This window comes from Helicobacter pylori SA221C (assembly GCF_000476855.1).
Lineage (GTDB): Bacteria > Campylobacterota > Campylobacteria > Campylobacterales > Helicobacteraceae > Helicobacter > Helicobacter pylori_DK.
Map to the genome: position 1 here is coordinate 1 of NZ_CBPT010000008.1, position 57,671 is coordinate 57,671.

General features: G+C 39.4%; 46 protein-coding genes and 1 pseudogene (1 of these 47 running past the window's edge). 13 read left to right on the forward strand and 34 right to left on the reverse strand.

Going from position 1 to position 57,671, the window contains the following annotated elements:
• Positions 1-10: 10 nt before the first annotated feature.
• The 12 genes from QU01_RS04890 to QU01_RS04945 all read right to left on the reverse strand — a co-directional run bounded on the left by QU01_RS04890 (position 11) and on the right by QU01_RS04945 (position 11,341).
• Entirely contained in the window at positions 11-601 is a 591-nt protein-coding gene (locus QU01_RS04890) for a uracil-DNA glycosylase family protein (RefSeq protein ID WP_033762697.1), read from the reverse strand.
• 44 nt (positions 602-645) lie between these two features.
• The gene (aspA, locus tag QU01_RS04895) at positions 646-2,052 is read right to left on the reverse strand and encodes an aspartate ammonia-lyase (RefSeq protein WP_001217488.1); all 1,407 of its coding nucleotides are present in this window, start codon (positions 2,050-2,052) and stop codon (positions 646-648) included.
• Positions 2,053-2,109: 57 nt separating this feature from the next.
• Complete coding sequence (gene murA / locus QU01_RS04900) at positions 2,110-3,378, reverse strand: UDP-N-acetylglucosamine 1-carboxyvinyltransferase (RefSeq protein WP_033762624.1); 1,269 nt, start codon at positions 3,376-3,378, stop codon at positions 2,110-2,112.
• Positions 3,379-3,380: 2 nt separating this feature from the next.
• Positions 3,381-3,788 (reverse strand): hypothetical protein, encoded by a 408-nt coding sequence (locus QU01_RS04905; RefSeq protein WP_033762626.1) that lies wholly within the window; start codon positions 3,786-3,788, stop codon positions 3,381-3,383.
• Between the two features lie 11 nt (positions 3,789-3,799).
• Positions 3,800-4,621: a UTP--glucose-1-phosphate uridylyltransferase GalU gene (galU, locus tag QU01_RS04910; RefSeq protein WP_033762628.1), complete on the reverse strand. Its 822-nt coding sequence runs from the start codon at positions 4,619-4,621 to the stop codon at positions 3,800-3,802.
• Entirely contained in the window at positions 4,618-6,300 is a 1,683-nt protein-coding gene (locus QU01_RS04915) for a lytic transglycosylase domain-containing protein (RefSeq protein WP_033762699.1), read from the reverse strand. Before QU01_RS04915 ends, galU begins: the two co-directional genes overlap by 4 nt.
• 13 nt (positions 6,301-6,313) lie before the next feature.
• Positions 6,314-6,607: a YggT family protein gene (locus QU01_RS04920; protein WP_033762629.1), complete on the reverse strand. Its 294-nt coding sequence runs from the start codon at positions 6,605-6,607 to the stop codon at positions 6,314-6,316.
• Positions 6,604-7,923, reverse strand: a complete 1,320-nt coding sequence (gene gltX, locus QU01_RS04925) for a glutamate--tRNA ligase (RefSeq protein ID WP_033762631.1) — start codon at positions 7,921-7,923, stop codon at positions 6,604-6,606. Before gltX ends, QU01_RS04920 begins: the two co-directional genes overlap by 4 nt.
• Before the next feature lie 165 nt (positions 7,924-8,088).
• Positions 8,089-8,742 (reverse strand): NAD(P)H-dependent flavin oxidoreductase FrxA, encoded by a 654-nt coding sequence (gene frxA, locus QU01_RS04930; RefSeq protein ID WP_033762633.1) that lies wholly within the window; start codon positions 8,740-8,742, stop codon positions 8,089-8,091.
• 1 nt (position 8,743) lies between these two features.
• The gene (locus tag QU01_RS04935; RefSeq protein ID WP_033762634.1) at positions 8,744-9,601 is read right to left on the reverse strand and encodes an NAD(P)-dependent oxidoreductase; all 858 of its coding nucleotides are present in this window, start codon (positions 9,599-9,601) and stop codon (positions 8,744-8,746) included.
• 11 nt (positions 9,602-9,612) lie between these two features.
• Entirely contained in the window at positions 9,613-10,119 is a 507-nt protein-coding gene (locus tag QU01_RS08380) for an SRPBCC family protein (protein WP_033762635.1), read from the reverse strand.
• Between the two features lie 13 nt (positions 10,120-10,132).
• Positions 10,133-11,341, reverse strand: a complete 1,209-nt coding sequence (locus QU01_RS04945; RefSeq protein ID WP_033762637.1) for a CCA tRNA nucleotidyltransferase — start codon at positions 11,339-11,341, stop codon at positions 10,133-10,135.
• A gap of 62 nt (positions 11,342-11,403) precedes the next feature.
• Here QU01_RS04945 and queC point away from each other — a divergent pair, with 62 nt between their 5' ends.
• The gene (gene queC, locus QU01_RS04950; RefSeq protein ID WP_033762639.1) at positions 11,404-12,084 is read left to right on the forward strand and encodes a 7-cyano-7-deazaguanine synthase QueC; all 681 of its coding nucleotides are present in this window, start codon (positions 11,404-11,406) and stop codon (positions 12,082-12,084) included.
• 42 nt (positions 12,085-12,126) lie between these two features.
• Here queC and oipA read toward each other — a convergent pair whose 3' ends face one another.
• On the reverse strand, positions 12,127-13,074 hold the full coding sequence (gene oipA / locus QU01_RS04955; protein WP_154213344.1) for an outer inflammatory protein OipA: 948 nt from the start codon (positions 13,072-13,074) through the stop codon (positions 12,127-12,129).
• Between the two features lie 174 nt (positions 13,075-13,248).
• On the opposite strand from oipA, the gene QU01_RS04960 reads away from it, so the two are divergent.
• Positions 13,249-13,701, forward strand: a complete 453-nt coding sequence (locus QU01_RS04960; RefSeq protein WP_033762645.1) for a hypothetical protein — start codon at positions 13,249-13,251, stop codon at positions 13,699-13,701.
• A 144-nt stretch (positions 13,702-13,845) separates the two neighbouring features.
• Positions 13,846-14,259 (forward strand): hypothetical protein, encoded by a 414-nt coding sequence (locus QU01_RS04965; RefSeq protein WP_033762647.1) that lies wholly within the window; start codon positions 13,846-13,848, stop codon positions 14,257-14,259.
• A 4-nt stretch (positions 14,260-14,263) separates the two neighbouring features.
• Here QU01_RS04965 and hydE read toward each other — a convergent pair whose 3' ends face one another.
• Genes hydE through QU01_RS04990 form a run of 5 tightly spaced genes read right to left on the reverse strand, consistent with a single transcriptional unit; the run spans position 14,264 to position 19,923 of the window.
• Positions 14,264-15,802: a hydrogenase biosynthesis protein HydE gene (gene hydE, locus QU01_RS04970; RefSeq protein WP_033762649.1), complete on the reverse strand. Its 1,539-nt coding sequence runs from the start codon at positions 15,800-15,802 to the stop codon at positions 14,264-14,266.
• Position 15,803: 1 nt separating this feature from the next.
• Complete coding sequence (hydD, locus tag QU01_RS04975) at positions 15,804-16,340, reverse strand: hydrogenase biosynthesis protein HydD (protein ID WP_033762652.1); 537 nt, start codon at positions 16,338-16,340, stop codon at positions 15,804-15,806.
• Positions 16,337-17,011: a Ni/Fe-hydrogenase, b-type cytochrome subunit gene (gene cybH, locus QU01_RS04980; protein WP_033762654.1), complete on the reverse strand. Its 675-nt coding sequence runs from the start codon at positions 17,009-17,011 to the stop codon at positions 16,337-16,339. Before cybH ends, hydD begins: the two co-directional genes overlap by 4 nt.
• Positions 17,012-17,023: 12 nt before the next feature.
• On the reverse strand, positions 17,024-18,760 hold the full coding sequence (locus QU01_RS04985; protein ID WP_033762656.1) for a nickel-dependent hydrogenase large subunit: 1,737 nt from the start codon (positions 18,758-18,760) through the stop codon (positions 17,024-17,026).
• 8 nt (positions 18,761-18,768) lie between these two features.
• A complete protein-coding gene (locus QU01_RS04990; protein ID WP_033762658.1) occupies positions 18,769-19,923 on the reverse strand; it encodes a hydrogenase 1 small subunit in 1,155 nt (384 codons plus the stop codon).
• 159 nt (positions 19,924-20,082) lie between these two features.
• On the opposite strand from QU01_RS04990, the gene QU01_RS04995 reads away from it, so the two are divergent.
• Positions 20,083-20,667: an NAD(P)H-dependent oxidoreductase gene (locus QU01_RS04995; RefSeq protein ID WP_033762659.1), complete on the forward strand. Its 585-nt coding sequence runs from the start codon at positions 20,083-20,085 to the stop codon at positions 20,665-20,667.
• A 43-nt stretch (positions 20,668-20,710) separates the two neighbouring features.
• On the opposite strand, the gene QU01_RS05000 is transcribed toward QU01_RS04995, so the two are convergent.
• The 4 genes from QU01_RS05000 to ispG all read right to left on the reverse strand — a co-directional run bounded on the left by QU01_RS05000 (position 20,711) and on the right by ispG (position 26,352).
• The gene (locus QU01_RS05000) at positions 20,711-22,759 is read right to left on the reverse strand and encodes a DUF262 domain-containing protein (RefSeq protein ID WP_033762661.1); all 2,049 of its coding nucleotides are present in this window, start codon (positions 22,757-22,759) and stop codon (positions 20,711-20,713) included.
• 235 nt (positions 22,760-22,994) lie between these two features.
• Positions 22,995-24,053 (reverse strand): tetratricopeptide repeat protein, encoded by a 1,059-nt coding sequence (locus tag QU01_RS05005; RefSeq protein ID WP_033762663.1) that lies wholly within the window; start codon positions 24,051-24,053, stop codon positions 22,995-22,997.
• A gap of 11 nt (positions 24,054-24,064) precedes the next feature.
• Complete coding sequence (locus tag QU01_RS05010; RefSeq protein ID WP_033762665.1) at positions 24,065-25,270, reverse strand: 2,3,4,5-tetrahydropyridine-2,6-carboxylate N-succinyltransferase; 1,206 nt, start codon at positions 25,268-25,270, stop codon at positions 24,065-24,067.
• 2 nt (positions 25,271-25,272) lie between these two features.
• A complete protein-coding gene (ispG, locus tag QU01_RS05015) occupies positions 25,273-26,352 on the reverse strand; it encodes a flavodoxin-dependent (E)-4-hydroxy-3-methylbut-2-enyl-diphosphate synthase (protein WP_033762666.1) in 1,080 nt (359 codons plus the stop codon).
• A 152-nt stretch (positions 26,353-26,504) separates the two neighbouring features.
• Here ispG and QU01_RS05020 point away from each other — a divergent pair, with 152 nt between their 5' ends.
• Genes QU01_RS05020 through QU01_RS05035 form a run of 4 tightly spaced genes read left to right on the forward strand, consistent with a single transcriptional unit; the run spans position 26,505 to position 31,589 of the window.
• Entirely contained in the window at positions 26,505-27,632 is a 1,128-nt protein-coding gene (locus tag QU01_RS05020; RefSeq protein WP_033762668.1) for a succinyldiaminopimelate transaminase, read from the forward strand.
• Positions 27,625-28,974 carry a UDP-N-acetylmuramate--L-alanine ligase gene (gene murC, locus QU01_RS05025; RefSeq protein WP_033762670.1) on the forward strand — a complete coding sequence of 450 codons (1,350 nt, stop codon included), beginning with the start codon at positions 27,625-27,627 and terminating at the stop codon, positions 28,972-28,974. The genes QU01_RS05020 and murC overlap by 8 nt, the downstream gene beginning before the upstream one ends.
• Positions 28,974-29,339, forward strand: a complete 366-nt coding sequence (locus tag QU01_RS05030) for a hypothetical protein (protein ID WP_033762671.1) — start codon at positions 28,974-28,976, stop codon at positions 29,337-29,339. The genes murC and QU01_RS05030 overlap by 1 nt, the downstream gene beginning before the upstream one ends.
• Positions 29,340-29,342: 3 nt before the next feature.
• Positions 29,343-31,589, forward strand: coding sequence for an endonuclease MutS2 (locus QU01_RS05035; RefSeq protein WP_033762673.1), 2,247 nt, complete (start codon positions 29,343-29,345; stop codon positions 31,587-31,589).
• A 147-nt stretch (positions 31,590-31,736) separates the two neighbouring features.
• On the opposite strand, the gene ppa is transcribed toward QU01_RS05035, so the two are convergent.
• From ppa to QU01_RS05070, 7 genes are read right to left on the reverse strand one after another with little or no spacing between them, the layout of a single operon-like run.
• A complete protein-coding gene (ppa, locus tag QU01_RS05040) occupies positions 31,737-32,258 on the reverse strand; it encodes an inorganic diphosphatase (protein WP_001047003.1) in 522 nt (173 codons plus the stop codon).
• A gap of 51 nt (positions 32,259-32,309) precedes the next feature.
• On the reverse strand, positions 32,310-33,065 hold the full coding sequence (locus QU01_RS08230; protein ID WP_033763538.1) for a glycosyltransferase family 25 protein: 756 nt from the start codon (positions 33,063-33,065) through the stop codon (positions 32,310-32,312).
• Entirely contained in the window at positions 33,004-33,549 is a 546-nt protein-coding gene (locus tag QU01_RS08235) for a glycosyltransferase family 25 protein (RefSeq protein WP_033763539.1), read from the reverse strand. The genes QU01_RS08230 and QU01_RS08235 overlap by 62 nt, the downstream gene beginning before the upstream one ends.
• Before the next feature lie 59 nt (positions 33,550-33,608).
• On the reverse strand, positions 33,609-34,916 hold the full coding sequence (locus tag QU01_RS05055) for a glycosyltransferase family 25 protein (RefSeq protein WP_033763540.1): 1,308 nt from the start codon (positions 34,914-34,916) through the stop codon (positions 33,609-33,611).
• Positions 34,917-34,941: 25 nt separating this feature from the next.
• On the reverse strand, positions 34,942-35,517 hold the full coding sequence (locus QU01_RS05060; RefSeq protein ID WP_033762680.1) for an adenylate kinase: 576 nt from the start codon (positions 35,515-35,517) through the stop codon (positions 34,942-34,944).
• Positions 35,518-35,533: 16 nt separating this feature from the next.
• Positions 35,534-37,267: an aspartate--tRNA ligase gene (gene aspS, locus QU01_RS05065; RefSeq protein WP_033762681.1), complete on the reverse strand. Its 1,734-nt coding sequence runs from the start codon at positions 37,265-37,267 to the stop codon at positions 35,534-35,536.
• A gap of 34 nt (positions 37,268-37,301) precedes the next feature.
• The gene (locus QU01_RS05070; protein WP_033762683.1) at positions 37,302-38,243 is read right to left on the reverse strand and encodes a chemotaxis protein; all 942 of its coding nucleotides are present in this window, start codon (positions 38,241-38,243) and stop codon (positions 37,302-37,304) included.
• A 78-nt stretch (positions 38,244-38,321) separates the two neighbouring features.
• On the opposite strand from QU01_RS05070, the gene ligA reads away from it, so the two are divergent.
• The 5 genes and pseudogenes from ligA to QU01_RS05090 all read left to right on the forward strand — a co-directional run bounded on the left by ligA (position 38,322) and on the right by QU01_RS05090 (position 42,535).
• Complete coding sequence (gene ligA / locus QU01_RS05075; RefSeq protein WP_033762685.1) at positions 38,322-40,292, forward strand: NAD-dependent DNA ligase LigA; 1,971 nt, start codon at positions 38,322-38,324, stop codon at positions 40,290-40,292.
• Positions 40,293-40,445: 153 nt separating this feature from the next.
• A complete protein-coding gene (locus QU01_RS05080; RefSeq protein WP_033762686.1) occupies positions 40,446-40,778 on the forward strand; it encodes a hypothetical protein in 333 nt (110 codons plus the stop codon).
• Positions 40,779-40,822: 44 nt separating this feature from the next.
• Positions 40,823-41,010: pseudogene (locus QU01_RS08510) on the forward strand (hypothetical protein).
• Positions 41,011-41,078: 68 nt separating this feature from the next.
• A complete protein-coding gene (locus QU01_RS05085; RefSeq protein ID WP_000625011.1) occupies positions 41,079-41,780 on the forward strand; it encodes an ATP-binding cassette domain-containing protein in 702 nt (233 codons plus the stop codon).
• Positions 41,780-42,535, forward strand: a complete 756-nt coding sequence (locus QU01_RS05090; protein WP_033762687.1) for an ABC transporter permease — start codon at positions 41,780-41,782, stop codon at positions 42,533-42,535. The genes QU01_RS05085 and QU01_RS05090 overlap by 1 nt, the downstream gene beginning before the upstream one ends.
• 58 nt (positions 42,536-42,593) lie before the next feature.
• Here the strand turns inward: QU01_RS05090 and QU01_RS05095 are convergent, their stop codons facing one another.
• The 5 genes from QU01_RS05095 to hefA all read right to left on the reverse strand — a co-directional run.
• Entirely contained in the window at positions 42,594-52,160 is a 9,567-nt protein-coding gene (locus tag QU01_RS05095; RefSeq protein ID WP_033762688.1) for a vacuolating cytotoxin domain-containing protein, read from the reverse strand.
• Positions 52,161-52,322: 162 nt separating this feature from the next.
• Positions 52,323-52,892: an outer membrane beta-barrel protein gene (locus tag QU01_RS05100; protein WP_033762689.1), complete on the reverse strand. Its 570-nt coding sequence runs from the start codon at positions 52,890-52,892 to the stop codon at positions 52,323-52,325.
• Positions 52,889-55,975, reverse strand: coding sequence for an efflux RND transporter permease subunit HefC (gene hefC, locus QU01_RS05105; protein ID WP_033763541.1), 3,087 nt, complete (start codon positions 55,973-55,975; stop codon positions 52,889-52,891). The genes QU01_RS05100 and hefC overlap by 4 nt, the downstream gene beginning before the upstream one ends.
• Before the next feature lie 12 nt (positions 55,976-55,987).
• Positions 55,988-56,692 carry an efflux RND transporter periplasmic adaptor subunit HefB gene (gene hefB, locus QU01_RS05110; RefSeq protein WP_033762691.1) on the reverse strand — a complete coding sequence of 235 codons (705 nt, stop codon included), beginning with the start codon at positions 56,690-56,692 and terminating at the stop codon, positions 55,988-55,990.
• 9 nt (positions 56,693-56,701) lie between these two features.
• Positions 56,702-57,671 carry the 3' portion of an efflux RND transporter outer membrane subunit HefA gene (gene hefA, locus QU01_RS05115; protein ID WP_033762692.1) on the reverse strand. Its footprint extends 464 nt past the window's final position, so the window shows 970 of its 1,434 coding nt (coding positions 465-1,434); its start codon lies beyond the right edge, outside the window; it ends in the stop codon at positions 56,702-56,704.

Sequence of the window (57,671 nt, forward strand, 5' to 3'; positions counted from 1 at the left end):
AAGGCGTATTTTAAGACTGATTGAGAAACTGGAGCGCTATTTTAAAATGCGCTAACGCTTCTTTTTTGAGCGTGGGGTTTTTGAGCATGTTCTCTAAAGCATGGGTGCTTAAAAAATGTTTGGTTTTTAAAGACACGACGCGCCCAAAGGATTCTTCTTTAGAAAGGTTTAAAAGGCGTTTGGGCAAAATCTCGCCAAATACCACAATGACTTTTGAAGCGCTATTGTCTAATTGCCAGGTTAAATGAGATAGGCATGCGTTGATTTCTTCTTCTAAATTAAGGCTGTTAGAGTCGCATTTAAGGAGCGATAAAATACTACAATCTTTTAAGGGGTAGTTAAAAACCTTTTGGATAATGCTCTCTAACATGGCTGCTTTTAAATTGTTTAAAAAATTTAATTGGCTATCCAGCATGGGGGTTAGCGTGATAAAAGTGATCTTAGATTGAGCGTTAAAAAGCCCAACCACCGGTTTTGAATGTTGATGGCGTTTGCACAGGTTGCAATTTTCTATGCCCTCATGAACTTGTTTGTTAAGGGGCTTATTTTGGGGCTTGGCAAGGTTGGTATTGGTGTAAGTTTCGCCCAAAAGACGCTCCATATAAAGGGAGCGTAAAGTTTGAAGGCGTGAAAGTTGCAAAGCGTTTAATCTTTATGCTTTTTGAAAGCGTGAGGGCTTAGCATGTTTTCTGGCTTGAAAATATCGTCCAGTTGCTCTTTAGTTAGGATTTTCTTTTCTAAAGCGATGTCATAGATAGAGCGATCGCTTTTTAAGGCTTCTTTAGCGATCATAGCGGATTTTTCATAGCCGATATGAGGGTTTAGCGCGGTAACAATGCCAATGCTGTTAAAGACATAATCGTGGCAAATCTTTTCATTAGCCGTGATGCCTTCCACGCATTTAGTCGTTAAGGTTTCAATCGCGCGCCCTAAAATCACAAAGGAATGGAAAAGCTTGTAAGCGATAACCGGCTCAAACACATTGAGTTGCAATTGCCCTCCTTCTGCGGCTAACGCCACGCTCAAATCATTCCCAATCACCGCAAAGCACACTTGATTGACCACTTCAGGGATCACCGGATTGACTTTACCGGGCATAATAGAGCTGCCCGGCTGCATTTTAGGCAAATTGATTTCATTCAGCCCGGCTCTAGGGCCTGAACTAAGCAACCTGAGATCGTTACAAACTTTAGAAAGTTTGACCGCAATACGCTTTAACACCCCACTCACTTGCACATACGCTCCCGTGCTTTGAGTGGCTTCTATCAAGTTATTAGCCATGACAAAGGGTCGGCCCGTTACTTCTTGGATTTTCTTTTCAATCAAACTGCGATAATCCGGGTGCGAATTGATCCCTGTGCCAATAGCCGTGCCGCCTAAATTAAGCTCTCTTACCCAATTCCTAGCGTCTAAAACCTGCTCAATATCCCTATCAACCATCAAGGCATAAGTTTCAAACTCTTGCCCTAAAGTCATAGGCACAGCGTCTTGAAGCTGGGTGCGCCCCATTTTAATCACATGGGAAAATTCCTTAGCTTTTTGAGCGAAAGCGTCCCTTAAAGCCTTCATGGGAGCGACTAAATTGCTCAAGCGCTCATAAATAGCGATTTTTAAGGCGCTAGGATAGGCGTCATTGGTGGATTGAGAGCGGTTGACATGGTCGTTTGGGTGGCAAAATTGATACTCGCCCTTTTGATGCCCCATGTATTCTAAAGCCAAATTAGCAATCACTTCATTCATGTTCATGTTCGTGCTTGTGCCAGCCCCCCCCTGAATCATATCCACAATGAATTGATCATGGTATTTGCCATCAATGAGCAAATCGCACGCATGGCAAATCGCAATTTTAAGCTTTTCATCAATCAAGCCTAATTGCGCGTTCGCTAAAGCAGCCGCTTTTTTGACTTGAGCGAAAGATTTGATAAAAACAGGATAACTGCAAAGCTTGTCGTTGGTGATGAAAAAATTTTCACTCGCTCTTAAAGTTTGGATCCCGTAATAAACTTCATCGCTAATTTCCATTTGCCCAATGAAATCATGCTCAATACGCATAAAAGCTCCTTATGTAATAATTGAAAAATATTCTAGCTATTGTAACCAAATCTTGGATTATTTTTCTTTTAAGCGCAATACTTTTGCCCCTAAGGCGTTGATTTTATCCTCTAATCTCTCATAACCCCTATCCAAGTGGTAAATCCTATGCACCCTACTCACACCCTTAGCCACTAAAGCGGCTAAAATGAGAGCCGAAGAAGCCCTTAAATCCGTCGCCATCACATCGCTTCCGGTAAGCTCTGTGGATCCGCTAATGGTAGCCACATTCGTTTTTAGGCTAATACTAGCCCCCAAGCGTTGCAATTCGCTTGCATGCATGAAGCGGTTTTCAAAAAGCGTTTCTTCAATCACGCTCGTCCCCAAACACTGCGTGGCTAGTGCCATGAATTGCGCTTGCATGTCTGTGGGAAAGCCTGGGTATTCTTTCGTGGTGATTTCAAAGGCTTGTCGTTTTTTGGCCGGATAAATTTCTATAGAATTTTCTTGAATGTCTAGCGAAAAACCAATTTCTATGAGCTTGTCAGTGATCGCTTGAAGATGGTTAGGGATGATACGATTGATTTTAAGCTGGCTGTTAGTGATAGCCCCCACGCATAAATAAGTGCCTGCTTCAATCCTATCGGGTATGATTTGAATGTCTTTTAAATTTAAAGCGTCATTTTCTACCCCCCTAATCTTTAACTCGCTGCTGCCAACGCCCTCAATTTCTACGCCCCCACTCTGTAAAAACGCGCACAATTGAGCGATTTCTGGCTCTTTAGCAGCGTTAATGATGCGCGTGATCCCTTTGGCAAGACTGGCTGCCATGAGGGCGTTTTCTGTGCCTGTAACGCTGATTTTATCAAATAAAATATCATTCCCTTTCAAGCCTTTAGGGGCTTTTGCGTGGATATAGCCTTGCTCAATTTTGATTTCAGCCCCTAATTGTTGCATCGCTTTTAAGTGCAAATCCACAGGCCTGGCTCCTATAGCGCACCCACCGGGCAAACTCACCAAGCATTCTTTAAAACGCGCCAATAGTGGGCCTAAAACCAAAATGGAAGCGCGCATTTTACGCACTAAATCGTAAGTGGCTTCGGTGTGGTGCAGGGATTTGGCGCTGAGTTGGAGCGTGTGGGGGTTAAGCCATTCTAATTCTGCACCTAAATTTTGCAACAATAACGCCATCGCTTTTATATCCACCACTTGGGGCAAAGATTTGATTTTGATTTCCTGTTGGCTTAAAAGCGTGGCGGCTAAAATGGGGAGCGCGGAGTTTTTCGCCCCTGAAATTTCTACCCCCCCTTTTAAAGGGACTTGTCCTACAATCTCTAAAAAATCCAATTCTATCCTTTTTCTTTTTTATTCTTAAGGGCTAAGCCGGTAGCGTTAGCGATTTTTTGTGCATGACTAGGGTTAGCGTTTTCTAATTCTTGCCCAAAATTAATAGCGTCTTCTAATTCAAAAAATTCTGAAGCGACTAAATTTTGGATCGTTTCTAGCCACAGAGTTTCTTTATCTTTAGGGCAAATTTTAAAACGCTCATTAAAGCTGTTTTTAAGTTTTTCTAAAGCTGGTGCGCTTTTAAGGTTTTTGATTTGTTCGCTCAAATTTTCTAAAGAGAGGCTTTTATTAGGAATATCTTGCTTTAAGGGGGGGCGAGTAAGCCTCCAAGCAAGCCCCACCAATAACACAGGCAGCAAGCATACAAAGAGGATCAAATACATGTAAGCGTAATAAGTCAAATTGCCCATGTTGATAAGATTTATAAGCGTTTTTTATAATAAGCGTTACTCGCTTCAATATAGCCTTCCACGCTCCCGCAATCGTATCGTTTGCCTTTGAATTGGTAAGCGATGATCCGCTTTCTTTTGGCTTGAGTGCGTAAGGCGTCTGTGATTTGGATTTCATTGTTTTTACCCGGTTTAGTCTCACGCAAAATATCAAAAATATCCGGAGTCAAAATGTAGCGCCCTATCACGGCTAGGTTGCTTGGGGCGTCTTCTTGGCTTGGTTTTTCCACCATGTCTTTAATCTCATACACCCCCTCTTCTAACCATTCGCCCTTAATCACGCCGTATTTTGAAACTTCTTCTAACGCCACTTCTTCAATGGCTACAATGGAGCATTGGTATTTTTGATACAATGAAATCATTTGCTTTAACACGCTTGGATGATCATGGCTTATGCATAAATCATCGGCTAAAATCACCGCAAAAGGCTCATTGCCTATGAGAGCCTCTCCGGTTAAAATCGCATGCCCTAAGCCTTTCATTTGCTTTTGGCGCACATAGGAAAAACAGCATTTCTCTATAATGTTACGAATGCTTTTTAGGGCGTTTTCTTTGTTAGTGCCTTGGATTTGATGCTCTATTTCATAGCTCGTGTCAAAATAATCTTCTAAGCTTCTTTTATTTCTTCCTGTAACGATCGCCATCACTTCACAGCCTGCTTCCATCGCTTCTTCCACAGCGTATTGGATTAAAGGCTTATCCACAATGGGCAGCATTTCTTTAGGAATGGTTTTAGTGATCGGCAAAAAGCGCGTGCCATAGCCAGCGGCAGGAAAAAGGCATTTTTTAATCATGGTTTGTCCTTTGAGTTAAGAGTTTGTTCTAAAAATCCATCAATAGGGATGAAATTCCCAAAAATTTCTTGATAAATCAAGTAATTGAGCATGACCCTAAAGCCATACATGCGAGTCTCGCTATAAGGCATAAGCTCCATGCTAAGCCATGGCTCAAAATGATTTTTTTCTTTAAATCGTTTGGAGCTTTCTAGCCATCTCCTTAAAAACCCAGGCCCAGCGTTATAAGCGTAGGCGACAAAAAGGGGGTGGTTGAATTCTTTTTTCAAATGGTTCAAGTAATAATTGCCAAGTTTGAGGGCGATATTGGGGTTAAACATGTCGTTTAGATCAATGTTATCCATGCCAAGGCGTTTAGCGAAAGGCCCTACATTAAAGGGCATGATTTGCATAAGCCCCAAAGCGAACGAGCGCGAAATGACTGCCGGAAGCAAAAAGCTTTCTTGCCTAGCGATCGCATACACCATAGCCTTTTCATCAGTATTTTGCCATTCAATAATGCCTTCATAAGGGGATAAATAATAATAAATCTTGTCTTTATTGCGTTGGCTTAAAAGATAGGTCAATTCAGGGGTGCTTTTTTCATAATACAAGCTTTTTAGCATCGCATTAAACGCGCCCTTATCTTTCAAACTCAAGGTTTTTTCCTTAAAAATTTGCCACGAAAAAGGGTCATAAGTGTTAAAAGGAGGGTCTTCTTGACTTAAATTTTGGATGTGAGAAATGATGCGATAACTGGGCGTGGTTTGGAGCTTGCGGCTCGCATAAAGACTATAGAGATTTAGGGCAGGGCTTTGTGAAAGGCGTTCCAAAGTTTTTTTCTTTTTAGAGACTAAATACTGCCAAAAGATCGCTCTGTCTTTTGAAAAATCATCGTCTTTAACCACCGCTTCAGAGCGTTCAAAATACTTGAGCGCTTTAGAGGGTTTTTTGCGTAAGATTTCGTTAATCCCTAGGATAAAAAAGGTTTGCGCGTTGCTGTGGGTAGCGTTACTTTTAGCCAGAGCGTCTTTAAAATGATCCAATTTGGGATCTAAAATAACCTGATAAATCAAGCGGTTAAACGCCGGGTAATCTTCATCTAAAAGGCGGTTTAACTCTTTAATGGGGATATGCTCTTCAAAAATTTGGAGCTTTTTTTCATAACTCAAATGATTGAAAAGCGCGCTAAACACTTGCGCGTTAGCCTTAAACAAAGAAGCGCTCACATGCTTGCTTTGCAAGATTTCTAATTCTTCATAAAGAACGGGGTAAGCCTCTTTGATTTTTTCTTGTAAGGGCTTGATGGTTTGAAGGGGGATCTTATCAAAATCTCTGATTTTTGATTTTAAAGCGATAGCGATACAGCTATTTTGGAAAGTGTCTGTTGTTTCCAACATGCTTTCTAGAGTAATTTGTTTGCAATAAATATCTTCAGGCAATTTAACATCAGGGTTTTTTTCTGAATTGTCTGAGCCTTTTTCTTGCATGGCCTTTTGTAGGGCGTTGTTTTTATTTTGAGTCAATTCATAGGCTTTTTTAGCGTTTTCTAAACTGGTTTTTTTATCGCTAATATAACGCCACAAATAATAATCCCTAACGATCCCAGCGGGCTTTTTTTCTAAATCTTTTAAATTGAACTCGGTTTGAGAAAAACCAACGCCAAGCATACCGATAAAAAATAAAATAAAAAAACGCATGCGGTTATTTTCTTTAAAGGTTTTTAGCAAGCATGAAAAGCCACTGAATGAGCGTGAGATCCAAGAATTTCAAAACAATGACCACCACTAAAGGAGAGAAATCCAACCCGTTAAACACCAGCTTGAATCTAGAGCGTAAAAAACAAAACACCGGCTCACACAAGCGAGCGAGGATTTGCATGATGGGGTTATTGGGGTTAGGCTGCACGAAGCCTATAAGCGAATAAATGATCACCACCCACATATAAATCGTAATGAGCGAGCTTAAAATCACCGCTATCGCATTGATAAGGGTAGAAAAGATCATGCTTTGAGCCTTAAAACTTCTTGATGATGGCTTTGGATATAGGGGAAAATCAAAGGCAATTCAACGCCATGCGAGTTCCCGGTTAAAAGGATGCGCAAAGGTTTGAAAAAATCCTTACCCTTAAGCTGGCTTAATCGCATGGCTTCCTTTTTAAAACTTTCAAAATCCTTATAGACTTGAAAATCCATGCTTTTTAGGGCGTTAAAAAGCGCTAAACAACGCTCTTTAAAATCTTCATTTTCATAAGTTTTAACAATATCCTTTGGCTCTAAAAACAACGAAATTTTTTCTTTCAATTCTGAAAGCGTGCCGCATTCTTCTATAAACAATCTCAAAAGCCCTAAGAGGTTTTTATCTTTTATTGAAGTGAGTTCTAATAACTTTTCATCGTCTAAAAGCTTTAAATGCTCGTGGTTTAAGTGTTTTAAATATTTTAAATTAAAATGAGCTGGGGAACTGGAAAGATTTTCTAAATCAAACCATTCTATCGCTTCATCAAGGCTAAAAACTTCCTTAGGCACTTTATTACCGATAGTGATGAGGTAATTCACAATCGCAACCGGTAAAAACCCTTGATTCAAAAGCCATTTCACGCTGGACGCTTCATCTCTTTTGCTCATCTTTTTACCGCTTACTTCATCTAAAATAATGGGCAAATGCGCATAAACAATCGGATCGTTTGAGCCTAAAGCTTGCTGGATTAAAATTTGTTTAGGGGTGTTACTCACATGATCTTCGCCTCTAATGATCAGACTGATTTCATAAAGCAAATCATCGCATGCGCAAGCGAAATTATAAGTAGGGCTTTTATCCTGTCTCAAAAGCACAAAAGAATCCAATTCACCAAGTTCAAATTTCACTTCTTTTTTAATCGTATCATTGAAAGACACCGCATGATTTGGGGCTTTTAAACGCACCACAGGGGCATGGTTTTTGTCTTTTTCTAAAGTGGCCCACTCGTCTAAATACCTGAAAGGGCGTTTCTCGTTTTTGGCTTTTTCTTTTTCTCTTTCTAAAAACTCCGCGCTCGCATAACAATAAAACGCTTTATTTTCTTTCAGTAATTTTTCTGCCATTTCTCTGTGGTAATCTATGTTATGGCTTTGATACACGAGCTTGTCCCAGCTTATCCCCATAAGCTTTAAAATCTCTAAAATTTCCTGGTCTTTGCCTTCAATGTTACGCTCTTTGTCCGTGTCTTCAATGCGAATGAGAAAGGGTTTATGTTGCTGTTTGGCCACAATGTAGTTAAAAATGGCTGCCCTTAAATTCCCTATGTGCATATCCCCTGTAGGCGAAGGCGCAAAACGAAGCATAAAAAACCCTTTATTTAAAAATAGTTTTTGATTATACCTAAAGAATACTTAATTGTGTTGTGGTAGTTCTGTTTTATCAAACATGAATAGGCATTATTCAAGAGATTAGCGCTTGGCTAACGCCAAGCTCTTTATGGTTGGTTATCAAAAAGCTAAAAGCGTTTTTTATTCAATCACTTCATAAATAACTTCTGTCTTCCAGCGGATTTTAGGGGTGATTTCTTGGTTGCGATAACCAAAACTAGCCATTACCGACACGCCAAATTCCGCCGTGTTCAGATAGCCTTTTTCCTCTAAATAAGCCTCCACTTTTTCTTGATCATACCCTTCAATCGGGCAAGAATCAATCCCTAACATGGCCGCTGCCATCATCATGTTCGCCATTTGGATATAAGTCTGCTTGCTAGCCCAATCAAACAAAGATCGTTCGCTATTGAGTTTCATATCGTTCTCTTGGAAATTTTTGATGATTTGAGCGAACCTGGAATTAGTGTCATAATCCCTTTTTTTAACCTCATGCATCACTTTTTTAACGTAATCGCTGTCATAAGTAACGCCTTTTCGCGCAAGATAAATGACAAAATGGCTCGCTCCCTCTAAACCAAAAAGCACCCCCCAGGCCATCGGTTTTAAATCTTCTTTCATGCGTTCATTTTTCAATAAAAGCATTTTCCATGGTTCAAGCCCGATTGAAGAAGGGGCTAATCTCCCCACTTCAACCAAAGCTTCCCAATCCTTTTGGGAAATACGACGATTAGGATCGTATTTTTTTGCAGCAAATCGTTGGTGCTGTAAAGCAACCACTTGTTCTCTGTCCATTTTAATGTTCTCCTTTTTCTAAATAATGATAAACGGCTGCCATATCCATTTCGCCTAAACCGGATTTTTCCGCTTGAGAATAAAGCTCTTGCGCTTTAGATAAGAATGGCAATTGAATCGCCTCTCCTGCTTCATTGTTAGCTAAACGAATGTCTTTGAGCATGAGTTTCAAACTGAAAGCGGCCGGATAGCTATCTTGTAGCCACATGCCTTTTTTAGCTTGAAAGAGAGGCGAATTCATGCCAGATTGGCCAATAATTTGTAAAAACAACTCTGCATCAACTCCTAAATGTTTGGCTAACAGCAAAGCTTCTGAATAAGCGACCCCCATTTGAGCCAAAAGGCTATTAATGGATAATTTAGCCCCTGTCCCTTGACCAATCTTACCCAAATAAAAGGTTTGACTCCCCAAATGCACCAAAACAGGTTTGAGTTGAGCAACCACTTCTTTTTCACCTGCCGCTAAAATCAATAAAGCCCCAGCTTTGGCCGCGCCAACCGATCCTGAAACGGGTGCTTCAAGGTAAGTTACTTGATGCTTTTGAGCGGTTTTTTCTAAAGATAAGCTTTCCAAAGGGGCGATAGTGCTCATATTCACCACGATTTTTTTAGACATCTGTTCCCAAAATTCTGGCACTAAAACAGCATCAATCACCGTTTTATCCGAAAGCATAATAAAAACCAGATCAACTTTAGCGGCCAAATCTATAGGGTTAGTATAAACCGCTACGCCTTTTTCTTTTAAAGAGGCTGCTTTGCTCTCTGTTCGGTTATAAACCGACACTTTTAAATTTGCATCGTGCAAGCGAGTCGCCATAGGAGTTCCCATAGCCCCTAGTCCAATCCATCCGATTTTCATTCAATCCTCACTTATTGGCGTGAATACGCCACTAAACCATCTAACCAAGCTTGATGGCCATTTAGCATCGCATTAGGCACAGATTTCGCTAAAGCTTTAGCAGGGGCTCCCGATTGGCTTTCTTGGGTTAGAATACGCACACGATCATGATCCAGTTTTTCAACTAGCCATGCATGATAGACTTCAAGATACTCATCGCCTTTAGCTTCATTCCAACCTCTCCAAGCCAAACGCAGTATGGTGTCTTTCAATTCAAACTCTTCCACCTGTGCCTCCACTAAAAAGCCAAAAGTTTCAAAACGGAAACGAGTCTTGTCTTTAAGAATGGTATTGTCTTGATTATGCATGTGGACATTCCCTGAATTTTTGTAATACTTTTCCCAACAAGACGCGTCTCTTAAATGCTGCACCACTTTATTAAAATCCAAACCTTTGACAATGACTTCATTGGATACGAAATTATCGGTCTCTCCTGGAATCCATTTCTTAGGCCATTGAATCGCATTCATCGTTATCATGTTTTCTCTGTTTTTAATTTTTTCTGCCTATTGGCGAAAGATTTATAGCATCATTAGGTAAATAATGATCTTTAACCCATTTTATCAGCCACTCTAAAGCGTTATTTTTAGGATTTTCAATGACTAAATTTAAGCATGCGTTTAAAATTTCGCCGATTTTTTGGTGTTGGTAGCCCAAGCTTTGGAGCGTGCTGCCCTTAAGGGCTAGGTGTTCTTTTTTAAAAGGCTCGTTAGAATCAAAGATTTCTTTTAACAAGCCTTTAATTTTTAAAGCGTGTTTGGGGTTTTTGAGTGCATAAAAATCTAAAGCCAAATTAAAAGGCTCTAAATCATAGTTTTTCAATAAAAATTTTAATTCTGTTTTGTTATGAATATTTAAAAAAGCTTTATGGCATTCTTTAGCTTTTAAAAATAAAACACAAGTTTTTTTAGGGTATCGTAGATTTTCTAAACTTTTTTGATGTTTAAAAAACCCTAACAATCTTAATTCCAGATTGAAAGGTGCGTTTTTTAAAAACCCTAAATTTTCTATTTTTTCTTGAATAACCAACTCCAAAATTTCTTGATATTCTTTGGCCACTTCATAGGCGTTTTTCCCCATAAGAAGCTTATTCAATTCGCTTTGTAAGCGCTCTTTGGAGAGGTGTTTTAACAAATCCTTACATGCAAAAACCGCTTCTTTAGTGCTTGGCGCTATCTTAAAGCCTAAAGTCGTGCTAAATCGCAGCGCTCTTAAAATCCTTAAAGCGTCTTCAAAAAACCTCAATCGCGCTTCCCCCACGCATTCAATTATTTGATTTTCAATCGCATTCTGCCCTTTAAAAGGATCAATAATCCCTTTTGTAGGGCTATAAGCGATCGCATTCATGCTAAAATCGCGCCGCTTTAAATCGTCTGTCAAATGAGCGCTAAAAACCAATTCTTTAGGCTTTCGGTGTTTGATATGCCCTTTTTCAATTCTAAAAGTTGTGATTTCATAGCTCTGATGGTTTTTAAGAGCCGTGATCGTGCCATGTTTGATACCGGTTTCTAGAACCCTAAAATCGTGCTTTAAAAGAAGCTCTTTGCTTTCATTGACTAAAGCGTTTGAGGTCAAGTCATAATCTTTAGGGGTAATGCCCATCAAACAATCGCGCACGCACCCCCCTACCAAGTAAAGCTCATAAGGGGATTTTTCATAAATGTCAAACAATTCTTTCAATCCTTCTTCTAACTCAAACACGCTTTTTACTCTTAAAATTTCTTTGTGTTATTATATCTTTTTAGAATTTTTAAGGAATTTTGATGGAACAAGAAATTTGCGTGATCGGTTTTAGCGGCGGGCAAGACAGCACCACTTTAGCCGTGTGGGCGAAAAAGCGTTTTAAAAAAATCTGTTTAGTGGGGTTTGATTACGCGCAAAAACACTCTGTGGAATTAGAATGCGCTCAAAAAATCGCTTCTCTTTTACAACTCCCTTATGAAATCATCCCATTAGATTTTTTAGAAAATATCACTCGCTCCGCGCTTTTTAAAAACTCTAACGATTTAATGGGGCATTCACATGCACAAAATAAAGATTTACCCAACTCTTTTGTGCCTAATCGTAACGCTATTTTTATCACCCTTTTGCATTCTTACGCGCAAAAACTAGGGGCTAGTAACATCGCTTTAGGGGTTTCGCAAGCGGATTTTAGCGGCTATCCGGATTGTAAAGAAGATTTTATTAAAAGCATCGAGCATGCCCTAAATTTAGGCTCAAACACGGCAATTAAAATTGTAACGCCTCTAATGTTTTTAAGTAAAGCGCAAGAATTTCAAATGGCTAAAGATTTAGGCGTCTTGGATTTAGTCATCAAAGAAACGCACACTTGCTATCAAGGAGAGCGAAAGATTTTGCACGCTTATGGTTATGGCTGCGATGAATGCCCGGCATGCCAATTGAGAAAAAAAGGCTATGAAGAATTTCAAACTAATAAAAAATAAGGTTTTTTAAAAAACCAACTAAAGAGCGGTAAAAAACATGTTTTAATGTTTGTTTTTAAAGTTATATGTATAGTTAAGATAAACGCTCACCACTCTTTTATAATCCAATTTATCCCCATAATTATCGCTATAGTAATTGACTTTAAAAGCTGGCACTTTAACCCCTAATTCCACACTAGAACCTCCAAGATAGATTTCATCGCCATAGCGATCAATATCGTATTCATCACTACTCCAACGAACGCCAAATTTCCCTTGTAACTGAAAAATCGTGCGGCTCTTGACTTGATTGAAAGGGGTGAGATTGTTACTTGCAAACCAAGTGCTAGCCCCTAGTTCCATGCCAATCACAAGCCCTGAAGATTTTCTGATTATGTGCCTTGACGCTCTTTTTAATGTATCAGCGTCTAGCGTTCTGCCGGTCATATCTTTGTAAAATATAGAGAGCCCTTTTACCCTTCGTTCAACGTATTCTTGGGACGCTCGCTTATCGTTGGTCCAATTAATGAGCAAATCCGTATTGAAACCATAGGGTAAAAAAGCTATTAAACCGCTGCCAGGAACAGAACCAACGCCACCAAGTTGGTAACCGAAAAAAAGAGAGTGCCTAAACCCTATAATCCTTTTTTTGCCCAAAAAATATTTATACCCCAAGCTGAGTTCATTGAAAATACCGCCAGACCCACCATTTCCTGCGAATCGGTTAGCGATTTTGTTTGAATCTTTCACTGCATTTAAGGCGTTTTGCGCATCTCTTATGGCTTTTGTGTTTTGTGTTGTAGGGAATAATGAATTTTTTGCGTTATTGATCGCTTGATTTAAGGCGTTTTCTGCTGAAGCTTTTTCGCCGATGCTACCTTGTCCTTGAATATAGCTTCCTTCTGCAAAATTCAAACCTAAATAAAATCCGTTCCTTTCAGCGTGGAGCCAAAACGAGAGAGAGAGAGAGAGAGAGTTAGTAAGAGGACTTTTTTCATGGTTTTTCTTTATTTTTCTTTGGTTTAAGATTTGATGTTATGACTAGGTATTTTATCATAAAAATAAGATTTTAGTGATTGGGTTTTAATGAAAAACACAATTAAAATGAAATAACCACAAAAGCTTAATGAATATTAAATTAAAAACATGTTAATCTTTAGTTAATTTTAAAATTTAGGAAATCCCATGCATCAAAACAATAAAACTTTTTTACCCCACCAATCCGCTCATCTCTCTAAAATCATTCTTTTTTTAAACGCTGGCTTTTTAGCCTATCTGTTAAGCGCTTGTGGGGCGAATGTGCCTATAGAAGAAGTGCTAGTTAAAGATCCCAAAGAGACTAAAGCCCAAGAAGTCGCCAGAGAAGAAAAGGCGATCCAGCAAGAAAACGCCACTATTGATGCGCGCACCACGCCTTTAATCAATCGTTTCACTAATTATAACGCTTATGGCTCTTTAAACGGCTTTTACAATTCAGTGGATAACCTCAATTCGCCCATGCAAAACGGGATGTATGGAGGCTATTACATGCCTTATTATTACATGCCCTATGGTTTCATGCCTTATGGGTCAGGTCTTATGCCTTATGGGCCTTATGGGTATGGAGCGCCGGGATACTTCCCTTACGCTTTCTATTGATTGGCTCGCTTAAAGCTTTTTAACAGAAAGCAAGCGCGGTTGTGGTGGTGTTTTCACTCAAATGCACTTATGTTTTCTAATGGTTATTTCTAACATGCTATGGTGGTGTGATAGAAAAAGACTATATTAAGAGGAGATATTCTTATGCGTATAGTTAGAAATTTATTTTTTGTATCGCTTATGGCTTATAGTAGCGTATTCGCAGCGGATTTAGAAACTGAGACTAAAAGCGAAAAAAAAAGCAGTAAAAAATTTTACAAACTCCATAAAAACCATGGGTTAGAAACCGAGGCTAAAAACGACAAAAAGCTTTATGATTTCACTAAAAATAGTGCTTTAGAAGGCATAGATTTAGAAAAAAGCCCTAGCCTTAAAAGCCATAAAAAAAGCGATAAAAAACTTTACAAACAACTCCCCAAAAATCGCATTTCAGAAGGCATGAGCATGCCAATCGTTGACTTCAATAAGACCTTGTCTTTTGGGCCTTATTTTGAAAGGACTAAAAGCAAAAAAACCCAATACATGGACGGCGGGTTGATGATGCACATCCGTTTTTAAGCCCTTATTCATAATCCAAAAACTCATGCGTTTTAAGGGCTAGAGTTTTAGGGAAATACCGCACAAACAAATCCAAAAACACTTTTTCGCCAAAGAAATCCCCAACGATCGTTACTTCTTGGACGCTAAAATTCTGCGCGTTATCCCAAATAAAATTCCCTAAAAACTCCGCTAAAGAATCCAAAATCCCCAAACTCAAAATTTCATTTTCCACGCCTGCGAGCCTGAAACTCATCGCGCTGTGCATGATCTTTGAAAAGTTTAAAGCCATTTTGAAAGAATCGTCTTTAAGGATTTTATAATCAATCCTAGGGCCTTTAGGGCGTAAGCATTCTTTAGCCAAAGGAATAACGCTCTGCGCGCAAAAATCCTCGCTATAACCCAAAACAAACCCTAAAATGCAAAAAAAATCCAATAAATTCGCACCCCCTAGCTGGTATTTAGAAAGCTCTACAATGCGCGCGTAAAAATCAGGGAATTTAGTAGCGTAGTTTTGTAGCATTCTGGAGGCTTTTTCATCTTGTTTGAGGAGGTTAAATATTTGATTGAAATCAAAACTAACGCTTAAAAGCGTTTTTAAAGAACCATTAGCATGTAACAATAACCTTGTAGGGCGCTTGAAACTAAAATACAAAACGATAGAATTGGGGGTTGCGCTTAAAAACTCTAATTCATCTTTAAAAGCAATGGCAGAAAGATTGTTTTCTAACACGAATTTTTTGGTGGGTGTGATCAGGCGCTTAGGGGTTTTAAAAAGCGTTTCATAATGCAAAAGCGCTTCTTGTGGGTTATTCGCATGGATAAAAACAAATTCTATACCCTCATCTTGTAAAATACGGCACAATAAATTCAATATGGGGTCAAAGGGTAGTTGGGCTATGATTTCATCGCTTTTAAAAGTGTCCTTAAACACGCTTTTTAAAGAGGCTTTGATGCATGGTTTTTCCAAACTGGCCAAATATTTAGCGTCTTCTAAAGGCAATTTAGTGCAAGTTAAAACGCCAGAAAGATCGCTAAAAATAACGCTTATAGAGGGATTTTTTAAAGAAAGGGATAATGCCCCCCTAGAAGTGTGAATAGGGATAAAATCTTGTGTTTTAAGCGCCTCTTTTAATTGAATTAAGCAATCTATAAGCTCTTTAGGGTTATGGATTATAGCCCCCTTAAAAGCGGTGTTTTTGATAAAACCCAACGCATTGGCATACAAAGATGAATCTTTGTCTAAAAAATCTTGATGCTCTTTAGCGTTCATAAAAAGGGGCTTTGAAAGGCTTGTTGTCTGGAAAAGATTTTCATCTAAAGGCTCTGTGATTTCCTTTAAAGACAAAAAGCTAAAATCTAAAGAAAAGGGCAAGATCTCGCTTAATTTTTGCGCGAACTCTAAAGTAATTTCAGCGCTCGCTTGGAGGTAGAAAGAAGTCGTATTATCCTTATAAACGCTATAAAAACGCGCTTGCAAATTGAACGCCATTCGCTCTAAAAGGGGCGTAAAATTCAGGCTTGTTTCTTCATTAACGCATTTAAAAAGAAAGACAAACGCCAATTCAAAAACCCTTATAAGAAAGTTCAGCGATACAATCTAAAGCGATATGATCGGTGCGTTGCATTTTAACCCCCCATGCGTTGAGTTGGGTTTCTATGGCTTTTAAGGCTGTTTCTAAAGCGTTTAACATTTCGCTTGAAAGCTTGAAAGTGGTCTCATTCCCTATCACAAAAGGCACAAGCCCCACGATAAAAGTTTTAGGCAAATCCCCTAAAAACTCCGTGAGCCTTAAAGTGTGCAGCATTTCCACTTCATGCGCACTCCCAGCCCATGTGATTTCTTTAGGAGCGTCCTTAAAATCAAAAGCATAAACCGATCCAATTTCAACGCCTTTAGCGCTCACGCAATCCAAAATCAAAACCTTTTCATACGAAGTGATCAAAGGAATGAGTTGCTGGGCCATTGTCCCCCCATCTATAATATCCACGCTAGGGAAAAAAGAAAAATTCTTTTTAAGGTAGTGGGCTAGATGCACCCCAATCCCTTCATCGCCAAAAAGGATATTGCCAATGCCTAAAATCAGGATTTTTTGACTCATTCTTTGGTATAACCATAGCCATTAATCATAGAATCCGCCCCCGAACTATCATACCGGATAGAATGGAAAAACACCATATAAACATGCACAGGGACAAACAAAATAAACCCCCAAGTCGCTAAGTGGTGGATAAAACGCACATTCGCTAACCCCCCACAAAGCGCTTCAAACCACTTAAAAGCACTTGCTAAAAACGCCCCAAGCCCCGCATGATAGACATTATAATACAGCACTATCCCGCTCAAACTCATCAATACAATTAAAACAACCAAAGTGAAATAAGCCACGAGTTGGATAGGGTTATACGATCCTTTAGTGTGGGGTTTGCCGCTGATAAGAAAATACGCTTTCATCTGATCGATCCAGGCTTTTGGGCTTAAAAGTTGGCCAAAACTCCTGCGTTCCATCAAGCTTTCTTTAGTGAAAAAAAGATAGGTCCTAAAGATTAATGCGCTAATGAGCAAAAATCCAAACATGACATGAAAAGAGCGCACATAAGCTTGTAAAAGATACACCCCTTTATAAAAGCTGGAATTAGGCTGCAAAAAAGGGTAAGCGATGTAAAACCCTGTAGCGATCAGAATGAAAATACTCAAAGCCCTAACCCAATGGAAAAAGCGCACAAAACCCGAATATTCTTTGTGTAAAACGACCTTATTCATTTTATCCATGCGTAACCCTTTTTAGAATTTAGCGAAATTAGGCTCTACTTTAAACTCGTTTAAAGACTGCCCTTTAAAATCCATCACATGCACTGAGCATGCGATGCATGGGTCAAAAGAATGGATGGTCCTAATAATTTCTAAAGGTTGGGTTAAATCAGCGATTTTAGTGCCAATCAAGCTCATTTCATAAGCCCCCCTTTGATTTTTAGAATCTCTAGGCCCCGCATTCCAAGTAGAAGGCACCACCGCTTGATAATTTTCCACCACGCCGTTTTTAATACGCACCCAATGGCTTAGCATGCCCCTTGGCACTTGACCAATGTAGCGCCCTTTATATTCTTGATTTTTATCAATGTGATAAGGAGCGCAAGTGCTTTGATCGCTCTTTAGATTTTCCACTAACGCATCAAACGCCAAAAGGCCATTATCAGCGATAGTCTTAGCTTCAATACACCTTGCAGCAGTGCGCCCAAGCGTTGAAAACAACGCCTCTAAAGGCAGTTTCGTGTCTTTTAAAAACTTCGTAGCCACTTCAGTAACATAAGGGTTTTTCGCCGCTAAACCTACCACTACGGAACTTAAAGGGCCTACTTCCATGGGCTTACTATCGTATCTGGGCGATTTGATCCAAGAATATTTATTTTTAGTGTCAAGCACTTTAGCAGAGATTATTTTATTTTCAATCCCCACGCTCTCGCCGTCTTTTAAACCGGTATAATGCGGATTAGTTTGCCCGTCATAAGGGTGGAGTTGCACTTCTTTAGTGTCTTCGTATTGATACCAAGAATGCGTAACCTCTTCTTTAATCAAACTCTCATCAATGGGGTGTAATTTAGAAATATCCCCATCAAGCACCACCCCACTACTCAAAAGGTATTTATCCCTCCCAAGCAACACTTCTTCATAAGCGATAAAATTCCTTAAGCCACAGCCTTTAATAACGGATGGTTCGTTAGCGAACATTTCGCCTGCCATCACCAAATCAGGGTAGTAGGCATGGTTGATGAAATTGGCCACCACTTCAAACTTGCTCTTCCATTCAGCCAATCTCGTCGGATCCAATATATCCATAACACTCGTAACACCCCCCACCGTTAGGCTTTGCGGGTGAGGCTGTTTGGCCCCAAAAATAGCGGTCATCTTCGCCGCTTCCCTTTGGATTTCTAAAAGCTTGAGATAGTGGCTTAAGACGATTAAATTTTGCTCCGGGCTTAAACGATAGGTTTTATGCCCGTAATAGCCGTTATTAAAAGGCCCCAAAGATCCACCTTTAGCAAAATCGCTCAAGCGTTTTTGAACCGCTTTTAATTCACCGGCACCGGTATTAATGGGATAAGGGCTGTATTTGAAAGAAAGTTTTGCCGCTTGAATGGGATCGGCTTTTAAAGCGCTCATAATATCGCACCAATCAAGCCCATGTAAAGTATAGAAATGCACCACATGGTCATGAAAAAGCAACGCCATGTTCATCAAAGATCGCACCAATTGTGCATTCAATGGGGGAGTGATGCCTAGAGCGTTTTCTACCGCCGTGATACCGGCCTTATAATGCGAATAAGTGCATACCCCGCAAATCCTTTGAGCGATAAAGCCTGCATCTCGTGGATCTCTGCCTTTAATAATGGTTTCTAGCCCCCTAAAAAGCGTAGAAGAAGAAAACGCATCAGTGATCACATTATCATCATCTACGATCACTTCAATCCTTAAATGCCCCTCAATCCTAGTGATAGGATCGACTACGATTTTTTTTGACATGTTAATCCTTACCCTTTGTTTTTGATCGCTTTAGAAAGGAGCGCATGCGCGACAATGCCAATAGCGGTTGCGCTCAGCAAAGTCGTGCCTACTTTATCCGCTACTTTATCAGCCCCTAATCCGTCAAAGGCGGTTTTAATGGAGCGATTCGCCAAAGGCTCTTCAAAAGGACTCATCGTATCCCAAAAATTAGGTTCAGAACACCCTATGCACCCATGCCCTGCACCTATGGGCCAAGAGGTGTGTGAATTGAAGCGGAGTTTGGAGCAATTGTTGAAAGTGTAAGGCCCTTTACAGCCCATTTTATACAAACAAAAGCCCCTTTTAGCGTTTTCATCGCCAAAATGTTCCACAAATTCGCCTGCATCAAAATGCCCTCTCCTTTCGCACAAATCATGGATCCTGTTCCCATAAGCCCAAGAGGGGCGGTTATACGCATCCAATTTAGGGAGAGCCCCAAACATCAAGTAATAAAGCACATTGCCCACGATATTTTTTTCACTAGGCGGGCAACCGGGAACATTGATCACGGGTTTATCAATGATTTTGTGTAAGGGTTGCGCGTTAGAGGGGTTAGGGTAAGCCGCTTGCACGCCCCCAAAACTTGAGCATGTGCCTATGGCAAAAATAGCCGCTGCGTATTTGGCGGCTTTTCTGCACTCTTCAGCCCCTGTTTCAGCGTTTGGGCCTTGAGTGAGGAAGTATTCTGTGCCTTGGGGGATACCGCCTTCTACCATTAAAATATAATTATTTTTATGCTTTTCTATGGCGTCATGCAAGCTTTTTTCAGCCTGAAAACCGCTCGCTACCATGATGGTCTCATGGTATTCTAGGTTGATGTAATCAAAGATAATGCTATCAATGGTGGGGTCTGCGCTCCTTAACAAACTTTCGCTGCAACCGGTGCATTCTGCCATGTGCAACCAAATCACAGGCAACCTGTTAGCCACTTCCACCGCCTTCAAAGTCAAGGGAGCAAAACTAGCCGGCAAGGCTAACGCTGCGCTCATCATGCCCGCCCACTTCAATAAATCGCGCCTGGAAATGCCCGCCCCATTAAACTCCTCTTGCAAGTTTTTATGCTCGTTGTGAGCGTTAAACGAACTGACTATATCAAGGCGTTCTTCAATCTTTTGATAGGTCTTTTTTTCATCATAGAACATGACCACTCCTTCACTAGAAATTTTCATTATCTTAACATAATAAAAATAATGTAGTGGCAATTGATTGTTTTTTAGTTTTTATTTAGATTGAGGGAATTTCTTTAATATTAAGTTTCATTTGGATAGAATTTCCAACTATTTTATTAAAAAAGGAACAAAATGAAAAAAGTACTCATCATTAATGGGGTCAAAGCGTTCGGAAGCTCTGGGGGGAAACTCAATGAAACCTTGACCGATCATGCAAAAAAGACTCTAGAATCTTTAGGGCTAGAAGTGGATACAACAATCGTGGATAAGGGCTATAATCATAGCCAAGAGGTGGAAAAGATCGTTAGCGCTGATGCGACGATTTGGCAAATGCCTGGCTGGTGGATGGGAGAGCCTTGGATTGTGAAAAAATACATTGATGAAGTCTTTAGTGCAGGGTATGGGAAGCTTTATGCTAGCGATGGCAGGAGTTCGCAAAACCCCACTAAAAACTACGGGAAAGGAGGCTTGATGCAAGGCAAAAAATACATGTTGAGCTTGACTTGGAACGCTCCCATTGAAGCCTTTAATGATCCTAGTGAATTTTTTGAAGGGGTGGGTGTGGATGTGGTGTATTTGCATTTGCATAAAGCGTTCCAATTTTTAGGGCTTTCAGCGTTGCCCACTTTTATTTGCAACGATGTGGTGAAAAACCCCCAAGTAGAGCAGTATCTTAACTCCCTCACCACGCATTTGCACCAGGCTTTTGGCAAGTGATTTTAAAATTTTTTTAACCCCCCCATTTCTTTGGGGGGCTTGTTTATTCCACAATAAAATCTCTAGGATTGAGATCGCAGCCTAAGATAAGATCCATAAGATTACTGCCCACCGTTTGGTAACTCGCATTGCTCACAAAGTAGAATCCGTATTTTTCAAAAGGCACAACCAAAGTGCCATCTCTATCCCTTAATTGCGCTTTTGCTTTATCCCAACAAATGTATCTTGGCTCTTCATCTATGTAGCTTTCAAAGGCTTCTCTGGCGTTTTCTAGCAAGTAGTCTATGACAGCGCTAGCTAATTCCTTAGCGTTTCTTGCCATGCGTCTTTGGCCATTGGGGAGTCTGACGCTTTGAAGCTTATAGCAAGTTAAGTCATCATCAAGGGTTTTACTAATCTCTCTTGCGCGGTATTCTTTAGGCAAATCTTTAAACAACCCCACTTGACAAAATTGATCCGCTAAATATTCGCTCCTAGCCTTCACTTCCTCTATCCCCCAAGAATGGGTGTTGTTGATGAAGTAGTCGTTTAAATGCAAGGAGCTGTATTCTTCCATAAGCACAATTTTTGCCTCGTAAGGTTTGTTGCCAAGCCTTTGATTTTGCCCTGATAAGGTCAGATTCCCAAAATTATTGAGGCAGTCTTGCTCAAAAGTGAAATAGTCCCCTACCATGTCGCGCCATTCTTGGGTGGGGGTTTTGGGGTAGAAATGCTCCACCTCTAAATCCTCTTCTTTGGGCGGTTCGGCGTTGCTTAACTTTTCAATCTCAAGCAGGATGAATTTGCACACTTGATTCGCTGCATAAGCGTTACGCACAGCAAACGCCGCTTTAAGGCGATCGTCATTAGGGAAAATGTATTGACCAACGCTCTTGCCCAGATACCGCTTCAATGCATCGGCTGAAACATTTTCCCCTAGCTGTCTGTATAAAGAATAAAGAACTCTGGTAAGCGTAGGGGTAGAATCCCCGCACACGCTTCGGCGCACGAAGTAGCTGATAAGGATTTGCAAAATTTCATGGAAGTTTTCATAATCCAATTTGCCTTCTTCAAAGTCTCTGGCGCAACGCAAAATAAAGGGCTTTGCCACGCCAAATTTGACTTTCACAAGATCTTTAATGCGCAAGCGTAAATTCGCTAACTGCTGCGGGTCTCCACGATGTAAAAAATAATGATCTCTGTCTAAAAAGATTTGATAGATTCTGCCATATTCACGCATATCGCTCATAAGACCTTGTATATCGTTAGGGAAATTTTCTCTGTGGTGGGCTTTTAGCGCGTCATACACTTCGCGCTCTCTCTCTTTAAGTCTATCCTCAAAATAGATTCTCAAATAGGTTTTGATGAAATCATTCAAATCCCTTTCGCCAAGCCAATCTTCTAAAGGAACCCAATAAGTATCATAGAGATGTTTCTGTCGGTCAGAATTTTCCCCCATCATCAGATAGTTGCGGATGAGATCCAGCCCTTTTAATTGCACGCCGGTAGCGTTAATGCTTTCAAACACCACTTGCGGATCGTCTTCGCCCAACTCTAAGCCTACGGCTACGATTTTGAGCCGCAAAAACGCGCCATAAATCTCTTCAATGCGAACCCCTTTGCTGATATAATTGTCAAGCTCTTTGGTGAAAAATTTATAATTATTCCTAACATGTGATACGCCTTGTATTTCATGCGATCGATTTTGCATGACCAGATCAAAGGCTTCTTTGTCGCTTTTAATGGGTTTTAAGCGCAGCTTTTGTCCCAAAAGATTGAGCAGATTGTCAATCTCTTTTTTTACCTCTTCATTTGGTATCTTGGTCTCTATGGCTTTAAGCAAAAGCATGAGAGTGGTAATCCTTTGCTGCCCATCAATGATGACAAATTCTTGCAGTTGTCTTAAGCTCTTTTCATCATCAATCCAATGCAAAATATAAGTGATAGAACCCATGAAATGCGTTTTCTTGTTTTGAGAAATACCGACAATATCTTGCAGTAATTTTTCACAATTTTCTTCTTCCCAAGTGTAGTTCCTCTGGTATACAGGGATAGAAAATATCGTGCCTGTTAAGGCAAAAAAGTCGTTAACGGTGCTTTGTGTCGCTTTCATCGCTTTTCCTTTTTGAGTCAAATTATCATTGCACCAAGTATTAAATCAAAAAAAAAAAGATAGCTTAAATTTTTGAAAAAACCGCAATTTGCGGCTGAATTTATTCAAAAAAGATGAAAAAGCTTGCACAAAGCAAGTGGTAATCTCTTAAAAACGCAGTCTTTAGGAGGGTTAAGTTAATGGGAGCGAGAATGATTTCAAAATACCCCCCTATCCCCTTAAAAAATTGCTATTACTAGGGTATCTCATAAGAATTGTATGGCATGAACAAGCGCCCGTAATTAGGATTCACGCGCAATAAATGCTCTTTGAAATTCCCGTAATTACGGCAGCTTGACTCAAAACCATTATCGCACGCATACGAGAATAAATCCAAAGCCCTTTGATCATCTTGAGGCACGCCTAATCCCTTTTGATACAGCACGCCTAAATTGTTACAGCTCCCCAAAATCCCCCCATCGCATGCCATTTGAAAATACTTCGCCGCATAGTGGTTATTTAACGGAGCCCCTAAATCCCCATTCGCATAAATCCAGCCTAAATTCGCGCACCCCATCATATCCCCAGCGTTACAAGCCAAATAATTCAAATCCACTTGACTGAGCTGCGCCTTATCAATGCCATAAATATTATTCACGTTAGACATCAAACCCAAATTGTAGCACCCCATATCATTCCCGTTTTCGCATGAAAATTTATAATAACCCATCGCTTTGTAATAATCTTTTGGGACCCCACTCCCATTAGCAAACATCCACCCTAAATTATTGCATGCGAGCATGTCCCCCCCTTGACAAGCCACCGCATACAATTGCAAAGCGTTTTCTTTATCGTTTGAATCAGCGTTTTTTTTGTTTTCATACATTTGAGCCAGATTCGCGCAAGCGGTCGCATCGCCCCCACTGCAACCCATTTCATAATAGCGAGCGGCTTTTAATCTGTTGGTTTGGATTCCTACCCCATTAGCATACATCGCCCCTACCGCAAAACACCCGGCCGCATTGCCGTTATCGCACGATTGGGAAAAAAGCTTAAAAGCCCCTTGATAATCGCCCTTTTTAGCCAAATCAATACCGGCAGAAAGCTCGGTTTGAGCGTTTTCAGGCGATCCTAATTTGTCTAACAGATTAGAGTTATCGTTTTTAGGGGTGATCTGGGTGTTAGGGTTTGGCGCGCCCTTTGCGTTAGCGGGGTTTAATTCGGAGGGCGTGTTTTTTGGGGCTTGATTGTTTTCTTCAGCGCCGCTAAGCTGTAAGACTAAAAAAACAAGCAATAACAAACTTTTTTTGAGCATTCTTTTAATCCTTAATGCAGGTTTTGATTCAACTCAATTTTTTTCACGCTCCTAAAAGCGATCAGCTTGCCATTTTGGCTATTGGAACGAAAATGCACGCCATTTTTTCCGGAAAGCTCTTTGCCTTTGTAAAGATTATTGGCATGTTTTTCTAAAGCGCTATTCACTTCTAAAAGTTTTTTAAACTCATTTTCTTCAATTTCTATCACGCTCCCGGCTAGTATCGCAACGCCCGCATCCACAATACAGCCATCACCTAGACTAATACCGGTAACGCTATTAGCCCCTAGCAAACAATTTTTCCCGATGCTAATAGGGTTGTTATTCCCTCCGCTTAAAACGCCTAAAACGCTCGCTCCCCCACCAATATCAGTGCCTTCTCCAACCACCACTGACGAAGAAATACGCCCCTCATTCATGCACACTCCCATAGCCCCTGCGTTAAAATTCACATAACTCGCCCCAGGCATTTGGGTATAACCTCCGGTCCCTAAATACGCCCCAAAGCGCGTTTTTGAGCTATCCAGTAAGCGGATATTATCAAATTCAGGGATTAATTGCATCAAATAGCGCGGGAATTTATCTATAAAATCAATGCTAGGGAAATGGCCTCGCATTTTTAAAGCCACTTCATTCATTCTAAGCCATTCTAATTCATAAGGCTTGTTGCCGCTCCAGGCCGCATTAGAAAGCTGGTTAAAAATACCCTCTAAATTCAAACTCCTCAAAGGGGCTTTCCCTAAAGAAAGCGCTAAAAGTTTCATATACGCGCTCTCCACGCTCTCGCAAGGCTTATCTTCAAACAAGATCACCAAGCGATAAAGAGACTCCCCATCGCTATTTTTCAAACGATTTTCTTCTAAAGCCTTTAAAAGCTCTAAAACCACTTGAATGTTTTTATGAGCCATTTTATTAGAATAGGCTTCATTCAAAAAGGGCGTGTAAAAATCTAGCGCTTTTAACACAAAACTTTCATCAATCTCAACGACGCGCTCGCTCGCACTCTCTTTTAGGATTTTGTCTTTAGAAAGCGAATTACAAAACACCGCATAAGAGCCTAGATTTTCCTCTTTCCAATTTAAAACGGGGTAAGTGGCGCATAAAATCTTTTTGGAAATAGGGGCAATATCCACCCTAGCAATGCCAAAACCTAAAGGCTCTTTATAGCTATTAGATTGCTGGTAGTTGCTCACAAAATTTTTAAACTTATTGATCATGCCTAATCCTTTAAACTTTTTTCTCTTTCTTTAGCTAAATTTTCCACTTCTATCACAAAAGTTTCAAACAAATCCTTTTCAGCCAATTTGTGAATGACCTTACCCTCTTTAATGATCAAACCGCTGCGATTCCCAAAAGCGATCGCCATGTCTGCATGCTTGGCTTCACCTAAAGCGTTCACCACGCAACCCATCACGCTAATGTCTAAAGGGGTTTTAATGTGGCTTAGACGTTTTTCTACCTTGCTCGCCATATCCACTAAATTGGCTTCAATGCGCCCGCAAGTGGGGCAAGAAATCCAATTAATCCCCTCTTTCAAACGCCCACTATGGCGTAAAATCGCTCGAGCCACTTTGATTTCATTTTCTAATTCCCCTGTAATGGATACGCGCATCGTATCCCCAATGCCTTCCATTAAAAGCCCCCCTAAAGCCATGGCGGATTTGATACTAGAACTGAAAAGATTACCCGCTTCAGTAACCCCCAAATGGAAAGGATAGATCACAAGAGGGCGTAGCATCCTGTAAGCTTCTATGGTGCGAATCACATCGCTCGCTTTTAAAGAAATCTTAAAATTGGTAAAATCCAAATCTTCTAAAAGTTTGGCGTTATACAAAGCGCTTTCTACCATGCCTTTTGGGGTGGGTCCGTATTTTTGATCAAACTGCTTTTCTAAACTCCCGGCATTCACGCCAATTCTTATAGGAATGTTGTTTTCTTTACAAGCATCAACCACCGCTTTGATCTTGTCTTTAGAGCCGATGTTTCCGGGGTTAATCCTGATCGCATCCACGCTTTGAGCGGCAATGAGAGCGAATTTATAATGGAAATGAATATCAGCGATTAAAGGCAAAGAAGACACTTTTTTCAATTCTTTTAAGGCTAGGGCGTCCTTTTCATTACTCACCGCCACCCTCACTAAATCGGCCCCGGCGAGTTTGAGTCTGTCAATTTGATTTTTAGTGCTTTCAATATCAGCGGTTTTGCTAAAGGTCATGCTTTGCGTGCTTATGGGAGCATCACCCCCTATAGCGACGCCACCGATAAAAATTTGCTTGGTCTTAACTCTATTTTCTAGCATCAAACCTCTTCATCAGTTAAATTCCTATGCACTATTATACTCTTTTATGCCCTTTCTTTTATGCTCTCTTTCGCTCTTTTTTAGCGCTTTCAATGATAAACGCTCAAATTTTAGGTAAGATTAACCATTCCATTTTAAATTAAAGTAGCCCTATGACCTTTGAGCCTTATCCTTTTGAACGATTAAGAGCCTTGTTTAAAGAGATCACCCCTAAAAAAAAGGGGTTAGATTTAGGCATCGGCGAGCCGCGATTTGAAACGCCTAAATTCATTCAAGACGCTCTCAAACAGCACACCCATTCGCTCAATATCTACCCTAAAAGTGCGTTTGAAGAGAGTTTGAGGGCGGCTCAAAGGGGTTTTTTTAAACGCCGTTTCAAGATAGAATTGAAAGAAAACGAATTAGTTTCCACGCTAGGATCTAGGGAAGTGTTATTCAATTTCCCTAGTTTTGTTTTATTTGATTATCAAAACCCCACTATCGCCTACCCTAACCCCTTTTATCAAATCTATGAAGGATCAGCCCAATTCGCTAGGGCTAAAAGCCTTTTAATGCCCTTAACTAAAGAAAATGATTTCACGCCAAGCTTGAATGAAAAAGAGTTGCAAGAAGTGGATTTAGTGATCTTAAATTCCCCTAACAACCCCACCGGAAGAACCCTTTCTTTAGAAGAGCTGATTAGTTGGGTCAAACTCGCTTTAAAACATGATTTTATTTTAATTAATGATGAATGCTATAGTGAAATTTATGAAAATACGCCTCCCCCTTCGCTTTTAGAAGCTTGCATGCTGGCTGGTAATGGAGCGTTTAAAAATGTTTTGGTTATCCATTCGCTCTCCAAACGATCTAGTGCTCCAGGGCTAAGGAGTGGTTTTATCGCTGGGGATAGCAGCCTTTTAGAAAAATACAAAGCGTTTCGCACCTATTTAGGCTATACGAGCGCTAATGCGATCCAAAAGGCTAGTGAAATCGCTTGGCTAGATGATGAGCATGCAGAATTTTTCCGCAATATTTATGCGAATAATTTGAAACTGGTGCGAAAAATCTTTAAAGACACGCTCATTTATCCTTATAGTTTTTATGTGTATCTGCCCGTTCAAAACGGCGAAAATTTTGCCAAAACGCTTTATCAAAACGAAGGCATTACCACCTTACCGGCCTTGTATTTAGGGCGTAATCGTATCGGCGCTGACTATGTGCGTTTAGCCCTTGTCTATGACACTCCCCTTTTAGAAAAGCCTTTAGAAATCATAGAAACTTATCGAGAAAATCATGCTTGAAACCCCAAAAGTTTTACTCAAAAACTTACAAGATTGCAAGATCCATTTCATTGGTATAGGAGGGATTGGCATTTCAGGCTTAGCCAAATACCTTAAAGCGCAAGGGGCTAAGATCAGTGGCTCTGATATTGCCATAAGCCCTAGCGTTAAGTATTTGAAAGCTTTAGGCGTAGAAATTAATATCCCACATGATCCAAAAGCGATCAATAATCAAGATGTTATTATCCATTCAGCCATTATCAAAGAAGACAATACCGAAATACAAAGGGCTAAGGAATTAGAAATCCCTATTTTGTCTCGTAAAGACGCTTTGTATTCTATCCTTAAAGACAAGCGCGTTTTTAGCGTGTGTGGGGCTCATGGAAAGAGCAGTATCACGGCCATGTTGAGCGCGATTTGCCCCTTTTTTGGAGCGATTATTGGGGCGCATTCTAAAGAGTTTGATTCCAATGTGCGAGAGAGCGCGAATGCTAGCTTGGTTTTTGAAGCCGATGAGAGCGATTCAAGTTTTTTATTTTCCAACCCTTTTTGCGCGATTGTGCCTAACACCGAGCCAGAACATTTGGAGCATTATGGCCACGACTTGGAGCGCTTTTTCTTCGCTTATGAATATTTTTTAGACCATGCTCAAAAAAGAGTGATTTATAAAGAAGATCCTTTTTTGAAAAACTATTCTAAAGACGCCATTGTTTTAGAAAAAAAAGACATTCGCAACATTCAATACATTTTAAAAGACGGCGAGCCTTACACTTCATTTGAATTGAAAGATTTGGGGGCTTTTTTGGTGTGGGGGTTAGGCGAACATAACGCTACGAATGCGAGTTTGGCGATTTTAAGCACTTTAGATGAATTAAGTTTAGAAGAAATTAGAAATAATTTATTGAATTTTAAAGGCATTAAAAAACGCTTTGATATTTTGCAAAAAAACGCGCTCATCCTCATTGATGATTACGCCCACCACCCTACTGAAATCAGCGCCACTTTAAAAAGCGCTAGGATTTATGCTAACTTATTGGACACGCAAGAAAAAATTATAGTGATCTGGCAAGCGCACAAATATTCCCGCTTAATGGATAATTTAGAAGAGTTTAAAAAATGTTTTTCAGAGCATTGCGACAGATTGATCATTTTGCCTGTTTATAGCGCGAGTGAAGTCAAAAGAGACATTGATTTGAAAGTCCATTTTAAGCATTATAACCCCACCTTTATAGACAGAGTGCGTAAAAAAGGGGATTTTTTAGAGCTGTTAGTCAATGATGATGTGGTAGAAACGATTGAAAAAGGCTTTGTGATAGGCTTTGGAGCGGGGGATATTACCTATCAATTGAGAGGCGAAATGTAATGGGTGCAGCGGTTGTTTTATTTTTAACGCTGATTTTATTGTTTTTAGTTTTAAGGGATTTTGGTTTAGTTAGCCCCAAACAAAAGATTTTAGCTTTTTTAATCGTAGGGATTATAGGGGCAAGCATCAGCGTTTATACTTACAAACAAAACCAACAAAACCAACAAGAAATCGCTTTGCAAAGAGCGTTTTTAAGGGGGGAAACTTTGTTGTGTAAAGGCATTAAAGTCAATAACCAAACCTTTAATTTAGTGAGCGGGACTTTGAGCTTTTTAGGCAAAAAACAAACCCCTATGAAAGATGTTCTTGTGGATTTGGATTCTTGTCAGACGCTCCAAAAAGATCCCTTAATCCAACCCCAATGAATAATGAATAATAATAATACCCTACCCAAACCCTTAGAAGAAAGTCTGGATTTAAAAGAGTTTATCGCTCTTTTTAAAACCTTTTTTGCCAAAGAAAGAGATTCTATTGCTTTAGAAAACGATCTCAAGCAAGCTTTCACTTATTTAACTGAAGTGGATTCGATCGGTTTGCCTACCCCTAAAAGCGTGAAAGAAAGCGATCTTATTGTCATCAAACTCACCAAATTAGGGACGCTCCATTTAGATGAAATTTTTGAGATTGTCAAACGATTGCGCTACATTGTCGTTTTACAAAACGCTTTTAAACCTTTCACGCATTTAAAATTTCATGAACGCCTTAACGCCATTATTTTACCCCCTTTTTTTAACGACCTGATCGCTTTATTGGATGATGAAGGCAAAATCAAACAAGGGGCGAACGCTACCCTAGACGCTTTGAATGAAAGTTTGAACCGCCTTAAAAAAGAGAGCGCAAAAATCATTCACCATTACGCCCACTCTAAAGAGCTTGCCCCTTATTTAGTGGATACGCAAAGCCACCTTAAGCATGGTTATGAATGCCTTTTATTGAAAAGCGGGTTTTCTAGCGCGATTAAAGGCGTTGTGCTAGAAAGGAGCGCTAATGGCTATTTCTACCTCTTGCCTGAAAGCACACAAAAAATCGCCCAAAAAATCGCGCAAATTAATAATGAAATAGATTGCTGTATTGTTGAAATGTGTCAAACTCTAAGCCGTAGCTTGCAAAAACACCTTTTATTTTTAAAATTCCTTTTCAAAGAATTTGATTTTTTAGACAGCTTGCAAGCCAGACTCAATTTCGCTAAAGCCTACAATTTAGAATTCGTCATGCCAAGCTTTACGCAAAAAAAAATGATTTTAGAAAACTTTTCACACCCCATTTTAAAAGAACCAAAGCCCTTAAATTTGAAATTTGAAAAATCCATGCTCGCTGTTACCGGCGTGAATGCGGGCGGGAAAACCATGCTCTTAAAATCGCTTTTAAGCGCGGCGTTTTTGAGTAAGAATCTTATTCCCATGAAAATCAACGCTCATCATTCTACTATCCCCTATTTTAAAGAAATCCACGCCATTATTAATGACCCTCAAAACAGCGCGAACAATATCTCTACTTTTGCAGGCAGAATGAAGCAATTTAGCGCTCTTTTATCCAAAGAAAACATGCTTTTAGGCGTTGATGAAATTGAGCTAGGGACTGACGCTGATGAAGCGAGCAGTTTGTATAAAACCCTGTTAGAAAAATTGCTCAAACAAAACAACCAAATCGTTATCACCACGCACCACAAACGCCTGAGCGTGTTAATGGCAGAAAACCAAGAAGTGGAATTACTGGCCGCTCTTTATGACGAAGAAAAAGAACGGCCCACTTACACTTTTTTAAAGGGGGTTATTGGCAAAAGCTATGCGTTTGAAACCGCTTTGCGCTATGGCGTGCCGCATTTTTTGATTGAAAAAGCGAAAGCCTTTTATGGCGAAGATAAGGAAAAATTGAATGTTTTGATTGAAAATTCCAGCGCGTTAGAAAGGGAATTGAAACAAAAAAATGAAAGCTTAGAGAACGCTTTAAAAGAGCAAGAAGATTTAAAAAACGCATGGCTTTTAGAAACACAAAAACAAAAAGAAATCCTTCACAATAAAAAATTGGAATTGGAAAAATCCTACCAACAAGCCCTAAATATCTTAAAAAGCGAAGTCGCTTCAAAAGATACCAGCTCCATGCATAAAGAAATCCATAAAGCGAGCGAGATTTTAAACAAGCATAAAACAGACCAAGAGATCCCACAAATCATAACAAGCTTTCAAATTAACGAAAAAGCGCGCTATAAAAATGAAAGCGTGCTGATTGTGCAAATTTTAGACAAGGGCTATTATTGGATAGAAACCGAGCTTGGCATGCGTTTGAAAGCGCATGGGAGTTGGTTGAAAAAAATCCAAAAACCCTCTAAAAACAAATTCAAACCCCCTAAAACCATCATTCCTAAACCTAAAGAAGCGAGCTTGCGCCTTGATTTAAGGGGGCAACGCAGCGAAGAAGCCCTGGATTTACTAGACGCTTTTTTAAACAATGCGCTTTTAGGGGGCTTTGAAGAAGTGCTTATTTGCCATGGCAAGGGGAGCGGGATTTTAGAAAAGTTTGTGAAAGAATTTTTAAAAAACCACCCTAAAGTGGTAAGCTTTAGCGACGCTCCCATTAATTTAGGCGGCAGTGGGGTTAAAATCGTTAAATTGTAGTTTTTGGCGCTTTTTTATGGGGAATTAATATAAAAATCCGCTTTAAACTATAAAGCCATTTCACACCAACACCCAATAAGAACAAAGCCTTTTTAAAAGAGCGTTAAAAGGGGGTTTAAGCTTAATTGAGCCAAAACCCTTAAATCTTTAGCCTTGATAGGCTTTTATGGCTTTCTCTAAAACCTTAATCGCGCTCTCTTTGTTTTCAAACCCCTTGACTTTCACCCATTTATTAGGCTCTAAATCCTTGTAAGTTTCAAAAAAATGCTTGATTTTATCCAAAGTGTGTTTGGATAAATCATTAATATCTTTGACATAGGAATGCGTGGGATCGATCTTATCTATGGGTAGAGCGAGTAATTTTTCATCCATTCCGCTTTCATCTTCCATGTTCAAAACCCCAACCAAGCGCGCTTTCACCACGCTCCCGGCTTGAAAAGCCACATCGCTTAAAACCAGCGCATCTACAGGATCGCCATCAGATCCTAAAGTGTTAGGCACAAAGCCGTAATTCGCAGGGTAATTTTGCGCCCCATAAAGCACCCTATCCACCATTAAAGCCCCGCTTTCTTTATCCAATTCATACTTGATGTTAGAATGCTTGGATATTTCAATCACCACGCACAAAGAATCAGCGTCATGACTCACTTCTAATTGGTCTAAATTCATTGCAATCTCCTTTGAATAAAAAGACTTATTCTAACATAAAGCCCGCTCTTTTTAAACCTCTTTAGGGGTTTTTAAAGGAGCGTATTGTTTGCTGTATTTGTGAAAGGCTTTTAAGCACTTTTGAGCGTTGAATTTATGATAAAAAAGATTATCAAAATAGGATTTTCTAGGGGGTTTTAATGAAATGTCAGGCTTTTTTGCATTTTGAATGGTGCTATTGAAAGCATGTTTGTTTAAAGAAATAGGGCAAGGCAAATAAGTTAGATTAGCCACATCATGGTAAGTAGGGTTGTTCATAAACATATCTACCGGCTCTATGATTTTAAAACGCTCCGTGGCTTCTATAAAGGTTTTAGCGCCCTTAGGGGTTAAGTAGTAGCCTGCCGTAGTGGCCACATACACGCTGGTGAGGTAAAAATGCTCTAAAAATAGCGCTTCTTTTTCACTATCAGCACGCCTTTCCCAAAAAGTCTCTTTGATGTTTACCTCTTTTGCCAATAAGAATTCGTATTTTCCCATGAGTTCGTCGTATTTTTCCGCAATATTCTTATTGAGATCATCGTATTTTTTGGTGAGATCATCGTATTTTGCCACGACATTATTATACACTTCTGTCCGAGCTAAAACACTTCCAATGAAGCGGTTGAGTTTTCTTTTAATTTTTTTAAAAACCACTGGATTAAAAGAGGTTTTTTGGGGTGCTATTTTGCAAGGCTCAGATAGTCCTTTAGGGTCTTGTTGCGTTTCAATAATAGAGTCTTGTTGCGCATCTTGTGTGGGATTGGGGGGGGGGGGGGTAACGTTCATGGTTTTCAATAGGCGCTTCAGCCTCTTCAGTCTCTGTATAGATAGGGAGAGTGCACAAATTGGTTTTATGGCCTCCCCAATAATGCCCATAGAGTCTCACAAAATCAAAAGGGCTTTTCAAGCAATCTTCTAGGGCTTGCATGAAGTTAGACTCTAGCGCTGTATCATCTTCCAAAATGACGACCGGTTGGTTTAATTTGACGCATTCTTTCCACAAAAGATAATGGCTTAAATAGCACCCAAATTCTTGGGGCAATAATTCTTGATAACAATAATCAGAATGGAACCAATCGGATTTTAACAAACTTTGTGCATCATAAAGCTCTTGAACGAATTTTTCAAAATCTTCGTGTTTAGGGCTAATAGCGTCAAAGATTTGGAAAACACAACGACCTTTAAATTTTTCATTGGATTCTAAAACGAGTTTTTCAGTATCCAAACGCCTTTGACTTTCTTTTAAAGAAATGATATAAACTTGTGTCAAATGAATTCCTAAATATGTCATTCCATGAATTATTCTACCATAAAGTTTTTTCATTCTTTTTAAATCTCTTTAGGGGTTTTTAAAGGAGCGTATTGTTTGCTGTATTTGTGAAAGGCTTTTAAGCACTTTCTAGTGTTTAATTGATCATAAAGAAGATTATCCAAGTAAGACTTTTTAGGGCCGCTCAATGAAATGTCGGATTTTTTTAGATTTTGGATGGTGCTGATTTTGCAATGCTTGTTCAAAGAAACAGGCAAAGGCAAATAAGTAAGAGTAGCGACATCATGGTAGGTGGGGTTGTTTATGAACATATCCACCGGCTCTATGATTTTAAAACGCTCCGTGGCTTCTATAAAAGTTTTAGCGCCCTTAGGCGTGATATAGTATCCTGCCGTAGAAGCCACATACACGCTGGTGAGGTAAAAATGCTCTAAAAAAAAGGCTTCTTCTTCGCTATCAGCACGCCTTTCCCAAAAGGTCTCTTTGATGTTTGTTTCTTTTGCCAATAAGGATTCGTATTTTCCTGTGAGTTCATCGTATTTTCCTGTGAGTTCATCGTATTTTCCTGTGAGTTCATCGTATTTTCCTGTGAGTTCATCGTATTTTCCTGTGAGTTCATCGTATTTTCCTGTGAGTTTCTTATACACTTCTGTCCGAGCTAAAATATTTCCAATGAAGTGGTTGAGCTTTCTTTTAATTTTTTTAAAAACCACTTGGTTAAAAGAGATTTTTTGGGGCGCTATTTTGCAAGGCTCAGATAGTTCTTCTTGTTGCGTTTCAATAATAAAATCTTGTTGCGCATCTCGTGCGGGATTGGGGGGGGGGGGGGTAACTTCATGGTTTTCAATAGGCGTTTCAGGTGCTTCAGTCTTTACATGATCTTCAATAGGTGTCTCTCCCACAGATTCTACAGCATCTCTCTCTAAGGGGAGCGTGCGCAAATTGGTTTTATGAAAATTCCAATACCACCCAAAAAGCTTGACAAAATCAAAAGGGCTTTTCAAGCAATCTTCTAAGGCTTGCATGAAATTAGACTCTAACGCTACATCGTCTTCTAAAATAACGACCGGTTGGTTTAATTTAACGCATTCTTTCCACAAAAGATAATGGCTTAAATAGCACCCAAATTCTTGGGGCAATAATTCTCCACGACACCAATCAGAATGGAACCAATCGGATTTTAACATACTTTGTGCATCATAAAGCTCTTGAACGAATTTTTCAAAATCTTCGTGTTTAGGGCTAATAGCGTCAAAGATTTGGAAAACACAACGGCCTTTAAATTTTTCATTGGATTCTAAAACGAGTTTTTCAGTATCCAAACGCCTTTGACTTTCTTTTAAAGAAATGATATAGACAGAAATCACAGCTCATTCTCCTTAAGAGCGCATTTTAATTCCCAAAAGACAAAATATATTTTTGCATTTCATTCACGATTTCTTCAATACTTCTTTCGCCATTGATGATTTTATGCAAATGCTTAGCCTTGTAGAAATTTTGGATTTCAGCTAAGGGATCCAAAAACACCCGCATGCGGTTATGAAACACCCTTTCATTATCATCAGCCCCCCTAGAGCGCCCTAAAACCCTTTCTTTAGCGGTGTTTTCACTCACTTTTACTTCAATCACGCTTTTCAAAACCACTTCGTTTTGAGCGTTCAATTCCTTATCCAAAGCCTGCATTTGTTCCACGCTCCTAGGATAGCCATCAATTAAAATGATCCCTTTACTAGAGCTTTTAATCGCTGAAAGGATCGTTTCTACCACAATTTCTAAAGGCACTAATTCGCCTTGAGAAGTGAATTTCTCAATCAATAAGCCTCGCTCGGTCTTTTTAGCGCTCTCAGCCCTTAGTAAATCCCCGGTAGAAAAATGAGCGATTGTTTCGCTGTTATTCTTAGCGATAAGCTCTGCATCAGTGGTTTTACCACTCCCTGGGGCTCCAATAATCAAAAATAGTTGTTTCATATCATATCCTTTTAAATTATTTTCTTAAGCGAATGTGTAACTCTCTTAGTTGCTCTTCATTAATGGGGCTAGGAGCGTCAGTCAATAAACATGAAGCTTTTTGCGTTTTAGGGAAAGCGATCACATCTCTAATGCTATTGGATTTGGTCATTAGCATGATCAAGCGATCAAAGCCTATCGCAAAGCCCCCATGAGGAGGAGCGCCAAATTTTAGCGCTTCTAGTAAAAAGCCAAATTTTTTTTGCGCTTCCTCTTCGTTGATATTGATTTTTTCAAAGACTTTTTTTTGCATTTCTTCTTTATGAATCCTAATGCTCCCCCCACCAAGCTCCACGCCATTAAGCACCACATCATACGCATGCGCTTCAACCTCTTCTATATCTTCGCATTCTATATTTTTAGGCATCGTAAAGGGGTGGTGTGCGGCGTGATAGCCGTTTTCGGTTTTTTCAAACATGGGGAAATTGACTACCCATAAGAAATTCAAAGCGTCTTTATCAATCAGATCAAGCGTTTCAGCCACCTTCAAGCGCAAACGCCCCATGTAATCTAACACGATTTTTTTATCCCCAGCCCCAAAAAAGACAATATCCCCAGTTTTTGCACCAGTTTTTTCTAAAATATTCTTAAGCCCCTTTTCGCTTAAAAATTTAACTAAAGGCCCTTTAATCCCATCTTCTTTAATTTGCAAATACGCCAAGCCTTGAGCCCCAAATTGGCGCACAAATTCTTCTAATTCTTTTAAAACGCTGCGGCTAAAAAGTGCATCAGCCCCCTTAACGTTCAAAGCTTTAATGCGTTGGTTTTTAGGATCTTTTGCGATATTAGAAAAAATAGCGTTTGAGCTGTCCCTAAAACAATCCCCCACTTCTATTAAAGGCAATTCAAAGCGTAAATCCGGCTTATCGCTCCCGTAATTTTCCATCGCTTCCTTATAAGGCATGCGTTTAAAAGGTGTAGAAATAGTATGCCTAATCGCTTTAAAAATCTCTTGCAACAAATCTTCCACCACGCCCATCACATCATTTTCACTACAAAAACTCATTTCCGCATCAATTTGCGTGAATTCTGGCTGCCTGTCCGCTCTCAAATCTTCATCTCTAAAGCAACGAGCGATTTGAAAATACCTATCCATTCCCCCCACCATTAAAAGCTGTTTGAACAATTGCGGGCTTTGAGGAAGCGCGAAAAATTCGCCCTCATGCACCCTGCTTGGCACTAAATAATCCCTAGCCCCCTCAGGCGTGGTTTTAGACAAAATGGGGGTTTCAATCTCTAAAAAACCCTTTTGGGCTAAAGCGTTACGAGTAATTAAAGCCACTTCGCTGCGCAATTTAAAGATTTCATAAGCGTTCAAAGAGCGTAAATCCAAATAGCGGTATTTCAAGCGCAAATCTTCATTCACGCTTTTATTGCCAATTTCAATCGGTGGGGTAGCGCTTTTATTTTCAATGACTAGCTCTTCTAAAACGATTTCAATTTTACCCGTTTTTAGTTTAGGGTTTTCTAACCCAGCGCCTCTCAAACGCACTTTTCCTTTAGCCACTAGCACAAATTCACTCCTGACTTCCAAAGCCTTTTCATAAGCCTTAGAGCTAGGATCACAGACTAGCTGCACTAAACCGCTCTTATCCCTTAAATCAATAAAAACCACGCCTCCATGGTCTCTATAAGTGTTACACCACCCGGCCACTTTGACTATTTTACCCACATCTTTTTCACTAATTTCTGTGCAAAAATGACTTCGCATGTTTTATCCCTTTAAATTAAAACAAAAATTAAATTTATGAAAGCGTTTTTTTAAGCATTTCATGGATTTCAAGAATGTTAGATTTTACCACAAAACCATCCGCTTCTAAAGATTGGGCTAACTGGCGGTTAGAATCGCTGCTCATGGACGAATTGATAATCACAGGAAGATGCTCAGTTCTATGATCAGCTTTAATGGTTTTTAGCACTTCAAACCCTGAAATGTTAGGCATTTCTAAATCCGTAATGACCACGCCAACTTGTTGGTAATGTTCTTTTTCATACAAATAATCCAACAATTCCCTCCCGTTTGGAAAGGCTAAATAACGCAATTCTAAAGTTTGAACGATCTTTTCTAGGGTTTTAAGAGCGCTCAAGGAATCTTCAGCGATTAAAATGAGTTTTTGGCTTTGAATGGCTTCTATGCAACGCAAAGTCAAATCGTCTAAATCTTTCAAGCTAGGGAAAACATCGCTAACCATCTTTTCCACGTCTAAGATCTGCACCACTCGTTCTTCATCAAAACGAGTGATAGCGCTAAGCTTACCCTCTTCATTAATGCCTTGTTTGTCCCCGGCGCTAATCTCAGTCCAATTTTTATGAATGATCCTTTCAATTTTTAAAACTTTTAGAGCGATGGAATGGTTAGAAAAATGGCACACGATCACCAAATTATGGTCATCTTTAACGCTGCATTCTTTTAGATCACGGCTCGGATCATTAGCGTTATAATGCAACCACCTTTTCACATCCACCAAAGGAATGGATTCGCCCCTAACGCTAAGAAACCCAAGCATCACGCCATCGCTCCCCCCAAGAATCTCTGTAACCTCCCCGTCATAATGGATAATTTCTCGGATCTTAAAAATATTCATGCCATAAAGTTGGGCGTCTTTTTCTGCATCTAATCTAAAGCATAGAAATTGCACTTCGTTGTTTAAGTGCAACGAAGTCGTTTTGTCAATATCTCTTACCACCTATTTTCCCCTAAAGCCCTATCAAAGATTAAATGCTATAATACTACCCTAATTTAGTTTAAAAGGTTTTTACAAACTATGATAAAAAGCCAAAAAGAGTATTTAGAAAGAATTGCATATTTAAACACCCTATCGCACCATTATTACAATCTTGATGATCCCATCGTAAGCGATGCCGTCTATGATGAACTTTACCAAGAATTAAAAGCTTATGAAGAAAAAAACCCTAATAGCATTCAGGCTAACTCCCCTACCCAAAAAGTGGGGGCTACTACCACCAATTCGTTCAATAAAAACCCCCATTTAATGCGGATGTGGAGCTTAGATGATGTGTTTAATCAAAGCGAATTGCAAGCGTGGTTGCAACGCATTTTAAAAGCCTATCCTAGCGCTTCGTTCGTGTGTTCGCCCAAACTTGATGGGGTTTCGCTCAATCTTTTGTATCAACATGGCAAGCTAGTGAGCGCGACCACTAGAGGTAACGGCTTAGAAGGAGAGCTTGTTACTAACAACGCTAAACACATCGCTAATATCCCCCATTTTATCGCTTATAATGAAGAAATAGAAATCAGGGGCGAAGTGATCATTTCTAAAGAGGATTTTGACGCTTTAAATAAAGAACGCCTAGACGCTAATGAACCCCTATTCGCTAACCCCAGAAACGCCGCATCAGGGAGTTTGAGGCAGCTTGATAGTGAAATCACTAAAAAGCGTAAATTGCAATTCATTCCTTGGGGCGTGGGCAAGCATTCTTTAAATTTTTTAAGCTTTAAGGAGTGTTTGGATTTTATTGTCTCGTTAGGTTTTAGCACCATTCAATATTTAAGCCTAAACAAAAACCACCAAGAAATAGAAGACAATTACCACACCCTGATTAGAGAAAGGGAGGGCTTTTTTGCCCTTTTAGACGGCATGGTGATCGTTGTGAATGAATTGGATATTCAAAAGGAGCTAGGCTACACGCAAAAATCCCCTAAATTCGCTTGCGCTTATAAATTCCCGGCTCTAGAAAAACACACCAAAATCATAGGAGTCATTAACCAAGTGGGGCGCAGCGGGGCGATCACACCGGTCGCTCTTTTAGAGCCTGTAGAAATCGCTGGAGCTATGATTACGAAAGCAACCCTGCACAATTATTCTGAAATTGAAAAAAAGAATATCATGCTCAATGATAGGGTTGTTGTCATTAGAAGTGGCGATGTGATCCCTAAAATCATCAAACCTTTAGAAACTTACAGAGACGGCTCGCAACAAAAAATCATGCGCCCCAAAGTTTGCCCTATATGCTCGCATGAGCTTTTATGCGAAGAGATTTTTACTTATTGTCAAAACCTTAATTGCCCGGCAAGATTGAAAGAAAGCTTGATTCATTTCGCTTCTAAGGACGCTTTAAACATTCAAGGCTTGGGCGATAAAGTCATAGAGCAACTTTTTGAAGAAAAACTCATTGTTAACGCTCTGGATTTGTATGCTTTAAAATTAGAAGATTTAATGCGGCTAGACAAATTCAAAATCAAAAAAGCTCAAAATCTGTTAGACGCTATTCAAAAGAGCAAAAACCCTCCCTTATGGCGTTTGATCAACGCTTTAGGGATTGAGCATATTGGTAAGGGAGCGAGTAAAACGCTAGCTAAATACGGCTTAAATGTGTTAGAAAAAAGCGAAGCCGAGTTTTTAGAAATGGAAGGCTTTGGGGTGGAAATGGTGCGCTCTTTAGTCAATTTTTATGCGAGCAATCAGGAATTTATCCGATCGTTATTTGATTTGTTAAACCCTAAAAGTAGCGATATGGCTGAAGAAAAGCAAAAAAGCTCTTCTGTTTTCAATAATAAAACGATTGTTTTAACCGGCACGCTTTCTAAACCACGGCAAGAATACGCTCAAATGTTAGAAAATTTAGGGGCAAAAATTGCTTCAAGCGTGAGCACTAAAACCGATTTTTTAATCGCTGGAGAAAACCCCGGCTCAAAACTCACTCTAGCAAAAAAACATGGCGTGAGCGTTTTGAATGAAGAAGAATTGTTAAAGCGCCTTAAAGAATTGGATTGAAATTAAACTCTTTTATAGTTTGTTTTAAAATTTGATGTTTAACACTCGGTTAAATTCTAAAGAAAAATTCCAATTTTCATTCTTAATGAATTTACTCACAAAATCCTATTTTATAGTAGAATGCGAAAAATAAAGATATTTTAAGGAGCAATGATGGAACACCATAAAGCGCACACGACCGTTCAGGCTTTACAAGCCAAACGCAAAAGGTTGCTAACCGAATTAGCCGAATTAGAAGCAGAAATAAAAGTGAGCAGCGAACGAAGGAGCAGTTTTAACATTTCGCTTTCGCCGAGTTTGTTAGCTGAAATAGAAGAGATAGAATACGAAGAAAAAACAAGCAAAGAGCGAAGAATCAATCACAGCGTTTTACTTTCGCCCAGTTTTATGGCTAAAGTGGATGAATACATGAAAGAGAAAGGTTTTCCTAATCGCTCGCTTCTCTTTGAAAAAGCGTTGGAATTTTATATGTTAAAACACCCATAAACTAATAACGGACAAAAAACGAAAGGGTATTTAGGGTTTTGAGAATGGAAAATCAAAAGCTCCGTTTCTTTAGCTTTTTAGGGTCTTTCTTATTTAAAGCCTTGACTTTGTCCGTTGTTTTATTTAGCTTTTAGTTAAAAAGTCGTTTCACTCGCTTAAATCGTGTCTGTCAGTAACGCTTTTGGCTCGTTTTAACAAAAATCGGTTAATTTTTTTAGTAATACTGCACTAAATAAAACCATCATTTGAATATAATAACCCTAAATAGGATTTTAACTCATTTCTATATAAGGGGATTTTATGATTTCTAACATCAGCATACACCCAAAAACCATGTTTAAAAACGCTTTAAATATACAAGATTTTTCATTTAAAAGTCATACTAGTACAGCCATTATTGGCACAAATGGTGCTGGAAAATCAACGCTTATCAACACTATTCTAGGCATTAGATCAGACTATAATTTTAAAGCACAAAACAATAATATTCCATACCACGACAATGTTATACCACAACGCAAACAATTGGGAGTTGTCTCTAACCTATTCAACTACCCACCTGGATTAAACGCAAACGACCTTTTTAAATTCTATCAATTTTTTCACAAAAACTGCACTCCAAATCTATTTGAAAAAAATCTTTTGAATAAAACCTACGAACACTTAAGCGATGGACAAAAACAGCGCTTAAAGATTGACTTAGCTCTTAGCCACCACCCCCAATTAATTATTATGGATGAACCAGAAACCAGTTTAGAACAAAACGCTCTTATAAGACTATCAAATCTCATAAGCTTGCGCAACACCCAACAACTTACAAGTATCATCGCCACTCATGATCCTATTGTCTTAGATAGTTGCGAATGGGTATTGTTCCTTAAGAATGGCAACATTGCTCAATACAAACCTTTAAATTCCATATTAAAATCTGTAGCTAAAACTTTTAACTTTAAAGAAAAACCAACTACAAAAGACTTATTAGCATTACTAAAGGATATTTAATGGGAGCAATTCTATCTATCCTAAAACTTGAAATCAAATCTTATCTCACCAATACAAGTGCGCTATTTTGGACTTTTATTTATCCTATTTTAATGCTCCTATTACTAATTTTTGTTTTTTCAAAAAATACCACTGAAATTTTTTACTTTAATAACATTATAGGTCTAATGGGACTCCTTATTATTTCTAGCGCGATCTTTGGTCTCACACAAGCTATAACAAGCTCTAGATCGCATAATATATTCTTGTTCTACATGCTATCACCAGCAACTTTCAAACAAATAACTCTAGCATTAATCGCTTCAAGACTAATCGTTGTAATCCTATATGCTTTTATCTTTATTGTTCTCTCTTTTTATGCGCTCAATATCATCACTATTCTTAATTTTCAAGTGCTTATTTTGGGGTTTATTAGTGTTTTTTCAAGCGCATTGTTTTGTTTTTGCTTGGCAATTTTTGTAGCCAGAATCTTTCAAAACGAACAAAGCATCTTAGGATTTTGTAATATCATCAATCTCTATGCACTAATGTCTTGTAATGTTTTTGTTCCTTTAGAATACCTACCTAATATTGGTCAATTATTTATCAAAACATCTATTTTTTACTACCTTAATCAACTTCTAATCAAAGCTTTTCAAGGGATTGATACTATACTGGTTTTAGCAACTTCAACATTTTTCATTATTGGTGGCATTATTTTATTTTTACTAAGCGCTAATCGCATGTTACTAACACCAAAAGAACGCATGCGTTAAATCCTTAATCCCACCATTGATTCATTTAATGGCTCAAAAAGGGGTAAGCCCCTTACTTTTAAAACGCTAAACGCATTCCAATATTCCCGGTAATGTTGATCATTTTGTAATCCAATCCAAACCTAGCCCCCACCCCAGCATTCGCATAAAAGTTTTTAAACAACCTCACTTCCCCACCTGTAGTGATGCTCGCAAAAGTGTTGTAAAGCTCACCTTTTCTGTAACTCAAAGTGTTGTTGCCAATGAAACGCACCAATTTATCTCCCATAGACCTCACAAGCAAATCCCTACCAACGCCGCCAATCGCATAAAAATAAGAGTTTGTGTTGAAATAATGGCGGTTCTCCAAAGCAAGATCAATCGTTAAAACGGATTTTTTAGACGGATCGGCGTTCGCTTTAAACTGGTTATAAAGCGCGTTATCCATCACTCCATCTAAACCGGTCATGCCAATATAGTAATACCTTAAACCAATTTGAGGTTTTAAAATGATGCTTTTGTTTTTAAACATGAAATCATACCCGTAATTGACTTTTGCGTTCGTCGTCCATGTGCTGTATTTATAAGACTGATTGATCATAGAAAGCAGAGTGTCGTTGGAGCTGATTTGGGTTTTATTAGCCCCCCAAGTTTCATTGACGCTAAAAGTCAGCTCGCTCTTTTTAATGAAAGCCCTCGCATACAAGCCCACATCCACATTATCGGATTTAGAATTAGTGATGCGTTCATAAAACCCGCTATACCCATAAGCCGCATACCCTCCAACAATCACCCCCTTAATGAATCTGTCATAGCCCACATTAACACCATAGAGCGTTCCTATGCCATTTTCCACAAAGCTCACGCCCCCAACGCCGGTCGCCCAAAGGTTGTTTTTTAATTTATCCCTTTGAGAGTATTTTAAAATCACATCCATCGCATTAGGGATCGCATCAGCAAATCTTTGGTTTTTAAGGCTGCTCAAGCGTTCGCTAAAATCCGTTGAATCAAAGGAAGCGAAATTAGAAAGCTTGGCTAAACGGCTCATTTGTTGCGTGTAAGTGTTGAGCTGTAAAGCATCGGTGGAATTGTTTTTAAGATTGGGTTTAGAAAGCATGCCTAAAGCGCTGGTAATATCTTTCATTAAAGTAACAATGTGTTCAGTGGGATTGTCTTGCAAATAATAAGGAGCGAACAAGGGATTACCCCCCTTAGCCACAAAAAGCTCATTCAACCACAGAATGGAATTATTGCCCGCAGATTTGATCGCATTCAAACCTCCGCTACCTTGAATACGCTGGATATAGTATTCCAAACTAGGGGCATGAACATCCATGGGCTTATCAGAGACGCTAACTTGAACCTTATCATAAAGGATAGATGAATACACCATTTGCCCTTGATTGTCTTTAAAGCTCACCACAAGACCCCCATCTTTGATATTGACCGGTTGGTTGTCATAGCTTAGTGAATCGCCATTCAATTGCATGCGTTTGCCGTTAAAATCAATGAGAGTGTAAAGTTTGAGGTAATCGCTCAAGCTCCCCCCAAGAATCGTTTGATTATCATAGCCATAAACCATGCGATTAGCGTTAATAAGCGTATAAGCGCCTTGCTTGAGTTGGGTGTTAAAGTTGATTAAGGCTTGATTGTTATAAGACATGATCGTGGAAGTGCCAGTTACATTGATAATCGTTTGATGGGTTTTATTGTCAAGATTAAAGATTAATGGCCCTTCACTATTAAAATTCCCCCCCACATTCAAACCATTTTCATTCGTGCTAAAAGTTGCACCCTTGGCCACATTGAAATTACCGCTGATATTAGCCCTGTAATTAGAGTTATTATTAAAAGCGTTATTCACGATCAAATTATTCGCTTTAAAAGTAGCGTTTGACCCCAAATCCAAAGTCCCGATCGTGGTATTTTGCAAAACTTGTGAAAAATCCACTAATCCATTAGCCTTAATGGTTCCTAAGAAAGCGAAATTATTCGCATTCACTTCTAGCGTTTCATCGGTTGGGGTTGTCGCGCTTGAAGAATGAGCTTTTTTCTCGCCCATGCAATCTAAAACATTCACGCAAATTTGACCTTTTTGAACGCTAATATCGTTTCGTGGCGCGTTAAGAATTAAACCATTGGTAGCGTTTAAGGTATCTAATGAAATGTTAGAAAAATCTTGAGAAATAAATGAAAGCCTGCCCTGATATTGCGTGAAATTAATCGTATTTTTCCCATTAAAAATAATGGACTTGCCCGCCACAAAATTCAATTCTCCCCCTGTGGCGTTACTAAACGAGCTGTTATTAGTAAATAAATAATCTTTAGCCACGAAATTAAAATTCCCTTTTTGCCAGAGATTGTGTAATCCTCTAGAGCCTAGTAAAGATCCCAAGCCAAATTGTTCCAATTCTTTTTGTAAAGATTGAGGCAGTATGGATCCCAAACCTTGATGATAAACGCCTCCTAATCCCTTATCAGCGACGATTTTATTGATCATTTGCCCTAAGACTTGATTGCTCATGATTTTATTCACTACGCCTTCGCCTAATAAGTCATTTAACGCTTTTTCACCTATGCTAGAAATAGTGTTAGTTAGCTCTTCGCTGGGGTTAGTGATGCTATTTAAAGCGATATTGACTAACACGCTCAAATCTTGTGGGCCGAGCCAAGAAATGAGCTTATTGATTAGGGGGGCTTGATTAATCATTTGATTGAGAATATCCCCAAAAGTCGTTTTGTCCAAGAAACTCTGTAAGTCTTTGGCATCAGAGCTAGAGCCTATTTTATCCAGGGCTTGATTTAAGCCTCCAGGCACAAAATTATTGGCAAAAGAACTCAAGCTTTGCTTGCCATACCAGTTATTGATGAAATTCTCTACATTTTCAATCCCTAAAGTTTTAACGATGAATTTTTCAAACCCTGAAGAATGGGCTTGGATTTGCTCTAAAAGCATTTGATCAATTTCTTTTCTTTTAACCGGATCAAGCGCGTTTAAAAGCCCGTTTTCACCAAAAACATCGCCCACCGTTTTAGAATTTAAAATTTCCATGATCGCGTTTTTAAAAGCGCTCACGCCTAAAAGGCTGCTCACCTCATCAGGGCCAAGCAAGGAGTTTAAAGTCTTAGATCCAAAATCTTTAGGGATCATGTTGGCTAAATCTTTGGGGATAGCGTTATCATTCAAGCTCTCTTCATAAACAATATTAGAAAGCGCATTCGCTAAGCCTTTTTCTCCAAAAAGCTTTTCAATGCCACCTTGCCCTAGATAAGAAAAGATTTTATCAGTCCCTTGAGCGTCAATATTGGCTTGATTAAGCACCAAATTAGTGCCGCTTTCAAAAGACACATTCGCGCTCCCTCCGCTCCCCCAAGCGTTCCCGCTGCCGATGGTTCCGGTAATGTAGATGTTTTTAGCCCTAAAATTAGCGTTAATGTAGCCTAAATAAGGCGCGCTAGAATGGAGCAATTGCCCTAAATTAGTCTGCCTAAACATCTGGCAAGTGTTATCCCCAACCGTACATGGCTCTTTATAGCCTTCGCCTCCAAACCACACCACGCTATTCGTGTTCGTTTGCCCTTCTTTGATCGCCCCTACAACGAGATTGCCTTGAGAGAAATCATAATTAGCCGTATTGGAAAAATTATTGATAATACCCAATAAGCTCTTCCAATTTGCTTGGTTTAAAGCAATACCATATTTCTTTAAAATATCAAAAAGAGTTTCAAAACCATTCGGGCTATTGAGATTGAGATTGTCTAAAGCCCCTGAAGATAAAAGATTGGCTATTTTAGGCAAAAACTCCTTACCCAAACTAGCGATCACGCTTAAATCCTGCTTAGTGATAGCCTGATTGTAAATGTGTAAGGCTTGTAAGGGTTGGTTTTGCGCGTTATAAGTCCCAGGTGTTTTATTGTTTTGATTAAAGCCTTTGATATTGCTTGTCAAATAATAAGTGCCGGCTTTATCGCTTGTGTGATTATAGGAATTAGAGCTTTCATCATAAGGGTTTTTTTGGTAAAAATACAAGCTAGGAGCGAGATTAAACATTTCATTATTAGAAGCACCGTTTTGAGAGATCTGTACTTTCAAGCGGTTGTTATGCAAGGTTTCTGTAATCGTTTCAGTTGTGTTGAGCGGGTTAGTGAATCTCCACGAATGAACGCCGTTATTAAATGAGTAATCAGCCTTGTCAATCTGTATGCCATAAAAACGGATCTTCTCATAGCCGTTATTCCCCATCAAACCCTGAATGTTTTGAGCTTGTAAAATATTATAAACTAAGGGCTTGTTTTTTGCATCAAACAAATTCACATTAGACAGATTCAAAACGCCTTGAGATCCAAAGCTGAAATTCCCGCTTGCATTAATAGCTAGAGCGTTAGCGCCATTGCCTAAAAGGTTTAGAGCGCCATTTAAAAGAACGCTTTGAAAATTCAGGGTGCTGTTGTTGCTTAAATCAAATGAAGCGTCTGCATTAAAGGTCGCTAATTTAGTGAAAGAAATTTGAGAATTATTAGCGTAAAAATTCACAGGAGCGTTAAAAACGCTATCACCATTGAAATTCAACAAGCTTGAGTTATTGAGGTTGAAATTCGTTTCCCCTTCCACTTTGAGAGCGTTAAAGCTCGCTTGGGAACTTTCAGCTAGATTCATCGTAGAGTTATTTTCAAAAGTGGAAGCGCCTTGGAAATTGATATGGATATTTTTAGCCCTTAAATTGAGCGTGGCTTGATTGAAATTCGTATTCCCTTTGAAATTAATCAGGCGTGCAGAGTTGCCAAAATCAGGCGTTTTACCAAATAGCGGGATGCCATAAAAGGTTACATTAGCGTTATTGAAATTCGCTTGATTGAAGCTTAATTGAGCGTTAGGGTTCAAGTTCAAATAAGACACCCCATTAAAAGCGGTTGTGCCGTTAAAATTCGCCACGCTATTATTATAAAAAGAAAGGCTTGAAGCGTTTTCTAAAGTCGTTTGAGTTTGGCTATCCCCAATATTAATAGCAGCGTTGGGTTTGACTGAAAGCCTGGAATGATTGAAAGTAACATCCCCATTCAATGAAGACTGATTCACATTTTTAGACACATCAATGACGATTTGAGAGTTATTGAAAATAATGTTATTAGCTTTCAAATCATAGCGAATGCCTCCCCCTAAAATGGAATCAGTGAAAATCAAATCCGTATTTGCAACCATATTCACATACGATGAGCCGCTCTCAGTCGCTCCGTTAATATTAGTCCAGCCGCTAAAAGTGGTGTTTTCAAAAGCGATACGCCCTGAGTTAAAATTAAAGCCTCCCCATGTGAAATCCCTAAAGTTAGAGTTTTTAATCTCCATAGAAAGCCTGGAATTAAAATTCGCCCAAGAATGCTGGCTCGCGCTGGTTTGTAAGCCCATAGCCACGGTTTGGAAATTCGTGTAATCCAACCCGTCAGCACTCAAGGTTTCATCAGCGTTAAAACTAATCGTCGCCCCACCGCCAGCGTTAGGGTTGCCGACATTAAAGTTATTCGTTAAAAAGATATTAGTCGCGTTGAAATTGCCATGCAAATACAGCAAATTATTCTTACCAAACCAGATAGATCCGCCATTGTTATTGGCCTTTTCTTGAGCGCTCCCTAAAAGCAAAGTCCCTACCACCGTAGCCCCAAAGTTCAGCGACCACGCAAAAGCGCTAGAGCCAATAAGGTCTTGATTTTTATAAGGCGCGATATAGCACACGCCAACGCACACCGGGGTTTTTCCTGGAATGAAATCAAACTGCTTCCTCACTTGATTCCAAATATCCTTAGAATCAGCTTCTGTGTGGAAAGACGAAGAGTTGAGCGTAAGGTATCTATAAGTGATAGAGCCCAGATTAAAAGTCTCTTCAAAGACAAATTTTTGGCCGTTGCTTTGGGTGAATTGCACAAAAAAAGTGTTGTTATCCGCTCTTAATAGAGTCCCTTGTTCGCCACCATAATGGATTAAATTCCATAAATTTTTTGAAAAAGCATTGTCCGCTAAAATTTCATTATTATATTTAATATTATTCCCACTTAAAAGCGTGTAGGTGGTGTTGTCAGTCAAATCCCTTTCAATATTAAAAATACTATTATTGTCAATAGCGATTGAGCCTTGAAGACGGCTGAAAGGATCGCTGTTAATGAGCGTGTTTGTGCCTTTAAAAGTGGTGTTTTTAGTGTCATTAAACGAATAGCTCCCGCCATTAAACGAGTTGTTGTTAAAAATTAGATTTTGTGCTTTGGCGTTGATATTGTAGGAATTGAAAGTGTTGTTTTCTAGGGTTAGGGAATTTCCAGCGCTGTTTTCACCCCCCTTATAAATCAAGGTGCCGTTATTATTGAAAGTTACTCCGCTAATGGTGGTTGTGCCACTGCTATTGGCGTTATCCACGCCAAAATTCCCCCCTCCACTCACAGAGCCTTTATCCCAAGTGATATTATTGGCCTTAAGGTTAAAGCCTCCATGCGGAGTTTGGTTGCTAAAATTGGCGTTTGTTGCATTCAAGTTGCCATTATCCACAATGAAATTCATCCATGAATTTTGCAAACCGGCTTTATCGCTATTCAAATGAGCGTTAGCGATATTCAAACGCTTTTCAGCGTTAAACACTAAAGTCGCGCCCCCACCGGTTTTAGCGCCATTACCGGAGCGAATCGTGCCGGTAATATCAATTTGATTGGCTTTAAAAACGCCATGAATATAGCCCACTAGCCCCCATTCAGCCCCTGAAGTTTTTCCAAAACTCACCACGCTATTAGAAGCGGGATTCGCCCCATCAAGAAAGGGGGTGGTTTGGTTGAACACTAAAACGCTGTTAGCGCCGCTGTAATCTTGCGTGAAAACACCTGTGCCAGCGATCTTCCAAGTCGTCATGCCATTGAGATAGAACACGGTATCGCTCGCGCTATTATTGACATTTTTAAGATAAAACGCATTATCATGGATATTCACACAATGCGTGTAACCTAGAGTGCATAAACGAGTGAGCATGATCCCATTATTAAAATTTTCTTTAATGTAGTAAGTCAAGCCGTTATCGGTGAAATGGACATTGTAGATTTTAGTGTTGTTTGGTGCGGATTTATCCTCATCAACTAGCGTGCCGCTAGGATTTTCTCCGCTAGTCCAACGCAACATTTGATATAAAGCGTTATTATCCTTATAATCCACGCTTTTAGCGTTGAGTAATTGATAAGTCGTGCCCACGCTTAGGCTACTCAAAAGCCCTTGCATGTTGAAAACAACGCCCTTATTGAAACTAAAAGTTGTTTGAGGGCCATTCAATTTGAATTGGTTATTCACATTAAAAATGTCGTTATTAAAATTGGCTTTAGGGGTATTGTTGAAATCAAACACGCCCCCATTAAACGAGTTCCCACTAAAATCCACTTGTTTGGCGTTAAAACTAAACAATCCGCCATTAAACGAGTTGTTATTAAAAGCGTCTGTCTGCTCTGCATGGCTAAAATGAAACGAGCCATGGTTAAATTTACTGGAATTAAACGCATTATTCACACCTTCAAAAGAATAAGTGCCATTGTCTAAAACAGAATTATTTTCAATGGTGGTCTTGCCTTGGAATTTAAAATTCCCGGCTATAAAATTCGTGTTTTTAAAAGTGTAAGTATTATCAGCCCCTTGAAATTTATAATAAGCCTTATTGAAATTCACGCTATCAAAAACGCCATTACCGGTAAAATCATACCCCCCATTCGTCCAGTCGTAAAAATCAGATTGAAAAACATTAATTTTACCGCTCCCAGAGCTATCCCCTAACGCCATAAAAGTCATGTAAGAGTTTTGTGAAGTTGTTTTTAGGTTTTTAAAATCAGCCCCAGAAATATTAATTTCAGTCGCGCCCACAAAATTTAAAGTCGCCCCCCCACCGGTTTGAGCGCCATTCCCAGACATCATGTTACCGGTGATATAAACCCTATCGGCTGTGAAAGTGCCGGTGATATAACCCGTTTTCCCCCAATTAATTCCCTCATACCCCCCAAAACGCACCGTGCTACTGGATTTAGGGTTTGTGCCATTAGCCCAAGGGGTCGTAGCGTTAAAGACTAGAGCGCTGTTTTTCCCGCCATAGGTTTGCGCAAATCTCGCATTAGTGTAATTCCAAGTGTTCAAGCCGTTAAGATAGAAAATCGTATCAGCCCTATCATCATTAATATTTTTTAAATTAAAGACATTATCATGGATATTCACGCTATTGGTGTAATAAATATTGTTCGCACCATAATAAATGGATTGTAAAACAATAGAATTAGGGCTAAAAATTTGTCTGAAATGATAGAGCGTGCCGCCTAAATTGTAGGTTACATGGTAAGTGTGGGTGTCGTTATTGGAAGTGGCGTTTTTGCTATTGTCCTTTGTGGCTTGTGTGTTTTTAAGCCTGATAATATTCCACAAATCACTCACACCATTATAAGTGATATTGCCATTTTTCATGCTAAAAAGCGTGTAAGCACTCCCTATCGTGGGCGTGTAATTTTGAATGTTAAAAATCGCATTAGGGTTAATGGTAACTTTACCGGTCATATTGACAAAGGGTGAAGTAGGGTTATTGATCGTGGTTGTGCCTTGAAAATTAACATGAGCATCAGGCCTATTAAAAACAAACCAACCCCCATTAAAAGTCAAATTATTGAAAGTGATATTGCTTGCATTAAGAATATAAGCTTCCCCTACGGTGTTAGCGTTGCCATTAGGCATGCTCCCTAAAGCGCTGTTATTAAAGGTAATACTATTGGCGTTAAGATTGAGTTTATAATGGTTGATATTAGAATTAGTGAAAGTGATGCTCCCCCCAATGCTATTACCCCCCTTATAAGTGAGCGCGCCATTATCATTAAAAGTTACTCCGCTAATAGTGGTTGTGCCATGACTATCCACATTATCAAAGCCAAAATTCCCACCATTAATAATCCCGCTGTTATAAGTGATCTTTCGCCCCATAACATTAAAGCCCCCATGCGGGGTTTGGTTGCTAAAATTCGTGTTTGTCAAATGCACGCTATGATTGGAAATCAAATTGATCCACGAATTTTGCGTCCCGGCTCTATTATTTTGAAAATAAGCCCCATTAGTGCTTAATTCGTTTGAGCTTTCAAAAACAAGTATTGCACCTCCACCGGTTTTCCATTCATTGCCTGATCCAACATTGCCTGTAATAAAAATATCTTTAGCCTTAAAAACCCCTGTAATAAAACCGATATAGCCCTTTTCCCCAAACCATATAGAATTATTATTGGGCGTTGCAGAAGCGTTTTTTGTCCCTATATATAACTTACTATTGTTATAATTTTGCGTGAAATTCCTACTCCCCCCAGCCCAAGTGCGTAAAGGACTGATATAGTAAGATTTGTTGCTATGATTTTCATTCACGCTGTTTAGCCAATACACCGAACTATTATAATCTTCACTTTGAGCGCTCAAAGCTGAGACAAACCCTAGCCCTAAAAAGATTTTTTTATTGAGAGAAAAGCTTGAATGCGTTTTGAATGCATGAGAAATTAAAGGCGAGTTTTTGATTTTGTATTTTTTAGCGATTTTCTTTTTAATGCCCTTAAAAGAGCGGTTTTTACTAAAGCGTTCATTCTTTAAATCTATTTTGCTGCTTCTATAAGTCATATTTTGAACCCTTTCATGTTACATCATTACATTTCTTAATACTATCCACAAAAAAGATCATTGTATTAATTAAAAGAAAACGACGCAACCCTTTTTATGTATTTAGTAACCAATCTCATTTACAACAACCATTAATTAGTTACTTTTTGCAACATATTCCCCTTAGAATGCATAACTATAACTCGCATGGATAAAAACGCTCTCTAAAAAATAAGAATTTTTAAAAGAATTTCTGGTTTTTGAAAAAGGGATTTTAGCCCCAAGCTCTATGCGGTGGTGTTTGTCAATCGTGCTGCCAAGCCCCACATTAAATAGCCCGTTATACCCCATAAACGAACTATTTTTCATGCCTAAATGGTTGTTTTGATAAAAATACCCTATCCCAAGCCCCCCATACACCCCAAAGCTGTATTTTTTATAAGTGTAAAAATCGCTCAATGCATCAATGTTTAAACTCAATAAAGAAGTGTTAATCGTATGAAACGCTGTGGGCTTAATGGCCATGAGGTAGGAAAATTCACCCCTTAGCGCTAAAGCTTTTAAAAAAGCGAATTGATACCCCCCTTTGGCCCCCCATAAAAAAGCGGTATAAGAAGAATCGCTAGCCGGTTTTGGGGTTATTTTAATAGGGGCTAAACCCACCATAGCCCCAAAATAAATACGGCTTTTTTTAGGCTCAAACGCCCCTAACAAACCCACTTTTAAAGCCAAAATTAAAACAATCTTTTTCATTCTAAAGCTTTTTGGTTTTGATAAAGTCGTTTGAGTTTGTCATCTATGGGAGCGAGCAAACGATAAAACACCGGCACAATGAGTAAGCTTAACACCATAGAAATCATCAAGCCCCCACTCATCGCAATCCCTATAGGGGATTTCATCGCTGATCCATCCCCACTCGCTAACGCTAAAGGCAGCATGCCGCAAACCATCGCAATAGTGGTCATTAAAATCGGCCTTAGACGGGTTTTGCCGGCAAATAAAATGGCTTCTTGAATGTTCAAGCCTTTTTTACGCTCTTCATTAGCGACATCAATTAAAAGCGTAGCGTTTTTACCCACCATACCAATGAGCAAGATCAAGCCTATCATAGAAAACATGCTCAAAGGCTGGTGCGCTAAGCCTAAGGCAAAAAACGCCCCTGAAAAGCTTAAAGGCATGGTAACCATGATGATAAAAGGCTCTAAAATGGATTCATACAACGCCGCTAAAATCATATAAATCAACACAAACGCTGTCGCTAAAGCGATCAAAAACTCCCCATTGCTTTCTTTAGCGTTATCCGCTTCACCGGTGAATCTGTAATTCGCTCCTTCAACCAACCATTCTTTAGTATTTTTGCTCACTTGCGTTAAAATTTCGCCCAAAGAAACGCCCGCGCTCCTGTTAGGCTCAGCTAGCACCGTAACGCTACGCTGGCGGTTATAACGAGAAATGCTAGATGGGCTTTGGGTTTCTGTGATTTCCACTAAAGCGTCTAAAAACATCAATTTATCGTATTTGTTACGCACTTGCAAGCGTTTAATATCCTCCACAGAAACGCGCTTATCATCAGGCACTCTAATGATCATGTCGTATTCTTTACCATCTTCTTTGAAAACGCTCGCTTGAGAAGTCCCAGAGAAAGCAGAGCTTACCACTGAACCTATGGTTTGAGCGCTCACGCCGTATTTGTTGGCGTTTTGCCTTAAGATTTTTAATTGCAATTGCGGTTGCGATTCGCTCGTGCTTGTGTGATAGCTCTCAATCTTGCCTTTTAATTCAGGGCTTTCCAGTAAGAATTTCTTCAAATTCGCCACGCTTTTATCCACCGCTTCTTGAGAATGGGAGAACACATAGGTTTGAAAGGGCGAACTATCCCCACCACCGCCTATAAGAGCAACTTCAGAAAGGTTGATGCTTTCTAAATCTTTAGCTTCCGGCAAGCTTCTTAATTCTTTTTTTAAAGCCCTCATCAACTCAAATTGCCCCAATTGGTGTTCTTTTTTGCGCTCTTCTAAAGGCTTGAGTTGCACAAAAATCTTCGCTTTAAAAGGGTTTTGTGTCGTGCCATAACCCACTTGTAAGGTGGTAAATTCCACTTCATCGTATTTTTCAATCGCTTTTTGAAAGATCTTGCTCTTTTGCGTCATGTAATCTATACTCACGCCCGGTTTAGCCTTAAGCCAGACTTGAAACCTCCCCCTATCTTCTTTAAGCATGAAATCCATGCCGAGTTTAGAAGCCACAAAAAGCGAACCCACAAACACCAAAACCACCGCTATAAATATAATAAGCTTGTGGTTTAAAACCCATTGAAGTAATTTAGTGTAATAAGACTCCAAAGCCTTAAAAAAAGGCTCACTCCACACATAGAAACGAGAATGCCTAGGATTAACCACCACTGAGCTTACCATGGGGATAATCGTAACGACCACCACATACGACAAAGCGATCGCTAAAGCCACCGTGATCCCAAAGCTTTGAAAAAAGCGCCCGATAATGCCTTTCATGTTCCCTATAGGCACAAAAACTGAAAGCAACATCGCTGAAATCGCCACTAACGCAAAGCCAATTTCCCTCACCCCCTCATAGCTTGCTTTGCGTTTGTTCATGCCCATTTCTAGCTTTTTATGGATATTCTCAATCACCACGATCGCATCATCAATAATGATCCCTATAGACAGAGTTAAGGCGACCATGGTGAGCATGTTGAGCGAAAAGCCCATCCATTGGATAAGTGCAAAAGTCCCCATGATAGAAATAGGGATAGAAATCGCTGAAACTAAAGTGATCGTCCCGCTACGCAAGAATACAAACACCACCAAAACCGCTAAAATCGCCCCTAAGACTAGGTCAAATTTCACATCTTCAATAGAAGTGCGAATGAAAGTTGTCGTATCCATAAAAGGCTTGATTTCGTAGTTAGGGCTTATGGCTTGAATGTGTTTTAAGGCTTCATACACCCTATCCACGATTTCAATTTCATTCGCTCCTGCAATCTTTTGGATTTCTAAAATCACCCCAGGCTTGTCTTTAAAGCTCGCAAAAGTGTTGTCCTCCTCTAACCCAATTTCAATTTTTGCAATATCGCCAAGGCGCACATGATTACCCACTTGGATTTTTTCTACATCCGCAACGCTATAACTATTCGCATTGATTAAAATTGACAATTCTCTTTGGCTATTGACAATGCGCCCCCCATCAATTTCCACATTCTCCGCTTTAAGCGTGCTGAAAAGATCCGCATAAGTGAGATTGTATTTATTCATCAAAGTAGGATCGGCATAGATCCTGATTTGGCGCTCCCTAAAGCCATTGAGTTGCACGCCCCCTACCCCATTGATTTTTTGGAGCATGGGTTTAATGGTGTTTTTAGCGTAATCGTTCAAAGTCGTAGCCGGCACGCTTGAACTGCTCACAAACAATGAAATAATGGCTTGGCTGTCGGTATCAAATTTATTCACGGAGGGTTTTTTAATATTGGAGTCATCAAAACGCACCGAAGAAATTTTATTGACCACATCGTTTAGGGCTTCTTCATTAGGCTTTTCTAATTCAAATTCAATGACCACGATACTCACATTTTTAGAGCTTGTGGAAGTAACCTTTTTGATCCCATCAATCCCCATCACCGCTTCTTCAATCTTATCGGTTACCTTACTTTCTATGATTTCAGCGCTAGCCCCAGGATAAGTCGTAGTAACCACCACCGTAGGCATATCAATTTTAGGGAAAAGCGCCACGCTCAATTTTTTAAAGCCCATAGTCCCAAAAAAGACAATCGCCAAAGCAAACATTAAGGTCGTAATAGGACGATTTATCGCTGTTTTATACATGCAAATACCCTATTATTTCGTTTGGATAAACCCATCGCCAAAAAGCCCCACTGCCATGTTATTAGGCAAAAGGGCTTCAGCGCTCACTTTTCGTGTGTTTTCATCAACGGTGGGATAAATCTTAGTGATTTTAATTTCATGTTTATTGGAATCCCCGTCTATAGAATAAGTGTAAGTATCCCCCACTTTGACCGCATTAATGTATTTGGAATCAAATTCAATGACTAATTTTCTAGCATGACTGACTAATCTCAGTAACACCGTGCTGTTAGCGCTCACTCCTTCGCCCACTTGAATGTTTTTGCTCGCTATCACGCCATCAAAAGGGGCTCTTAAAATGGTTTTATTCAACACCGCAATAGAATAAGCGTAATCAGACTCCAAGCGTTTATAAGCAAATTCATAACTCTCTAGAGTGTTTTTATCCACCGCACCCCCAATTTTGCTGTATCGTTGGTATTGTTTTTTAGCAAAAATGAGTTGTTGCTCGGTAGAATCGCTTTGGGCTTGCTTGTCTTGGTTATACAAAAGCAACAAGACATCGCCCTTTTTGACCACACTCCCCTCAGTAACCTTAATGCTATCCACAATCCCTGTGCTATCTAAGGTGAGCTTAGAATCTTGCATCGCTTTCACATTGAAAATTGCATACACTTTTTCGCCAGCTTCCAAACTCAAAAGACTTAAAAAAAACCCTATTAAAATTCTTCGTATCATTTCATTCCCTTAATGCACATAATCTTGTATTCTGTGTCCGCTATTGAAAATGTAATTGGCTTTTTGCACTTCGTAATTATTGAGCGCTAAATTGTAAGCCACTTCTGCATCAAAGCGCGTGGTTAAACCCCTTAAATAGGTCGTAAAATCCACTAAATTAGCGTCGTATTTCCTTTTAATGTTGGCAAAAGAAAGGTTAGCCGCATCCAAACTAGCCTTGGAGGATTCAATCTTAGCTCTAGCAATATCAAGCGACTTTCTGTAAAGTTGTTCGTCTTTTTCTTGCTCTAGTTTTTTATAGGCTAAATTCTTTTCATTCGCTAATTGGCCTAACATGATGGATTGCTTTTGCAAACTCAAGCCTATATCATCAAAAATATTCAAAGTCGCAGTAAGCCCAGCGGTGTTTTGTTGACCCGGATAGAAATTCCCAAAACGCCCTGTGGCATAAGCGGGTTTTTGGATCCAAAAAAGCCATGAGTCAAACACATCTATTTTGGGGTAATAATTGAGTTGCTTGTTTTGGTATCTGAGTGCAGAAATCTGCTCCCTCAAAGAAACCAAATCCTGCCTTTCTCTTAGTTGCAAATTAGGCACATCAATCGTGGTCTTTTTCAAATTTTTCACATTAAGATTAGTGAGATACTCTAAGGTCAAGCGGTTTTGCTCCAAAGCAAATTGCATATCCAAAATATCATATTCGCTCAAATTCCCTTGCGCTTTCAAGCTTTGCAAATCATCAATCGTCGTTAGCCCTTTGTCATAGAGCTTAGTAACCCTTTTAATGTCCGTTTTGATTTGCTCTAATTTCTTTTGCAAAGCGATCATGCGAGCGAGGTTGTTAAAATACTCATAGTATTGTTGCACCACTTGCAAAAATATGCTTTGGCGGTTATATTCTAAAGTGGCTACATTGGAGCGGTAAGTCGCAGACTTTTCTTTGACATTATTCACATCGCTAAAGCCATTAAACACATTC

What these genes read in the sequence shown, in the direction of transcription:
- QU01_RS04890 (WP_033762697.1), bottom strand. Translation starts at nt 601, where the DNA reads ATGGAGCGTCTTTTGGGCGAAACTTACACCAATACCAACCTTGCCAAG.
- aspA (WP_001217488.1), bottom strand. Translation starts at nt 2,052, where the DNA reads ATGCGTATTGAGCATGATTTCATTGGGCAAATGGAAATTAGCGATGAA.
- QU01_RS04905 (WP_033762626.1), bottom strand. Translation starts at nt 3,788, where the DNA reads ATGGGCAATTTGACTTATTACGCTTACATGTATTTGATCCTCTTTGTA.
- galU (WP_033762628.1), bottom strand. Translation starts at nt 4,621, where the DNA reads ATGATTAAAAAATGCCTTTTTCCTGCCGCTGGCTATGGCACGCGCTTT.
- QU01_RS04915 (WP_033762699.1), bottom strand. Translation starts at nt 6,300, where the DNA reads ATGCGTTTTTTTATTTTATTTTTTATCGGTATGCTTGGCGTTGGTTTT.
- QU01_RS04920 (WP_033762629.1), bottom strand. Translation starts at nt 6,607, where the DNA reads ATGATCTTTTCTACCCTTATCAATGCGATAGCGGTGATTTTAAGCTCG.
- gltX (WP_033762631.1), bottom strand. Translation starts at nt 7,923, where the DNA reads ATGCTTCGTTTTGCGCCTTCGCCTACAGGGGATATGCACATAGGGAAT.
- frxA (WP_033762633.1), bottom strand. Translation starts at nt 8,742, where the DNA reads ATGGACAGAGAACAAGTGGTTGCTTTACAGCACCAACGATTTGCTGCA.
- QU01_RS04935 (WP_033762634.1), bottom strand. Translation starts at nt 9,601, where the DNA reads ATGAAAATCGGATGGATTGGACTAGGGGCTATGGGAACTCCTATGGCG.
- QU01_RS08380 (WP_033762635.1), bottom strand. Translation starts at nt 10,119, where the DNA reads ATGATAACGATGAATGCGATTCAATGGCCTAAGAAATGGATTCCAGGA.
- queC (WP_033762639.1), top strand. Translation starts at nt 11,404, where the DNA reads ATGGAACAAGAAATTTGCGTGATCGGTTTTAGCGGCGGGCAAGACAGC.
- QU01_RS04960 (WP_033762645.1), top strand. Translation starts at nt 13,249, where the DNA reads ATGCATCAAAACAATAAAACTTTTTTACCCCACCAATCCGCTCATCTC.
- QU01_RS04965 (WP_033762647.1), top strand. Translation starts at nt 13,846, where the DNA reads ATGCGTATAGTTAGAAATTTATTTTTTGTATCGCTTATGGCTTATAGT.
- hydD (WP_033762652.1), bottom strand. Translation starts at nt 16,340, where the DNA reads ATGAGTCAAAAAATCCTGATTTTAGGCATTGGCAATATCCTTTTTGGC.
- cybH (WP_033762654.1), bottom strand. Translation starts at nt 17,011, where the DNA reads ATGGATAAAATGAATAAGGTCGTTTTACACAAAGAATATTCGGGTTTT.
- QU01_RS04985 (WP_033762656.1), bottom strand. Translation starts at nt 18,760, where the DNA reads ATGTCAAAAAAAATCGTAGTCGATCCTATCACTAGGATTGAGGGGCAT.
- QU01_RS04990 (WP_033762658.1), bottom strand. Translation starts at nt 19,923, where the DNA reads ATGTTCTATGATGAAAAAAAGACCTATCAAAAGATTGAAGAACGCCTT.
- QU01_RS04995 (WP_033762659.1), top strand. Translation starts at nt 20,083, where the DNA reads ATGAAAAAAGTACTCATCATTAATGGGGTCAAAGCGTTCGGAAGCTCT.
- QU01_RS05000 (WP_033762661.1), bottom strand. Translation starts at nt 22,759, where the DNA reads ATGAAAGCGACACAAAGCACCGTTAACGACTTTTTTGCCTTAACAGGC.
- QU01_RS05005 (WP_033762663.1), bottom strand. Translation starts at nt 24,053, where the DNA reads ATGCTCAAAAAAAGTTTGTTATTGCTTGTTTTTTTAGTCTTACAGCTT.
- QU01_RS05010 (WP_033762665.1), bottom strand. Translation starts at nt 25,270, where the DNA reads ATGATCAATAAGTTTAAAAATTTTGTGAGCAACTACCAGCAATCTAAT.
- ispG (WP_033762666.1), bottom strand. Translation starts at nt 26,352, where the DNA reads ATGCTAGAAAATAGAGTTAAGACCAAGCAAATTTTTATCGGTGGCGTC.
- QU01_RS05020 (WP_033762668.1), top strand. Translation starts at nt 26,505, where the DNA reads ATGACCTTTGAGCCTTATCCTTTTGAACGATTAAGAGCCTTGTTTAAA.
- murC (WP_033762670.1), top strand. Translation starts at nt 27,625, where the DNA reads ATGCTTGAAACCCCAAAAGTTTTACTCAAAAACTTACAAGATTGCAAG.
- QU01_RS05030 (WP_033762671.1), top strand. Translation starts at nt 28,974, where the DNA reads ATGGGTGCAGCGGTTGTTTTATTTTTAACGCTGATTTTATTGTTTTTA.
- QU01_RS05035 (WP_033762673.1), top strand. Translation starts at nt 29,343, where the DNA reads ATGAATAATAATAATACCCTACCCAAACCCTTAGAAGAAAGTCTGGAT.
- ppa (WP_001047003.1), bottom strand. Translation starts at nt 32,258, where the DNA reads ATGAATTTAGACCAATTAGAAGTGAGTCATGACGCTGATTCTTTGTGC.
- QU01_RS08230 (WP_033763538.1), bottom strand. Translation starts at nt 33,065, where the DNA reads ATGAACGTTACCCCCCCCCCCCCCAATCCCACACAAGATGCGCAACAA.
- QU01_RS05060 (WP_033762680.1), bottom strand. Translation starts at nt 35,517, where the DNA reads ATGAAACAACTATTTTTGATTATTGGAGCCCCAGGGAGTGGTAAAACC.
- aspS (WP_033762681.1), bottom strand. Translation starts at nt 37,267, where the DNA reads ATGCGAAGTCATTTTTGCACAGAAATTAGTGAAAAAGATGTGGGTAAA.
- ligA (WP_033762685.1), top strand. Translation starts at nt 38,322, where the DNA reads ATGATAAAAAGCCAAAAAGAGTATTTAGAAAGAATTGCATATTTAAAC.
- QU01_RS05080 (WP_033762686.1), top strand. Translation starts at nt 40,446, where the DNA reads ATGGAACACCATAAAGCGCACACGACCGTTCAGGCTTTACAAGCCAAA.
- QU01_RS05085 (WP_000625011.1), top strand. Translation starts at nt 41,079, where the DNA reads ATGATTTCTAACATCAGCATACACCCAAAAACCATGTTTAAAAACGCT.
- QU01_RS05090 (WP_033762687.1), top strand. Translation starts at nt 41,780, where the DNA reads ATGGGAGCAATTCTATCTATCCTAAAACTTGAAATCAAATCTTATCTC.
- QU01_RS05095 (WP_033762688.1), bottom strand. Translation starts at nt 52,160, where the DNA reads ATGACTTATAGAAGCAGCAAAATAGATTTAAAGAATGAACGCTTTAGT.
- QU01_RS05100 (WP_033762689.1), bottom strand. Translation starts at nt 52,892, where the DNA reads ATGAAAAAGATTGTTTTAATTTTGGCTTTAAAAGTGGGTTTGTTAGGG.
- hefC (WP_033763541.1), bottom strand. Translation starts at nt 55,975, where the DNA reads ATGTATAAAACAGCGATAAATCGTCCTATTACGACCTTAATGTTTGCT.
- hefB (WP_033762691.1), bottom strand. Translation starts at nt 56,692, where the DNA reads ATGATACGAAGAATTTTAATAGGGTTTTTTTTAAGTCTTTTGAGTTTG.